Origin of the sequence: Pseudoselenomonas ruminis, assembly GCF_008271295.1 — a bacterium.
GTDB classification, from domain to species: Bacteria; Bacillota; Negativicutes; order Selenomonadales; family Selenomonadaceae; genus Selenomonas_A; species Selenomonas_A ruminis.
Map to the genome: position 1 here is coordinate 1 of NZ_VTOY01000016.1, position 44,420 is coordinate 44,420.

The following is a 44,420-nucleotide window of genomic DNA, read 5'->3' on the forward strand; positions in this document are numbered from 1 at the left end:
TAGAGAATAACCGTTTCATCCATTCACGCCCCCTGTATAAACCGTTTCGGTTATCGTCCTACGCCTGACCGGCGTTTCAATGCCAGCCCATGTTTCGTTGCGAACTTCTTCCTCCACCGCTATTTTGCTGAATGCGGCTTTATGTGCCCGATTGGCAACGCTTATACCATAGTTTTGCTGGCTGTCACGGCAAGGAGATTCTTCATCCAAAACCTGCCCCACTGCCACAGTGGAAAAACCTGCCATAAGCAGCGACATGGCCACCAGCTCATCCATCTTCATGCTGTATGGCAAAAACGTATGCCGCTTTTGTATGGCCTCCCGTTCATCCCGATATTCCTCGGAAATATTGTCTGTTTTCTTGTCCCTGGCTCTTGGCTTTTCTTTGGCCAAACGCCGCTGGGCGTTCAAGATTTCCTGCTGGGCTTTGCGGATAAGGTAATGCTCCACATAGAGGCCGCTTACCCCGGGCATCACCGTCCACGGCGAGCAAGCAAGGAGTGCCGCTATAACCAGTTCCTTTTTATGATGGGCAAGGAGCCTAGCCGCTATGCTTTCATCGTCAGCTGGCCGCATGACCTTGTTCTTCTCCCAGAGCTTCTTCATTTCCGCTTTGTATTCAGCCTCGGCAGCGTTTTCCTGTATGCCCTTGCCCTGCTGGTAGGCCTTTATGTTGAGAATCCTAGAATATGCATTTCGCACCCGCTGCAAAATCCCATCGACATAGGGTGCTGCAGTCTTTGCCCCCGTAGTCTTGGCCTTGGTTCTCTGTTGATTGGTCTTTTTGAGCAGGGCATTGCGAATCGCCAAAGTATCATAGCCGTGCATCATAAGCTGCAGAGCGCCCTGACCGCACTGGTATTCGTTTGCAGCATCTATCTCCACCCCTTCAGCAGAAAGCTCCAGCTGACGGTTATATTCGTCCTCCAAGGCATCTTCTTCCGCCAGCTGGGCAGCATTTTCAGCCATCTGTTCTACCACGGAATCAAGAATTTCATCTGCATAGTCCTGGGCTTCAGCCAGTCCCGTATTTTCAAGGAGAATTGCCCGCGGGCTTTGATTTATCACATCATGCAAGGCTTTGCGGTCAATATCCGGGTAACGCAAAAGACAGGTTTCTGCCACATCCCTGTCCAAGCCTTTTTTCCAAAGCTGTCCTGTGTAGCTCGGATTCAGTTCCAGCCGTTCCTGCAGCAGGTATTTCCATATCGCCTGTACCGAATATTCCAAGGCCATCAGCTCTTTGAAGGTCTTACCTTCCGGGAGCTTTTCTTCTACCTTTTCCAGCCATTCCTGCTGCTTTTGGATAAGTCTCCGTGCTTTCTCCTGTATTTCCTGAGCATAGGTGTGTTCCCGGCCTTTTTCGATGTGTGGATTTCCCTCAAGGATGGCTTTTTCTATCTCTTCATCCGTGCAGTTCTTGCGGATGAGCGCCATGGTGACGAGGCAATCAAAGTATTTGCGGAAATTTCCCGTAATGCCCCCATCATGGCCAGACCGCCGGAAGGCCTTGTCATAGGCTTCCAGCCGATTCTTGTACATATCCAAGGTGCTGACATCAGCCTTTGCCGTGGTAGTCTCCTGGACTTCTCCATCATAGAGAAGCGCTTCTATGTACTTATCCGCGAGTCTCCCCGGCTCTTTTGCTACCGGGGAGCCTTTCTGCAAAACTTGCGGCAGAAACTTTTCCGGAAAGCCATCCTCCTTCATCTGCCCGATTACTGCCCGTTCATCGGCAAAGCTCAAAAGAGCGCAGCCTTTTTCCGCCATATAGCGCTTCAGATAAGACCTATAAACGGCTACTGGCGATTTTCCCTGTCCAAAAGCCGGGGCTTCCTCAATAGCAAGATAGGTATTTTTTACCTGCTGGGCTTTTTCCATGAGCTTTTCCAGCTCATCTACATGCTCACGCCCATAGTCATGCAGACGGCCATCCATGACATCATAGACAGTCTCCGGCATGTACTTTTCCTGTACCAGCAGGTAGATAGCGACCTGCCCCTCGGCATGAAAGTTCCAGCCGTCTTCCTTGTGAGGGCTATCTGGAAGCTTAGCAAAATCTGCCGCTGCTTTTTCACAAGCCTCCATGTCTTCATTTGCCTTTTTCCCTCTGGCTTCTGCCACAGCCCGGAACAGGTTGTTGGCATAATGGTCTGCATACTGGCTTTCCGTTATCTGCTGGACAAAATAGCCCTCGTCCTGCATGAATTCATGTGCTGCCCGCTCAGAAAAGCCCTGGTCAATCAGCGAGGACAAAGCCTCCTCATCTGCCGGTGCAAAGAGGTCTGCTATCTCCTGTTCGTGCCGCTCACGCACTTTCTGGTAGATATGGTGCATTGCCCTTGACGTATCGCTGGATAACGCCTTTATTCGCCCGGCTTCTACTTCGGTTGGAAGAATCCGCGCCAAGGCCTTTGCTGCCCCGGCTTCATCCAGCCAACCAAGATAAAAGCTGTTATCTACGAGGCCGGACTTTATATCCTCCCATGAGTAGCCTGCTTCGGAAAATGCTGCCATAGCCTCCCGGTCTATGCCCTCGTAAAGGGCAGCAAGCTTTTCCTTGGGTAGGAGACTGTTCATCAGCCGTCTGTATGCCTTGTTTATCTCGGCCATGCTGTCACCTTCTTACTTCATCCACGGACTGCTTAATTCCCTTGGCAATGTCCGTGACGGTTCCCGTAAAGGATGCATCCGCATTACCGAAGGCTTTCCCCATGTGGGAAGTGTTGCTTTCCTCCATGGAACCTTCTTTCACATGACGGTTAAAATTTGCCTCCAGCTGGTTCACCCGTTCCTCCATCCGGGTCACGCGAGCCGCAAAATAGATGATTATAATCGTTAATAAGATTTCAAAACTCGATACCATAGATAATATCCTCCCTGCTTTTTTCTTCCGGATAGTCTACCCGGTTCTCCAATAGCCAACGATGATTAAATTCTTCTCTCCCGTACTCGGTCAGGATTTCATTCATCCTGTTGAGAGCCTTTTTGTCTACTGCCACATAGGAAAGGGTGAAGGGACAGTATTCCAAGGCCAAATCAAAGAGACGGGAGCCTTCCGGGCTGTCGTAATAATACTGGCGCTTCGGCGTAGCTGCAGCAATGATTTCAATCTGCCGCTGGTTAAGGCCAAAGGTTTCATAGGTCTTCTTCTGCCCTTCCTCCAAAGCGTGAGTGTTGGGCAGGAAGATTCGAGAATGACAGTTGGTGAGTATCGTGTCCAGGAGCGGAGACTTGGTAATATCCACCAAGGACTGGGTGGCAAAGACCACGCTGGCATTGTATTTACGCAGGACTTTCAGCCATTCCCGGATTTTTTCGGCAAACATGGGGTTGTCGAAGAATACCCAACACTCATCGAGCACGATGAGCGTCGGTGCCCCTGTAAGGCTCTGCTCAATGCGGTGGAAGATATACATGAGGGCCGGACCGACAATCATCTTGGAACCCATGAGCTTTTCCATTTCAAATGTCTGCCAGCTGCCAATCTCCAAATTATCCGTGTCGGAATCAAAGATGGCACCATATTCGCCCTGATTGCCCTTGCTGTCAGCCAAGGCTAGGGGCGAAAAGGCTTCCTTGAGCTTGAAGTCCTGCAGGTAGCCCACAAAGCCGGAAATCGTGCGGAATTCCTGTGCCATGCCGGAAAGCGCCCCCAAGGCATCACGGATAATGCCCTTTATCTCCGGGGTGATTTCCATATTCTCCTGCCGGAGGAAGTCGCACAGCCATTCCTGTGCCCACTGGCGTTCGTTATCATCGTCAATGTGGGCAAGGGGCTGAAAGGAAAGCTCTCCGCTTTCGCTGCCAAGGTCGTAGAACTTTCCACCCACGCCCGTAGTCAGCACCTTCGAGGACGAGCCCTTATCGAAAATAATGACCTGGGAATCCTTGTATTTGCGGAAGGAAGCCTCCAAACAGTTCAGGAGCACCGATTTACCGGCACCAGTCGGCCCGACTACAAGGCTATGCCCAACGTCTCCCACATGAAGGTTCAGCCGGAAAGGCGTGTTGCCCGTTGTCTGTGTGTAAAGGAGCGCCGGGCCACCTAAATGCTTATTTCTGGCGTGACCTGCCCAAATATCGGAAAGCGGCATCATGTGAACCATGTTGCCGGTGGAAATAAGCGGTCGGCGCACATTATGAGAAAGCATCCCCGGTATGCTGCCGAACCAGGCATCTAAGGCATTCACATCTTCAATGACCGTCTGCTTCATACCAAGATTCACAAAGACCTGCCGCACTGTCTTGGCCCGTTCTTCCACTACCTCCCGGTCTTCATCCATCACCACCACCGATGTGGTGTAGTAGACATAGGAAATGGTGTCAGCCTCCACGGCGTTAATGGCATCCTTTACGTCCTGAAGTTTTGCCTCTACCGTCTCGTTGTTGTTCTCCACGTTGTTCTGGCGGTGGGTCAAAAGGGACAGGATGGACTGGAGCTTGCCCTTCCACTTTCGCTTAATGCTTTCCAGCTCTTCCAGTACATCGGACTTGGACATACAAACGCACCGGGTTGTCCAGCGATAAGGAAAGTTCATCTGATTGAGGGCATCAAAGTAGCCAAAAGCCGTGTCAGTGCCGAAGTCGATAGGCGTAATCACCCGGATATGCTTCCGGCCAAGTCTTGGCTCAATGCCGCCATAAAGCGGTGTATCGTAAAACATCATCTGGTCTAAAAGCATGGGCTTTTCCGGCATGGTAAGCTTTCGGTTATCGGCTGAAATTGTCGAGTGCAGATATGTCAGCGTTTCATGCTTATCCAAAAACTCCGTAGGAATCCGCAGGCTCTTGAATATCTGATAGATTTTCATAACCGCTTCGTAGAAGAAGTTCAGGGAATCTTCTGCATCCACATCCCGGTGCTCCCGGCCTTCCACCATCATTTCCCGGATGCGCTCCTGGCTGTCCTTTGGCGGCATCCAGTAAAGCGTGTTGTAAAAGGTGGATTCAAAGTAATTGCCTCCGGCAAAGAGGTATTTACGCTCCATATCGATACCCTTGGTAATGGGGTCAGGAAAGTAGTTATCCTCCGGGTAAGAGGTCGATGGCGTACGCTGCGCCTCAAAGTGCATAACCCAGCCGGTCTTCACGCTGCCTATGGCTTCCTGTAGAATCCTTGTGATAATGGCCATCTCTTCTGTCACTGCCGAATCAAGGTCAGGGCCACGGTAGCGCCATGTGGTCATAAAACTGCCATCCTTGCCAATGGTGACAGCCAGTTTCGGATTCCCAGCAGATGGTGAAAACTCGATAATTCTGGCAAAGGGCATGACATCTTTCAGGCACTTTTTATTTCTCTTGAATAAATCCAGTCTGTACAAGGCCTTACGCCTCCTTTCGGTAGTGAGTCATAAGTTCATTTAGGCCGCTAAAGCTCATTTGCGGCGGTGTAAGATTTGCCCGGAATAGTCCCGGCAAACTTCCCCACCACACATCTTTGCGGTTATAATCCTCCACAATGTAAAGGGCTTCCAGCCGATTCAGCACTTCACGGATATATCGTTCCATTTCTTTTCCCTGCCCTTTGTCTGTCAGAAGGAAAAGGGTATTGGCATATAAGCCCGTAAGCTCTCCGAGAAGCGGTGCTTTTATGAGCTTTTTTACGGATTTTCTACCGCCACACCACTTGCTCATATAACTCATCAGCTTCTTTTCCGCTTTTTCCGGCCCCATGATTAAAAGCCGCTGCACAAACCGAAAGGGCAGCCGGTCTACGGCATGAAGCAGCGTTTCCTCCTGTTTTAGAGGCAAGGGGGCAGCCAGGGAAACAGCTACCGTTTCCTTCCCTCCCAGTTCTATGCTATTGCCGGAGAGGTTCAGGTCTAAATCCTGGGAAAGCAGGGCATCCAGATATAAGGGAACCTCCGGCATGATTATTTTCTGTTCATTGTAGGCAATGGCAAAGCTCATAAAGTCAATGACATCCTGATATTCCAAAACACTGGCCTCTGTGACCTTTCCAAGATTTTCTGCAAAGTCATCCAGGACCGTGGCAAAATAAATCCCGGCATCTTCGGCCTTTACGAGCATATCCTTGTTTAGGCGGTTCACAGCGTACCCCATTTTACTTATAAAGGGATTCCAGCATAAGACAATATAGAGGCCGTCTTCGCCCAGGGGAACGTGCTGCCGTTCCAGCCACAGGCTCCAGCCTTCTTTGAAGTGAGGAAGTTCAATTCCTGCCGCGCTTTCTTCTGGCAAAGCCTTATAGCGGATAACCCCGAAGTAGCTGCCATCCTTTTCCTGCACAACATGCGGAAGGGTAAGCCCTCCCCAGGGCAGCCAGTCGGCCACCGTGTTATTGCTTAAATCATATTCTTTCCACGACATAATGCACCTCATATAAAATCAGAGCGGAGCGGCATTACGCCATGCTCCGCTCTTTTCTGCTCACGTTGAATAATAGTTTTCCTTGTACATATACTGGCTCAGGCAGTCAAAGAACTGGGCATCGTCCTTGGCCAGATACACGCACAGGGCGTGTACCGCCACAGACAAAAGCAGTATATAGACAAAATGGAAATACATGACGAACATAAAGGACACGATACCATTGAGGATAATGACGTTTCTCGGCGCACCCATAAAGAGAATTTCTTCTGTCAGTGAGCGATAAAAAGGCAGGTTATACCAAGAAACAGCCCCTTCCTGACCATCCATAACGGCCTCACATAAAGAGACAGCTGGACACGCCGTCAATGCCAATCCATTCCATACCGGCACCTACGGAAGTGGCCACAGCACCGCCACCTACGCACTTAATAGCCCGCTGGGTAACCTGCTGCTCCATGCCCATGCCCCAGGAAAGACCGCCTACTGCCCCGGAAATAACCGTAAAGCAGGCAGGAATCGGCCCCGTCATAAGGTCCGTAAACATCTGCACCGGCTTCTGCAGCGGCGTTACCTGAATGTTGGATGCAGAATTACAAAAACCCACATCCGGCACAGCAGCCACCGCTGCCATAAGCCCCAGTCTTACCATAAAGACCTTGTTTTCCTTGGCAAAGGTCAGCGCATCAGCAGCCGCCTTGGCGCTCTTTGCTTTGATTTTTTTGATAGAATCCATGTACATGTTGAAATAACCTCCTTTTTTCTATCCAAGAATCATTTTACGGGAGAATTTGCCCCGCAAACTCTACAATGTTTTACTCAGCACCACCATCAGCCGATTTTCCGGGTGTCGTAATCTCCCGTCTTTTTGTTGTAGCCATTCACCAAAATGATGTCCTCCACCACACGCTTGGTGGCTTTTTTCCGAAGATAAACTACCACATCCACAGCTCTGCCCACTGTTTCCTTCTGTGGTGTCAGCGAGACACGAGAGGTCAGTTCCTCTAAGCGGGAAAGGGTATCATAGGCCGATTCGCTATGAACCGTACAGCACCCACCCCGATGGCCTGTTGACCAGGCCTCCAAGAGTGTCATGGCCTCCTTGGAGCGCACCTCGCCCACCACAATTCTGTGGGGAGACTTTCTAAGCGTAATCCTCAGCAGCATATCCATATCCATCTTCGGCGGTGCCGTCTGCAGCTTCACATGATTGGGAGCCGTACAGCGAAGTTCCGAGGTGTCCTCAATAATCACAATCCGCTCATTCATCTTGGAAATCTCGGCCAGTATAGCATTTAAGAGTGTGGTCTTGCCGGAGGCCGTGCCACCGGCAGCGATGATATTCTTATGCTCCCGAATCGCTTTCATAATGGTCTGCCGCTGTACTTCCGTCATGGTGCCCTGCTCCACATAATCATCCAAGGTAAAAAGTTTCTTACCAAATTTGCGGATATTAAAGGACGGGGCTTTTACAATCGGCGGCAGTTCCCCTTGAAAACGACAGGAGCTAAAGAGCCTAGAGGCTGGTATTTCTGCCTCAAGCTCCGGGAAATCTGCCGGGACCACCCGGCCAGCCAGGGAACCCACATTGTATATGAGTTGCTTGGCCGTATTGGCACTCATGGTGACGGGACTTTCCACCAAACCTTGGTCTTGGGTATCTATCCAGACATGGCCATCCGGGTTCAGCATGATTTCGGTAACCTTTTCGTCCTGCATATAGGCCATGAGCTGCGGCCCCATGTTGGATTCAAACATCTGCACATAACGGTCAGTAACAAGCTGTGTATTAGCCATCAGCCCACCTGCTTCTGGTCTTGCTGGAATTTCTGCCAGTCGGCATCGTCCGCAAACTCATCATCATCTTCATCGTCTCCTTCATCAGCCAGTGCTTCTATCGGATACGCACCTTCTGGCCGTGCCCTTTCTTCAAAAGGTTCTGCTGGCTGTCCAGCCCCTTCGGCTCGTCTATTGTCCGCATTTTGCGGTTCTTCAGGTCTATGAGCTTCGGTACGTTCAGCGTTTCCTGCTTCTTTTTCAAAGTCTTCCTCCTTTGTCTGCGGCACCGGCTTTCCGTGTGCCTGACAGCTTACACATACAGCCTCTTTGGCAAAAGCTTCGGCCTCCTGCTTTCGTTCTTCTGCTGTGGGCTGCATAGGCTCTGCTGCAGCTGCCTTTCCATTCTCTTCTGTCTGACTTACAGGCTGCTTTTCAGGTTCCGCATCGGGTACTTTATTTTTAGCTTTTTCCTCCTGCTGGCCGCTATCTGCCAAAGCCTCAGCCTCTTGCTGCTGGGCCATTTCTGCTTTTTTCCGGGCAAGTTCCACCTTGCGCCGTTTTTCTTCCTGGGCCCTGCGCTCCGGCTCATGGATGGCAAAGAGCTGGTCATAGTCTTTGACCTCCGTACAGGTATCGGAAAATGGCGGTGCCTTTACCGATACCCGCTTCACAAAGTAAGGCTCCTTGAAAAAACGGATTTTATCGGCGTAGATAGGCCGCTTGCCGGTGACAAAGACCAGTTCTTTTTCCTCGTCCATACGGGAAGCCTCGTCCGGGGTCATAAGCTTTCGCGCATTTTCCGACACCGAGGTATTCTTCTCAAAGAGCCTGCCGGAACTTGACACGCTGCTGGTGGCAATGGTCGCATCCCCCAGCTTATCCGAGAGCATCCGTGCTGAATCATTATCTGCCGGGGTAAAGTAAATCTGCACATGGCAGTTGGCTGCAATGCCGTTTTCCTTGGTATAGAGCTGGTTGAGCTGTCCGATATTCTGGGCAACGATGCAGATTTTCACGCCGTAGCCTGCGCAGATGGCCAGCTGGTTTTCAATCTGCTCCATCTTGCGCAGCTGCGGAAACTCGTCGAGCATCAGGAGGAGCCGCTGCTTGACCACGTTGGTGGTGCCCCCGCCTTCCCCGAAATCCATATCCCGGACGAGCTTGCTCATCATGGTGCTGATAAAAAGCCTTGTAAGAGGCCGCAGCTTTTCTACATCATTTGGCTGCAGCACAAGGTAGAGCGACACCGCCTGTTTGGGGTCTAAGAGGTCACGGACGGTAAAATCCGAAACCGCCGTGTTGGCCTTGATAAGCGGATTCTGGTACAGGTCAAGTCCGGTCTGGGTGGTCTGCATGATGGACGCCCGGGTTTCCTTGGCACCGTTATACATATTGCTGGCACTTTCTGCGACTTTGGGATGAACGAGCAGGTGATACCACGGGGACTTGGCATCTGCCATGGAAATCCCCGCATCAATATCGCTTTTGTCACTGTAGCCGGATAGGTCTGGAGCCTCCCAGCTTAGCTTATCTTCCGGCTTGCAGTCCTTCTCATAGTCAAGAATGGCCAGCCGCAAATCCTCCAAAGTCTTGACCTTGAACCACTCATCTGTATCAGGCTGCAGCCCCAAGGCCTTTTTGTAAGGCTTCAAATCGGGAATGTACTCCCCGTAAATCTCCTTCAGGGGATTGTGGTACTTTTTCTTTAGCTTGCGGAGTAATTTGCCATCCTTCCCCAGCTTGGGCTTGCCATTTTCGTCCAGTTCGTTTTCCCATTCCTCAACCTCCATAAATTCCTTGGGGCTGATATGGGGATATATCTTCATGTTGGCAAAAAGATGGTCAGTGTCCATGTCCGGGGAAGACAGGAAACTCATAACATCGGACGGATTAGGCAAGTCCTTCCCCTCCTGGTAGTACTTATAGAGAAGGTGCATAATCACGCCCTTCACCAAAGCCACCGCTGAATTTTCCCAAAAGGGATCACCGCCGCTTTTCTCGCCGGTCTTACACATCATATCCGCAATGGTGGTCACATCGTCCATTTCGTCCGTGGTCTGGAAGTTAATTTCCGCAAAGGGATTCCAACGTGCGCCAGAGCCGTCCTTACACAGGGGTTCAAACTTCATGACCTTCTGGTGATGGTGTTTCTTGCGCCAGCCGGAAGTCATATTCCAAAGCTCGGCCTTCGGGTCAAAGAAGAAAATCGAGTGCTTCCAGATTATCCCGGTAGGCGTGATAATGCCCACGCCCTTACCAGAACGGGTAGGCGCAAGAAGCAGGATATGTTCCGGGCCATCATGGAGCATAATCTGATGGTTATAGGGATTTCTGCCGCATACTACGCCATTTTCCTCGGCGTTAAGTTTGGCCTTCTTGATGTCCGCTTCCGTTGCCCAGGCTGCCGTACCATGGGAAGTACGCTGCTGGTATTTTTTGTTAATCATATAGCCGATTACGCCGCCAAGCAGACCACCAAAATGAAGGTCAAAGAAATGAGCCTTCATTACCCCCGGCGGCATCTGCGCCATAATCTCGGCACTTCTTCGCCAGACCACCATGCCAAAAGGCTGATAGATGGCAAAACTTCCAATGTGCAATCCTCCAAGATACTCTGCATAATGGCAATCGGCACCCACTTGCTGGGTGCCGTACCATGAGCCGAGGACGATTCCTGTGAGCACAATACCCATGATGCAAAGCATCACTTTTGTTTGTTGCTGCTTATCTTCCACGCTCAAACCTCCCTTTAATAGCCAAAGGAAACCGGCTTGGTAACGAAGATATTGAACTGCTGCCCCGGGGCAATCGTGACGGTATTTTGCTTATCCATGCCCTTCTTGAAGAGGGTGGAAGCCGTCTGCATCAGGTTCGCCAGTGCTCCCTGCATTGCCAGCTGGCCGCCGGAATAGGTATTCTGGGTTGACACGTTGCCGGAAGCATAAGAGCCAAGGGCTGCTAATGCTGAAGCAAACATACCACCGCCGATTTTGCTGCCGGTATGGTGGTTAACCTTGCCATGGAGGCCGTTGTAACCACCCATATCCATGGCCACAAAGCTGTCCCCAAGGTTAAAGGAGCCGCCATCGGCCATGACAAGAGTAGTAAATACCAGGCTTACCCTGCCGGTATCTGCAGCATCGCCTTTTTCATAGCTGCCAACCAAGGTACTGCCCGCCGGAATCAGAAGTCTTGTTCCCGTGGCACTGTCGTAGACATCAGCCTGAACCTCTGCCGTAATTTGTCCCGGCGTATCGGTGTTAATGCCAGAGTAAAGCATGGCCGGAATAACCGTACCCGCTTGCAGAATCGTATCACTGGGCGCAGTATAGCCTACCTGCACAAGGCCGGAACTTGCCTGACCACCGTTCATGGCCATGGTCTGCCCACCTGCCGGAGCACTTGCTGCAGCCTCCCCGGAGGACGCAGTATTGCCACTATTTCTGCCCAAAGCAAAGTCAATGGCACTTTTGAAACGGTCTTCCAAGGATTTCTTGGCCTGTGCAGCCTCCCGTTCTTCTGCAGTCTGGGCAGCCGATTTCGTGCTCACCTGACTAGGAAGCGTTACAGGAGCCGAATAAGGAGCCTGCGGAATAGCCGGTACTGGCATATTTGCCCTTACAGGCTGCACCTGCTGTGCGGCATTGGGGTTATTTCCGTTTTGACCGTTCTGCCCATTTGCCTCCACATTGCCCGAATTATTGGGATGGCTGCCCGGCTTGCCGTTTGGCTGCCGTTTGGGGTCTAAAAGCTGGTCATAGCTTGCCACCGCATTTTTATCGTTTCTCATTACGCCATCAGCATTGGCGGCCTTTTCCTGTGTCTGCTGCTGCGGCTTTGCCTGCTCTTTTTCCTTATGGCCTGTAAGGTTAAAGACCGTAGCCATGCCAATCACCAGAAAGCCGCCTACCAACACCGCCGTGATGATTTTACGGTTAATACCGAAGACCGTACCATGGCTGCCACCGTTCATGCTGACCTTTCCGGGGCTTTTGTCAGAATCATCCCCGTCAAATTCAGCCTCATCTTCCATATCATCCTCGGCCTGCTTGCCCCGCTTACGGTCAATGAAGGTCTTGATATTCTTGAAAAGGTTGTTCATATTCTCCCCCCTTACTTGCTGTGCTTAATGGTAATGATTTCGCTGTCAGACAAGCGAATCTGCGCCCGGTCAAAGACCTTTTCCACGATGAAATAGTTGTCCTTGACCTTGTAATTGGTGATTTTCATGTCCTTGGAACTTTTCTCCTTGATGAAGAGCGGATATTTCCGAGCCACCATCTTATCGAACTTGATGAAGGTCTTTTCTCCATCGGAGAATACCATGGAAGGACGGCTGGAGCTTTCCCCGCCAGATACACGGTAGCTAAAATCAAGACTTGCGATATTTGTAGTTGCTACCTGGCCCGTAGTAAGCCGGTCTTCCTTTGCCTTGGCAAGAAGGCCATTGGCTAAGTTCTCGGCTTCATAAGTCCAAGTGACCATGGGGTTATACCAATCGGAAGTGTTCAGGATAAGCTGGTAGGAGTGCTTTTCCGTGGTGACAATGAGGTTGGTGGTGCTGGTTTCTACCACCGGCTTGATGTAGAGGTGAGGAACACCGTCCACGTTGGAGGTTGTAACCGTCCAGCCGACCGTGTCACCGCCACCCACGAACTTGATATTCTCGCCCTTGTGGAAGGCCAAGTCTGTAAGATACCCCCTGCGGCAGTAGATTTTATAGAGCTGGTTGGGCGCATAGGCAAAAATCATCGTGGAATTGCCCTGGGCATTGATGGCATCCTGCGTATAGCTGGGAGTGCTGCCATTGCCTCCCGGATAAACCAAGTATTTCTCCGTAGCAGCCGTACCATAGTAGCCATCGGACGGGTCTTCCATGAATTTTTCCATTTCCTTGTTCTTGTACTGTACATCGTCCAAGGCTTCCATGATGCGGCTTTGGGCTACTGCAGAACTTTCCATTTGCTTGTGAAGTTCCTTCAGTTCCTCGGTAATCTCCTTGATGGCAGCTGTGTTCGTCTCGCCGGTTTTGTCGGCCTCCACGGCTTTAAGCTTTCCCTCCAAGGCCGTGAGCTTATCCTGCATTTCCTGCTGGCTCTTTTCCGTCTGCTGGGCCTCGGCCTTGACATCAGGCGCTTTAGCAGCCTCCACGCTTCCCATATAGGGCACGGCAAAGGTGCTGCACAAAAGCGCACCACAGATAATTTTCTTCAACTTGTTATTTTTCATGTTCTTTCCCCCTGAGAATAATTGATGTTATAATAAGGACATAAGCAAGTGGCTATCCCCTCGCCCTCTATTGGCGGGGGATTGGTAGTCACTTGTTTTTTTATGTGACCGTCTTAGTTGAAATCAGCTCTTCTTTGTATTGGCATTTGTACTGTTGACCTGGCTGGCATCGTTGGAGAAGTCAAAGCCAGTAATGAACAGCCCCAAGGGATTGACCTGCAGGGCATCCCCTTCCACCGGCAGCATGGTATAGGAGAACACGCCGCTCATGTTCCGGGTCTTCTTGTCCCCGGAGCGGATGCCATATTCTTCCTCTGTCCAGCGCACCTGATAGGATGTCTCGGAATCCGGCACCTTCTGGATGGAAACGATATGGGGCGTTACCGTGCAGTTGCCGAATTTTTCATCGAACTTCTCATTTTGCTTGACCATTTCATACTTGTTGGCCGCATTGGTGGTAAGGTAGGCCACCGCTTCCCGCTGGGCACCCGTCTGGGCTACGGGGTCAAGCACTACGGACCGGGCATTCAGGATAAACTTGGTGATGAAATACTTTTTCTCGGCCTCGCCGGGGGTATAATCTGCCCCCGTAAACGCTCCGGCCTTTTCCACTTCCCCGGTGCTCTTATCTACCGTTACCACATAGGGAATGACCTGCGTTTTTAGAGACTGCACCACTAGGCCGCCAGCCAGCACCAGACAGGCCACGCCCATCAGGATAGTAGCCCTGCGCCAGTTATAGGCCTGTGTCACCGCACTTCCTACCCGTCTGTCCCAGACAGCCGCAGCCTTCTCTGCCGGTGTAGCAGGGTTGCTGCTTCCCATCTGGTTATATTTTTCCGGCCTTCTAAACATGTTATTAATCGACATACATTCTTGCCTCCTGTATTTTTCGCCTATTCATGGCTTTTCTTGCTTTTGTAGTAGTAACCGCCGGGAAGGTGTGCTCCCAGTCGGTAAATGTAGTTCCCCGAGGTTTCATCCAGCACTACCTCGTACTCAAACTGAGAAAAATCCACGTTTTTATCCCAAAGAAGCCCGGCCTCTTCGTCATAAACAGCACCAAGGTCATATAATTCCTTGGGATAGACCTTTTTATCTGCCTCCCGGTGATAGCTGGCATAGATGGCCAAGGCATCATCTAATTCATCGCACTGCCGGATAAGCCGGTTGCGCTGGCTTAGTTCCAGCTCCTTATACCCTACGACTATGCCAGTGATGCAGATAGCCAGTCCCAGCAGCATACCAACTCCAAAGGCCAGGTTATCCCTTCTGCCCTCTTTCAAAGAAAGACCTCCCATCAGTTGCCATTGCCTTGCGCAAACATAATCTCTTCCCCGCCAAGAAACGCAATTCTGGCTTCTTTATTTTCCTTTGGTGCCACCTGTCCGGCACTTGCCGGAGCCGGAGCACTTGCAACTACCGCTTGCTGCTGCGGAGCTGACCTGGGAATACTTGGCAGCGGCAGCACGGGCCGTGGCTGGGATGTGGGATAAACTGCCGGAATGGCTGGCAGATTACGGAAATTCCCCCCTTTATTTCCTCCAGTATTTGCTTTTGTTCCAGTCTCCGACGCCGTTTCCACAAAGGGATTGACGGATAAATCAACGCTTACTATTTCTTTTCCGTCAGGATTTCCAGAATGGAAATCCTGAATATTACCTGCCTTAGATTCATTATTTCCATTCTGGAAATCCTGAATCTCTGTCTCCTGCTGGCTTTTTTCATCCTGCCATGCACTACCTGTAAGGAGCCCTATGGCAAATACGCCCAACACCAAGGACGCAGCTGCTCGGGAATGCCTTTTCCCATACCTTATGATTTTTGTTTGCATTGTAAGCGCCTCACTTTGTATAAATCTCGTAAACCACATGAGCTTGAATCTTGCCCTGCTCCATATTCATGGCCAGCCCTTTAATGCTTACCAGGGCATCACTGGAACCAAAGTTTTTGAGGAAATTCACCATATTGCCCCACTCACCGCTAATATCCAATTCACAGAGCCGTCCATTTTCTTCCGCATGGTCAGCTGAACCTAAAAGATTCAGCTGATTTCCCTGTGCGGCAAGGATAATCCGGCTTTTTACTACCTTGGCCTGTTCTTCTGTCACCGGCCTGAACTTTTCGCCATTGAGCCTGTCAGCCTTTTTCTGCCAGTCACTAACAGTCTGTGTCATTACGGCAATCCGGCCTTGTATTTCCTGCTGGTCATGAAATACATGTACCGTGTAGCCTGTCATGGCCATGAGGATAGCGCCCAAGATACCTATAACTGCCGTAAGGCCTCGCATTTTTTCCAAGAATGCTGCCACGCTCATCTTGCCTCCCCCTTCTGTACGCTAAGAACTGCATTTATGCTGCCATCTGGATTTCCCTGGGAGCTTGCAATGGCAACACCGCCAAAATTATTGCTGGCTGTGAGATTACTCATGTATCTTTGCAATGCTGCTTCATTTTTGGCCCGAACAGCCACACTGGCCCAGCTTTCATCTTCTGCCCCGGCCTTTACGGCCAAGGTTTCAAAACCGACTTCTGCAGGTCTTCCTGTCATTAACAAGCTAAGAGCCGTGAACGCATCTGTATTCTCCTGCTTGGCTCTATCCATGACCCGAAGTTCCGTCTCCAGCTCCGGCATACTTTCCTTTGCGGCTTCGTAATCTACCACCAGGCTTTCTGCCGGTCTTACGCTTTTCATACAAATACAGGCTACGATTTCAGCGATAATCATTGTGGTCATCACGGCCACAATGATTATTTTGGTGTTCCGCTTGATTCCAATTTCTGCTTCCATTTGCCCCTCCTCCTATACTGCTTTCAGCCATCTTTCCAGCTTGTTGGCCTTGATGGTGCCCATCACCCAGCCAGCAGCATTGCATATACCAAAGTTTTCCTCTTCTACCAAGCGGCAGAATCCTGTAAGTTGCCGGACAGCTGCCGAAGTCAGAACTTCCGTGGCTTCCAAGTCCACCTGTACCTTCCGGCATCCTCGTTTGAGGCAGGATTTTAACTCTTTCTCCACCCTGGGGCAGACCGTAAACATATATGCCCCAGGCACCTTAATGACGGCTGTATTTTCCTGCTTGTTTACAAAATTCAATGAATACCCTCCCCATCTATGATTACGCCGTTTTGCTCCAACATGAACCTCGGCACTATATCCTTGATTTTTCTTGATATATCTCTCGGATGATACGGTCTTGCCGCACAAAGGGTGACGCTTTTGCCGGTCACATCCACATAAAGGCATTCCACAGCCATGAGCATGGTGAAATAGCCTCGACTTTTTTGGGTACCTTTGATGTAATCTGCCCATTCCATTTCTCCAAAATATTTGTCGCTGGCCATCCGGCCCAGATTCTCACGATAGGCTAAGACATCAAAATCCTTCGTATCTGCCGTAACCTTTACGGTAATATCTGTTTCCGTGGCCACAAGTTCAATATCCATAGCCATTTCTTCCGGGCTTTTTCTGGCGTACATGGCAGCATTCTGGGCTGCTTCCACTATGGCCATGGCAAAATGACCTTCCGTGTCCCCCAGCTTTTTATCCAAGGTGGATTTAATTGGCGGCAGGGCTTCCTGGAAGAACGCATCATAGCCCTGTATGTGATAATGCTGAATCTCTCTGTCCTGCAAAACTTCATCCTCCTACGGCATCCATGTTCCCGTGATTAAGGGGATCACCCTTGCCGTGATATTTTTAAGCGGTACTGTGCCGGTATATCTGCCATCAAAGCTTCTCGGGTTGGTGCCTATGGGCAGAAACTCTCCCTCCGGCACCACAAAGCTGCCTCGAAGCACCGGCATCGGCCTTTCTTCTCGGTCTTCCGTGTATGCCTGCCCGATATAGCTCCCATTTGCCTTGAACTGCAAGGTGTCCGGCTCTATCTCATAGCGTTCTCCGGCCACAGCTCCAACCTGCTTTAAGAACCTCACTCCCGGCTTTAACCAGCCACGCTCATACGCCACGTTCGTAATAGCCTCTGTTGGCTCAAAGACCACATAATCGCCATCCTTTATGTCTCGCTGTGGTACCCTCATATAAAGCCCACGGGGCAGGCTGTCCGTGTGATTGTAGTAAAATACCCGGTACTCTGCCGGAAGCCTGGGCACATACGATAAGCACCGCCAGAATCCCAGCACCACCGCGAAAATTAAGATAACCACCATAAAGCGGTGGGACTTCTTTGTTGTATCTATCCACTTCAATTTCTTTCCCCTCCCGACTACGCTTTTAAGTCTAAGGGAAAATTTGCTCCGCAAACTCTTCGATATTTTACTCAAGCCCTAAAAATGTTATAAGCAACCTAAAAAAAAGTGCCCTATGAAGGCTACATTCTTTTAGGTTGCTTATAACATTTATATTTGGTATAATGGGGCTACAAGAAGAAAGTATGTGGCGCTTCGGCGCAACACCGAAAAAGACGCCTTGGGTTTGGTCACCCGAGGCGTCTTTTTTCATATACTCAAAAGCCCCGGCATACACCGGGGCTTAGGGGCCTCAAGCACAGATGGTCAGTCTAGCCGTCAGCCAATAGGAATTATTTGCCGCGTTTGCGAAGCCAGTCGTAGATACAAGCTGCAACTAAACTACTCGCAATACCCACGAAGAAAGAAGAAAGCATGTGATGACACCTCCCTCTGGGCCAGGACTAAACCGTGGTTAGAGGTTCGCGGCAGATACCATTATACCATCTTGTTACAAGGATAACAAAGCCCCTTGATTTATTTTTAATTTTGAATCACGCGATATACTTCTGTACCACATCAAAATAGCTCTTGAGGTGCTTATGCACGGTTGCCAGTGAAACGCCACATCTTCCAGCTATCTGGCTGACATTTTCGTTGTGGTGACGGATTTTCTCGTTTATCACCTGATACCGTACATAATCCTTGTCCTCTGCAGCTGCCGTCTTGAAGGCTCCCTGTACCTCCATAAGCGTTTCCAGCAGTCTTCTGTACCTGCGGCGCTTATCCACCAAGGAATCCAGCCACATCTGGTTATACTTCAGTTTTTCCGCCTTGCAGAAGGTGTTGATACGCATATCCAGCAAGTGAATCATGTTCCTCACCACATTTGGCCGGTAAATATCTTCCTCGGTAAGGTTATAGCTGCTCATGGTGGCAATGGACTGCAAAATGAACTTGTTCCACTTGTGCAGGGTGGCTTCACAAACAAACAGCTCCATGGAAATGCGGTGGAAACTCTTTTCATCCCGGTATTTGGCTATCACAAAATCCTTCATTTCCTGTGTCAGTCCCATCATGACAATATCCACCACTGCCATATTTATCTTGTACCGCTGAAGGCTCAGGAAGGTCTGGTATCGCTTGCTGTCCTCCGGCTCCAGCTTGCAGAAATCCGCCAACTCCCATAGCTTACTGCGTTCCTTGTCGCTTATCTTGAATCGTTTTATGAGGGTCTGCTCGGCTACATACATGCCAAGGTCTGGGTTTAGAGCATTCATGAAAGTATATCCTCCCGTTTGTGCCGGAAACTCGGCGTATCCAATTTTGCCACCTGGCACATTTCTTCCAGCCGTGACGTGATACGGCTGGCCTGTTTATCTTCCTGTACCTTGCCTGACCGGTCCCGTATAATCAAGTGGTCTTTTAGCTCCGGCAGCGAATAATTGGATGTTACTATGGTCTGCAGTACATTGGCATAGCGGTAATCAATAATTTCCTGCAGTATGGCCACCTTCCACTCCGTCCGCTGGGTTGTACCCATATCGTCTAAAATCAGGCAATTTGTTTTTTTTATCAGGGGCAGGATTTTATCTTTCTGCTTATTGCCGGACTTATCAAAGCTATCCTGCAATGTCCTGAAAAGCTCCGTTACAGACACAAACAAAACAGAAAGTCCTTTTTTCAACCGCTCATTTGCCAGTATCGAGGCCATTTTCGTCTTCCCGGTGCCACAATCGCCATGAAGATACAGGCTGATATTCTCCTTGGCTGCCATAGTGGCCAGCAGCAAACCTCTTTTGTTCCCCGGCATGAGCGTAAAATTTGTCCATGTATCCTGTCTGTAATTTACTGGGATATGCGCTGTGTCCATCAGCTTTTCCAGCCTCTGCTGCCGCAGCTTTTCCTGTTGAAGCCTGCAAGGACATACCCGAAGTGAAAATTGACCGCCTGTACAATCAGCCTGTACCATAAGCCGCTTCCACTCCGGCTTATGGCTGCAATCCATGCCAGTACATGACCTGCACTGTTCATTTGCTGCTTCAATTTCAGCCAGTTCGCCGCTATACCGGGCCAACTGTTCCTGGGGCAGTTCATACTTCTCCTTGAGACTATGAACAATGCACAGAGCTTTATTGCCTCTGGCCATGTTTTTTTTGACCAATTCACTTCTGCCTGACATCCGGCTAAGTGTCCTCACAAAATCAATATTTCTGACCGGTTCCAATGCTCCCATCTTGTTGCCCCCCTTAGATTAAACCAAGCCTTGCCAAGAATTCATCCGTCTTTTCCCCGGGCAGAATTTCCGGCAGCGGATTTCCATTCGGGTCCAAATCTACTTCCGGGTCAAACTTTTGGGTCTGCTCGTTCGTGACAGGAGCATCTGCTTTTATGGGGATCACCTTGCGTTCCCCAATCTTGTGCCATCTTTCGAGAATGGACTGGATGTACTTGAAGCTCACGCCTCCCTTAGATGAAAGAGCTGCTTCTGTGATGGCAGATTCCACCTTTTCAAAGCCGTATGTTTTGCAAAGATGCTTCAGGCCATCTTTGACAAGTGGGCCAATATTAGACGAGATATTATCCCGATACTTCTGAATGAGCTGCTGAAGAAGCTCGTCCGTTTCATCCCCCGGGTTATTCCTTGTCGTAGTGGTAGTAGTAATATTTTCTTTTTTTATTCTCTCTAAGTTAGTTTTATTATATAAGTCAGTCTTATTTAGTTCCGCTGGCGGAACGGGGGCCGTTTCATATACGGAACAGGGCGTTCCATTTTCGGAACGGGGTGTTTCACCAGCGGAACGGGCTGTTTCAAGTACGGAACAGGGTGTTCCGCTAACGGAACGGGTTTCTTTCAACGTTGAAACCACTTTTTCCCGCGCCTCGGTCAGCGTCATGGTAATACCTGCAGTGTGGGCATCGGCCACCATGTTTTTGGCCTCATCCTCAACAGCTTCAACTTCTGCCCTGCCCAGCCGGTCTTCATAGTCATGTACATCTGCCATGCTTTCCGGCGGCTCTATGCGGTTTACATAGATTTTCTGTGCGCCGTTCCGGCTTATGGGTACCGTCTCTATGAGGCTGTATTCCACAAGTTTCTTGAATGCCCTACATATAGCCGTCTTGCTCATCCCGAGCAGCGTGGCCAGGTCACCATAGCTGAACATGAGAAAAATATCGCCATTTTCCTCGACCCAGCCGTTTCTTCTGGACAAATTCATGCGGTCTTTGAGAACCGCATAAAGAACCTTTGCCTTTACATCCAGGCCATCGTAGAATCGGTAGCTGAACAGCCCTTTGGGCAGCTGGTAATACACTTCATTGTCTATGTCTTGTGCCCTGAATCTCAAACCATCATATCCCTTCATAAAAGCGATAGAAATTATCTCCATAAGTCCATGGGGTTCATGTACTGATACGAACCATCTTCCCCTCTGGCAATATACTCTAAATGCAGATGAGGCCCCGTTACGTTGCCGGTAGCTCCCACCGCGCCAATTACCTGCCCCTGGCTGACCATATCGCCGCCATTTACATAGATGGCCGACAGGTGGGCATATCTTGTATAGGCATCCACAGCAGCATGATAGAGCATGACCTGATTGCCATAGCCATCATCAAAGTTGCCACACTGCACAACCTGCCCATCCCAAAGAGCCGGAACGCCAGAGCCACTTTCATAGCCCAGGTCTACTCCAGCATGAAATTTCCATGTGCCGGTAATGGGGTGAACACGCCAGCCAAAAGGCGAAGTAACCGGCAGGTCTGCTGCCATGGCAAGGCTGGACATTCCTGCCGTAATGGCAACAAACAGGACAGCAATTTTTCGTTTTAGGCTCATGACATTGCCTCGATAGCCAGGTTTGCTGCAGCCCTACGCAAATCCCAAAGCGCTGCATCGGCGTTATCTACTCTTGCCTTTGCTGCTTCCATTTTGCCCGTGGCTTCCTCTACAAGCCGCAGCAGCCCCTCTCTGACCCACTGCCTAGCCTTTGCCTCAGCTTCGGCCATATCAAGGCTTCTGGGGGCTTCTCCGGGCTTTTCAGCCTGTATTTCTTGCAGGAGTGCTTCTTCCATATCCTCTTGGCCTGCCGTCATAGGGTCTTGAGCTGCCTCATCACACGCCATGTCTGAGGCTTCCTCCTGCGGCATTTCTTTTTCCTGTACATCTGCTATGGTGCCGGACCGATTTCCTGATTCCAAATCACGGATATAGGCTCTCTGCTCGTCTTCCGACTTATAGGCCAGCTCCGATAAGGCCGTTTTGCCCAAAAGATTTTCTTCATAGGCTTTTCTTGCCTCCGGCACCACATGCTCCATCATCTTTATGCGCTGCAGTGAGCTGGTTGATATACCGAGAAATTTGTTGCAAAGGTATTCACGGAACTGCCCCTGGCTCCCTGTCTCCTTTTCCCAAAGTTTTTTGGCAATCGGCTCCAGTTTTTGTACCTCGTCCAATTTTTCGAAGGGAGTTTTATCCCGGTAGTCATTGGCAGATATAATATTGATTGTCTCTATTTCCTCAGCGGTCAGCTCTTCCGTACCGTTCAAATCCACTCGCACGATACAGGGCATAACCGCCTTCTCAATTTCTCCCTGTTCCAATCGGTAAAGCATGGCTGCCCGCCGTCTTTCCCCGGAAATCAGGGTGTATTTTCCTGGTTCATCAACATTCGCCACAACCTCCAGCGGTGTAATGTGGCCGGAAATCTTCATCCTCGTTGCCAGTTCTTCAACGTCTCGAATCCCGTAGAAGTTCTTGCTGTTTGGCACAATATCATGAGCATCTATCATCTGTACTTCATAGGCTTCATCCTTTGCAGGAGCATTAACGCTTCTCTGCTTTTCCAATATCGACAGTATATTCCCTGAATATCTTTTCACCTGTTCATACCTCCGACACTACGCTATCCCTAAATATTCCCTTGAGAAATCATAAATATCCCTGGCAATCAGGCAGCTGGGCGATACTTCAAAGATGCTCTTCTTTCCCTGCCGCGCTACATTGAGGTAATTCTTTGCCCCTTGGGTGGCGTAGTGAATTTTGGTTCGATACACCGGTAGATGCTTGTTCTTCATCTCGTCAATGCACTGGTACGCAGTCTTATGGGCGCTGAAAGCGTTTACCAAAATCCCGGAAAGCTTCAGTTCCTTGTTAAACTTTTTCACCTGCTTGATATGCTCCATAATCTCTTTGGCCCCAGCCAGGCTGTCCTTTTCCGGGAACGTCACGATGATTACATCATCGGTGAAGGATAACGCATTGATAACGGACATATTGATGTCGGGAGGATTGTCGATGATGCAGAGGTCATAATCCCCGGCCACTTCCTGCAAGGCCTCCCGAAGGATTACTGCTTCATTGCCTTTACTGCCTTGCATCAGAAGCGCGTTTGCTTCTATAAGTCCCGTATCTGCGGCGATAAGGTCTATGCTCTCATAGCGGGTATGCTGGATCACCTTTCGCACCGGTACATCGCCCATCAGGACATTGGCAATGGTACCGTGCTGCCGGTCTGCTTCAAACCAGTCAGAAGCATTTCCCTGTTTGTCGTTGTCAATGAACAGGATGCGGATGCCGCTGTCCCTTAACATACAAAAAATGGCGTAGGCAAAATTGGTAGATACCGTTGTCTTGCCCACGCCACCCTTAAAGTTTATAAAACTTACGGTTCGCATTGTACGATGTTCGCCGAAGCATTCAGTTTTGTCCAGTGTCGTTTCTGGTAAAGCTCCCTTTACCACATAGGCTTCCAGCTTCTCATGCAGCCCTTCCAGATAATCCAAAAGCTTGATGAGCTCTTTTGTTTCCTCTGGTGCATACTCCACAGCCGGAAGTATCATAGCGATTTGTTTCAGGAGTTCCTTGGAATTGTTCTGGTACTTGCCGACCAGTTGCCCAAGGCGTGATATGTCATTAACCTCGATAATCTGTTCGAGGCTCTTGCAGCGCTGCGCCATCTTCATATATTGTTGCTGCATTTCTTCGTAGGAGAGTTCGCCCAGTAGGGCATTTTCTCCAAGGCCAAAATCTGCCATCCCGTTAACGGTCATAAGAATCCCCCTATATGTTTTATAAACAGCGACCATATTGTCGTATCGGTTTCATAAAACTACATAGTGAGGATTAAGTCTTCATACGCTTCATACAATCTTCATTAAACATCTCCGCAAGAATCGCCATTGGCTGTGCCATTACTTCACCTCCCATTAGTGTATGAAACAATACACATGTAAACGTATTATTTGATACTCATTGACTGGAGTATAACACCTATTTATTAAAATTATTTTAAAAAATTGCCGTTATTTTTCACAAAATACATATCTAATCAAATTTTAATGTTGCCCTGATATACTAAGCCCGCAACAAAAGAAAGGAAATAGACTATGTTAAAAGACAGGCTAAAGCTCGTTCGCACCAGTCTTCCGGGCAATATAACACAAAAACAGTTCGCTCAAATGATGGGAACCACCCGACCTGTTATAACTAACTATGAAAGAGGTGTAATTACCCCTAAAGAAGTCTTTTTGAAGCTCGTATGTAAAGAATTTCAAATTAGTGAAGACTGGTTATTGTATGGCATTGGAGATATGCATGTTCATAACGAGAATAACTGCTTAGATGAAATTATGGCTATTTCGACGCTTCCTAATGACTGTCAAACTCTGATTGATTACTACCTTTCCATGGAGGCTACTTCTCAAAAAATTCTACTTTCCATAGCCAAAGAATTAAAAAATAACGACCTACCACGACTATATCTCTCTTGTCGTGCCCCTGGCCTAAAAGAATCCGACAGAGAAGATATACTTAAAAAGATGCAAAGCTTAGAAGCTAAGCTCATAGCTGAAAAAGAGTCGAACCATATCAAATGATGGTTCGACTCTTCTCTTTAATATCGGGGGCTTTGCTATTGCAGGTTACGGCGTCGATTGGCTATATTCTCTTCTTGATAATTTCCCACGTGTCCGTGGCAAAAAAGCATCCATCTGCTTCGTATTCCATTTCGATAAACCGACTATAGGGAATGCTAAAAGCCAACTGCTCCTTGCCGATGACCTTGCGGGCAGATGGATCTGTTAATCCAATAAAACAGGTCTTCTCTCTTTTTTCCTCGGCGGATAGAGGATATAGTACCGCTTGCCCACAGCCAGAAGCAAAGCTGACCTGCACGTTATTTTGCGTTTCCATATCATAATTAGCCAATGTCACAAGACCAGACAACTGGTCAGCATTCACCAAAAAGATGATACATTCAGGCGTTTCAGCTTCATCAACCAGCTCCAACGGCTTAAACACCAGGCAGTCCGGTGCCTTTACCTTAGGGATGGTTTCCGTAAAGGCCTTTGCCAGCTCTGGTGTCTTTTTGTAATACTCACTGCGAGGTATCTTTTCGTTCCCATTTGACAGGAAAAATTCAATCCAGCCATGCTCATACCCCTGGAATCCCAAGCCAGCTCTGCCTCCCATACACATAGTTGTTGCACATGTAGCTGCGGCGGTCTTCCCCTGTGAAGCAGCCTTAATTAGAGCCACCACACAGCCCCATTTTCCTTCCTTGAAGCTTATGGCATTAGCTGGCATTGACTCCGCACGCAATACAGCCACAGGGTGATTGGTCAAACAAAGTTGCTTGGCAATTTTGCTCTCCATGATTTCCGGCCTCCATCACATGAATCTGCTGCCATTACATTTATTTACATGGCTGACGTTCAAATCGGTATTTTTGCTCTGCCTGTGGGTATTTTCCATTGTCAACCTCGCTCATAAACATATCCAATGGACGGCAAAAAGTGCCATAATCCCCGTAAAGAGCCTGATACACGCAGTACAGCTCCTCAGTTTCTGTATGCGTTACCGGACAGGCGATAATTTTATATTCCTTGTGCTTGAAATGGTGCCATATCTCACCGGCCTGCGGAATCTCCCGACCATATTGCTTTTGTATCCTATTGGCCATTTTTTCGCTCCTTTCGCTTTCGTTCTCATTTTCATTGTAAAAAAGAACGAGAAAGAAAGCAAGCGAAAAAAAAATAGCCTTAATTATGTCTTTTGCCTGGCTCAATTCTTGAGCTTCAACCCATCATGAAAAGCCTTCCCCACTACCGGCCCTACCAGACGGTAGGTCTTGGTGGCGATGTCAAAGATAATCGGTTGGAGCTTGTCATAATCCACTACTCCGTCAGTAAGCACCGCTTCATCGGCCTGCTGAGCGACAATTTTCCCCACCAAAATTCCAGTCTCGTCACTGTAGCTTACGCACTCGCACTCCAACGTCACAGGAAATTCCTCGATTATGGGGGCATTGACATGAGCACTCTTATGAACATGGCAGCCTGCCTTCTCTATCTTATTGACCTTACTGCCGGTTTCCACTCCAAAGTAGTCAGCTATTTCCACCGTCTCCTTGGTTGCAAAGGCCACCGTGAACGCCTTGGTATATTTGATGTTCTCCGTGGTTTTGTGTTTGGCCAGAAACAGGGTAATTTCATCAAAATCCGATTGTGCCCCCCATGCTGCGTTCATGGCGTTTGGGACTCCATTTTCGTCATAGGTACCGATAATGAATACTCCCTCCGGGGCGATGCAGGCTTTCTTGCCCAAAAATTCTACACTCATGTTTTTACCTCCTCCAAGTCAGTCATTCTTTCTGTTTTTTAATTATATGTCTTGAAAATAACAGAAACAAGTAAATTGATGCCCTTGTTCCACTCCATTCATGTATTTCCATCGTGGCTCCCCCTAAAACCCTAAATCCTCGTTAATCAGCACCACTTCCATCTCCATATGATTCATCTTCCGCCAATATATGACCTGTGCATTGCATATACGGTTGGGACTGCTGCAATCGTAGCAACGGTCTTCATGAAAGGCACATGGCGTCTTATATTGATGGCGAGCTGCATTTTTCGGCGCGGCAACATTCCTTGCCCGGTTAGCAGCTTCCTCAAGGGTAGGTGCAATCTTATTCCTGCCAGCCACAAAATATACCTTACGATGACCATATAGTGAACCAGCCACTCGATTCCCTGTCCCATCGATATTAACCATCTCGCCGGTTTCGGCAATGCCATTTACCGATGTCAGGAAAATATCGGTGGTCAGGCAAATTCTCGCTGTATCGTAAAATCCTTTTCCCTCTTGGGGATGTTTGGGGTCGTAAACCTCATTATGCCTGGAGAGACGTTCGTAGAGTCCCATGGTCAGCATTGTTTCCGAATCGCCAAAGCCTACAGTAAAACCGTCAATCTTACTGTCAAGGTAGCCAGCACCCTCCTCACCAGTTTCAAAGCAGACCACTTCGTATCCTCTTTTCCGCAGTGCCACTGCCGTTCTCTCAAGATTTACCATAATTGCCTCCATCTAGCCTCAAGAATATGAGTGCCATTACCTATAAGGATTCCAGCGATTCATAAGTATTTCTGTAATGATTTAAGAATGTGCTTTGCTTGATAAGGTCCTACGCAAATATTTCTGTGTATAGGTACAAACCGCAAAGCAACGTCCGCAGACTCGTTCACCCTCGTAAAAACCAAGGAATTCTCGCATCCTTGTAATCTGTGTTTCCTTACAAACATGTGCGTGAATTATGTCTTCTCTAGGCATTCCAGCAGTCCACGCAGTGCCAATAATGGCCTGGCCAGGGCATGCGTCCACACATCGCCGACAATTTCCACAGCGGCTTTCTGTAATGGGGATTGCTGGCTCAAGAGGTGCATCTGTCAACAAACTCGATAGGCGTACCGCACTACCATATTCCTCTGTAACCAAAAGGCAACTCTTTCCAATCCACCCTAATCCCGCTTTAGTTGCCACAGTCTTGTAGGGATACGGTGTACGAAGGTCATCGTTTACGGAAAGGTTTTTTTTAGTGTTGGCACGAGCTCGAAATCCATACTTCTGCAAAAATGCCGCACCTGCCTCGACCATTTCATCCAGTTGGGCATTCAGCGTGTGGTACATTTGATAATATTCAATGGTCGGGTTTGTTTTTATCTCCTCGACGATATGAGCGGGAACGGGGATGGCCACTGCAACACCACGGTTCAGCCCATTTTCGGTATAACCTTCCATATCCGCAACGCCAATAAGTTTAGCTCCTTTTTCTCTCAGCAGTGCAAAGAGGTTTTCCTGTAAATCATCCATAATGTTTCCTCCCATTGATTATACTCAATAACTAGGAAAACACAGATAACAATAAATATAATTAGTTTTCCCCTATCCCCCCAAAAAGTCCAACGTTGGACTTTTTTTTGGGGATAGTTACGGATAATATTTATTACCGCTCATTCAAAAAAGGTGAGGAATACTTTTCTACTAAAAGTATTCCTCACCTTTTTCATTAACCCTTTATCATTTTTAACAAAATATCTTTTGTTTGTTCACTAAGTCCCTCTGCTTGGTCTAACGACTTCATAAGGAATTTCTTGAAGACCTTAACTTCATCACTTTTTACAGCTATGGGAACAAAATCAAAGTTTTCGGGCTTCTCTATTTTTGTAGAGAACACATACTGATATTTCTCTTTTTTCTTTGTAGGTGTATTGACAACAGCTTCAATATCTTCGACTGTCTTAGCGTTCTTTAGCGCTTTTCCCATGGAAGAGGTAATCTTCAGATGGTATTCCTTATCATACACATACTTCTGCAAATCCTCAGTTAAATCAGCAAGAATGTCAGCAATTCGAACTGTTATTAACCGCTGGTCGAAAGCAGAAAGCAGCGGTTCTATAAGTTTGCCAAGTCGGCGATAGAAAAACACAGTGGATCGGGAAACTCCAAATATTTTAGATACAGCCGTAGCAACATCTACGCCAGCACCATAAAAAGCTTCTTCTTTTTCCAGTCTTGCCATTTCTGCATAGCAACGAATCCGGGCATTTGTATCTTCCTGCGCACGTTGTGCCACATTCGAGAGAATTACAATTCGTCTGGCCGTTGCCTCGCTAATGCTATCGTGTTTATAAACTTTGCAAGGAATAGATAAATATTTATCATCCCCGGTTACTTCATGAAGTTCATGGTATACCAAATGTCTGGTATGACCACCAAGAATCATATATGAACCATCTTCCTGTTCCCATACTGTACAGGGATGCCAGAGGCCATATTTGAAGACAGACATATAGATAAGACCGTACTGCTCCGGGCTTGGTCTTCCAAAGAAGTTCCATTCATCAGGAGCAGCCTTCAACTTATCCATGGGGATAAGTCGTTCTGCATCAGCAGGGATGAGGCTTTCTACTCTATCCTCAACTTCATCCTTTTTGGATTGTGCTGCTACCGGTTTTGCCATCAGTTCTTTCAGATGGGCCAGTCGCTCAGGAGAAATATCCCCTGTTGCATTTGGTGCAGGAACAGGAGCCATAGCTCCAATATCATTGAAGGTTTGAGTTCGGTCTACCGAAATCTTAAATTGTTTTCTCTTAGCCAACTCTGGTCAATACCTCCTCCAAAAGTTTGGTATAAGCTCTAGTAGCTTTACCAGAAGGATATGTCTGGCTGACAGGTTCATGCGCACTCTCTGCCTTTCTGGCATCCTCAGAATGAGGAACAATAGCTTCCAGCATGAAATCACCAAACGCTTCACGTATCTGCGGCACATAATCATGCGCAACCGCAGTACGCATATTAACAGCCTCAAAGAAAATTCCTGCTACCTTAAGGTCAGGATTAGCTCTACGACACTGGTTAGCATATCCTAAAGTTGTATTGACGCCATCTACCGAATCATCAGCAGCGTTGACAGGGATTAACAAGTATTGTACTGCCTGCATAATCTGAGCAATATCTGCATCTACAGCCGGACGGCAGTCAATTAAAATATAATCATAGTCAGTGCTCAGTTCCTGAATCAATATCTTATATGCGTTTACACCAAGGATGACTGCATCAAGAAGAGCCTTTGTCGCAGCTGCATAGCGGTCATCGTTTGGTATAATATCAACATTCTTATTTTGAGTCTTCATGACAAAATCTCTTGCCGGACGAGGATTATCACCAAGGATATTCATTACAGCAGACCCTAACTGTATATCACCACGATAAGTTTTAGGGTCATAACCAAATCTCTTTGATAAATTCCCCTGCGGGTCAGCATCTATAATAAGAACACGATAATCACGTTTTCCCAAAAGGTCAGCAAATGCTGCGGTAGAAGTAGTTTTGCCTACTCCTCCTTTGTTTGAACAAATAGCGATTGTTTTTGCCATGAACACAGACACTCCTTCTTTACCGCTTTCCAGAATACGGTTTCTGTACTTTTGAGTTAGAAGCAATATTGACTCATCTATCAACTGGCTCCCAGGAAGTCCTGTAACATCTGATATTACATTGAGCTTATCCTTTAGAGAACTGGATATAGACGTCACAAATCTAACTCGAGGATTGTTCCTAGCCAAGAACACCCTCTCCTTTACTGCACCATAATTTTGTCACTTGTTTTGTACCTTTATAAAAATCAAAGTACAAAACTTATGACATGATTATACCACTTTCAAATACGAATGTATATACGTTTTGAAAAAATATGTAAATATTTGTGTTATAATGATAAAACCTAGCAGTTTAACAAAGTTTTTATAGTATAATATAAAAACTTTGTTAAACTTTCTTGTTTTTTATGCTATAATATAAAGAATCAGAGAGATTAATGTTTTTTAGTTTACAGGATGGAAATATGATAAATCGCAATTCTTATCTCGAAAAGATAATCAAATATCAAAACACTCCTATTATCAAAGTGCTTGTGGGCATGCGCCGTGCAGGAAAATCTACTTTACTGCGGCAATTCCATAGACACCTTCTCGATGAAGGCGTTGAAGCAGACAATATAATATACATGAATTTTGAACTGCTGGAATTTGCTTCCCTTGGAGATTTCCAACATCTCCACTCCTACATACAAGAAAGAATGTCAGGAAAAGACCATGTCTACCTGCTCTTGGATGAAATCCAGATTATCGAGCACTGGGAAAAAACCATTAACTCCCTCTTTGCAGAAGGCAAATCTGACATCTATCTAACGGGGTCCAACGCCGGAATGCTTTCCTCCGAGTTATCTACCCTTCTCTCCGGCCGATATGTGGAGATCCCTTTGCTCCCCTTATCCTTCAGCGAATATATATCCTTTAGGCCTGAAATAAAAGGGAACCTCGATGTTGCCTTCCAGCAGTACTTAAAATATGGTGGCATGCCTATAACCCCCTCACTTCCTGCGGATGAAGAACTTATCAGCAGCGTTCTGGGTGGTATATATAATACCGTATTAGTGAAGGATGTCATTCAGCGTAACAATGTTAGGGACGCTGACCTATTGGAAAGGATTGTGCGCTTCCTGGCCGACAACATAGGAAATCCCATTTCAACCAGTAAAATCAGCGGATACTTGACCAGTCAAAACCGGAAAACTACTGCTGCAACAGTTGATAGCTACCTGAACATGCTGGAAAAGGCTTTTATCTTCTATCGTGCCAGCCGCTATGACATAAAAGGCAAAATGTACCTGAAGACGCAGGAAAAGTTCTATATCGTTGATTCAGGTATCCGCAACATGCTGCTTGGATTTAGTGCCCGCGACTATGGCCACGTACTGGAAAATATCGTATATTTCGAGTTAATACGCCGTGGATATAAAGTTGGAGTTGGAAAGATAGGGTCGCTCGAAGTAGACTTTGTGGCCACCAAGCCGGCCGAGACAAAATACTTTCAAGTTTCGGCCTCGGTGTTGGATGAGAATACTTTGAAGAGAGAGTTAACTCCATTGCAGAAAATCCCTGACCATTATGACAAGATATTGCTAACAATGGATAGAAGCTATATTACAGACTACAATGGCATTAAGCAGGTCAATATCGTCGATTTTTTAAGTGACACAGATTCTTTCTAAAATGTGGATAAGTTTGTGGATAACCCTGTGGATTATTAAGCATCCATCATTAGGTATATGCGGAAGGCGTTCACCAGTCAAATACAAATTGCGCTTCTCATTCACTTGTTACCTATTCTCCCTTCTTTTTCAAAACTCCCTGAGCCCTTATGGTACAAGGGTTCAGCACCACTTAGTGAATACATTTCGCAGTCTTGTTTCTCGAAAAAATTGCGTTTTCCATTCACTTACACTTTACTGTTATACACGCTCATCCCTTACAGTATAAGGGGTTACGGAGCTTTTTCCTTATACTTACCTCATATTCCCAGTTGCGTAATATGTTCACTTGCCATTGCGTTTCTCGTTCACTATCTTGATAATAGTTTTTATCACGAGCCCTTTAATTATAAGGACTCATGCCACTTTTCCCCTCTTTTGTACTTCACCTGCCCTATATATTTATATTCCATATTCTTATAAAGAATATATTTTACAACAGGACACTTTGATTATTAAGTGTTTTGTAAACATCACTTTCTACAAGTGAACACGAAACGCAATTATCTTCTCTTACCTTTCGATGAACCACTTTCATCATTCTTCTTATATTATTGCTGTTTTCTTCACTAGTGAATGGAAAACGCAAATATATACCTCATCTACGCTTTTCCAAGTGAATGAATTTCGCATATATCTCATAACTACAAGTGAATGACTTCCGCAATTAACTATATCATCAAGTGAACCCAAATAGCATTTTCCTGGTAGTATTTCATAATATATGTCCTCTAGTGAATGGATTTCGCATTATTGTTTTAAGTTTTTTGGCCTTTTTCCCCTTTTATCAACCACAAGTGAACGCTTTCCGCAATATATTCCTCTCTTATTAAGCTCACTTTTCAGTTCTCTACTGGCATGAACTGTATTTTGCGGAAAACATTCACTATCTTTTCCAAAGAACAAGTGAATGCTTTCCGCATTTATCTTTCACTATGAGTAAAAACTGTATGCACATTCATAAAACTATATGAAATCTATTCTAACAAGTGAATGGATTCCGCAATATTGTTATAGAAATATACCAAATTATATAGCTTTTTATGGTACAAGTGAATGGATTTCGCATAAATGATGTGCTATTTTTCTCTTTGGATTCAATAACTTATTACTCTCATAGCTATTTTGCGTTTTTCGTTCACTATCTTTTCTTAAAGTGCAAGTGAACGCTTTCCGCAAAATTGTTTTACTTGATACACTTTATTATTTAAGAGTATAATTTTACATGAGTATGTAGAAAGGATTGTGTGACGGATGGAACAGAAGAAAAGTGTTATCCATGTAGACCCACAAATAGACTATACAGCTACACTTCCGGCCATATTTGCTTCGGCGCATCATTCCATGACGATAAATGAACTAAAGGCATTTCTCTTCTTTATCGGCTTAACGCAGGCAAATACACCTGAGGATGAAAAAAAGAACTATCACGAGTACACTTTCTACACAAACGAAATGGCGTCTCGTCTCCAAGAGGATTTGAAGACAAAACGCCCTCGTCAAGTATATGACACCTTTAAGTCCTTGCAGAGTAAGACCATAGAGTTTTCTGATGAAGCTTATGAGGATGAAGAGGATGCTAATCGCAAATCGTTCACTCTTTTCTCTGTAGTAGACTTCCAGGGTCGAAAAAAGAACAAACCATTGACGCTTTCACTTCCTGCTGAGCTCAACCAGTTTTTGTACGAGAGTAAAAGCCTCATACCGTTCTCGTTTGATGAGCTTAATCAGATGTCTTCCATCAAGGCAATGCAGGTCTTTATGTACTTAAAGACATTGGAAGCAAAGGGAACAAACTCTATTCCTCTGCTCCAGTTTATGGTTGACCTGGGATTAAATACGAAGTCATACATGGATTTCAAGATACTCAACAATCGAATCTTGAAGCCCGCGGAGAGAGAAATCCGCCAGTCCACTCCTTATAAGGACTTTAGTATTTCAAATGATGGTACCAGAGGCCGTTCGCCTAAGTATCTATATTGGCAATTTGTTGTTACCAGCATTGAGGATAATAGGGAGAAGAGATTGACTCTTGCCTCTTTGGAGCCGGATGTGGCAGAAAAAGTGCGCTCGCTCAGCAAAGAAAAACAGGATGCTGTTATGAGAGCACTTCAAGCAGGATTCGATCCGAGCTATGTTAACAAGCTGGTGGCCATCAATCAGGACGATGTTGTTTTTGGGGCGAATATAAGCCTTGCGATAATGCAATCCGAACGCAATCATTTATCACCTGAAGACACTGGCAAGATGATTTTGTCAGCTGTTACGAAGAACTGGGTTAATAAAGACAGCAATAAGGAATATCTTAAGCAAAAGAAGCTGGCTCAAAGGGCTCGTGCTACGCAGACTGAGCTTGAATTAGGGATAACCCAAGATGTGGAGCTGGATGCCAACTACAAACGTAAAGCAGCGGCCTACTTCACTGGAATGACCTCAGAGGAGAAAAAAGACTTTTTCATCAAGAAAAGAAACTTTATTCTCAATGTCTTTGGGCACAAGAAAGAATTCCAGATTGATAAGTATCTCCATCGCAAGGAGGACGGTAATCCGGATTGGCGCTACAATGAAGTGCGTGCAGCCCGTGATGTCCTGATGAGTATGCTGAAAAACGGAGATTTGAAAATATAAAAAGATGACGACACGAAAAAGTCCAACGTTGGACTTTTTCGTACATATAGATGTAAGGCGGATGTTATTGCAAGTATCATCCGCCTTATTGTATAGAAAGAAGGAACTGAAATATGGCAAAAATGTTGATAGCTGCATTGGCCGTTTCCTTATTAGTAATATACACTGGTTGTGCAATGGGAAATAAAAAGTATGTTAACCAGTCACAAACAACTTATCGCCAAATCTCTTCCGAAGAGGCGCAAAAGGAAATGGAATCATCTTCAGGATATATCATTCTTGATGTTCGCACTCAGCATGAATATGAAGAAGGACATATTCCAATGGCAATATGTATCCCTAACGAAACTATCGACCGAGAGCCTCCGATGCTTCTTCCTAATAAGGAACAAACTATTTATGTTTATTGCAGAAGCGGAAGACGTAGTAAAGAAGCTGCACAAAAGCTTTACAATATGGGGTATAAAAATATTGTTGAATTTGGTGGCATAAATGACTGGCATGGAAAGGTCTCAAAAGATTGATACTGGTAAAGATAAGAATAAGTAGGAGGAACTTTAGCGAGAGGTAAGAGAAGGCTTATTTATTGACTACTAAAATTAATATTACTATAATATAAATAGCGACCATAGAACGGCTGCCCAAGTCCCAAAAGAACTGGGCAGCCGTTTTTCTATGATAAATGGAGGCTGAAAAATAATGTCATCACAGGAATTAAACCAGGCGCTCTGGAATGCTGCCAATGTTATGAGGAGCACAATGAGCGCCGACGAATATAAGAACTACCTGCTGGGTCTGGTATTCTACAAGTATCTGTCTGACCGGCAGCTGTATGCGGTAGTTGACCTGCTGGAGGATAAGCAGCCTGAATCCTTGGAGGAAGCCCAGAAGATTTACGAAGATGCTATCGGCGGCGAGGACTGGGAAGACCTGCAGGCAGAGCTGACGGAAAAGTACGGCTTCGCCATTGAGCCCAAGTACACCTTTACGGCTCTCTACAACGAGATAAATGACAAGACCTTCGCCACGGACCATCTGCGTCAGGCCATGCGTGATGTGGAGCAAGGCGGCGAGCCCATTCGAGGACAGAAACCTTATGAAGACCTGTTCGAGGACTTCGATATCGATTCCAAGAGCCTGGGCTCCACGCCTGCCAAGCGAAATGCCATGCTGGCCGATGTAATGAAGGAACTGGCCCATATAGACTTCACCCAGTATGGTGCGGATGCCCTGGGTGATGCCTACGAATACCTGATTGGCGAATTTGCAGCTGGCTCCGGGAAAAAGGCCGGCGAATTCTACACCCCCCAGGCAGTATCTGAGCTTATCACTCGCATTGTCACCAGTGGAAAGGAAGGAAAGCCTGGCTTCTCCATTTACGACCCATGCATGGGTTCAGGCTCACTGCTCCTCCATGCCCGGAACTATATGAATGAGGACTGCCGAAACAACGTACAGTATTTCGGCCAGGAAATATCTCATACCACCTACAACCTGGCACGCATGAACATGATTCTTCACAATGTGCCCTTCACATACCAGCACTTCCGCAATGGTGATACCCTTGGGGCTGACTGGCCCACGGAGGAGCCTACGAACTACGATGCCACAGTCATGAATCCTCCCTACAGCCAGCATTGGAGTGCAGCGGCTGGCTTCTTGACTGACCCGCGCTTCCAGAGCTATGAAAAGCTGGCTCCCAAGGCCAAAGCTGATTTTGCCTTCCTGCTCCATGGTTTCTATCATCTGAAGGAAGATGGCACCATGGGCATCGTTCTTCCTCATGGTGTCCTCTTCCGTGGGGCTGGTGAAGGAACTATCCGCAAGCACCTGCTGGAAAACGGCAGTATCTATGCTGTAATCGGCCTGCCGGCAGGTATCTTCTTCAATACTGGCATTCCCACCTGCGTCATCATCCTCAAGAAAAACAATACTGACCGCAGTGTGTTCTTCATTGACGCCAGCAATGAGTTCCGCAAAGACAGAGCCCGCAATTACCTGGATTCTGAGCATATCGACAAAATTGTATCTGCCTATGCAGAACGCAAGGATATAGACAAATTCGCCCATCTTGCCACATTCGATGAGATTAAAGACAATGACTACAACCTTAACATTCCCAGATATGTTGATACTAGCGAGCCAGAGCCGGAAGTGGATTTAAGTGACGTATGTGCCACTATCAGCAGTATTGACTACGAAATCAAGCAGGGGATGGATGAACTGCTGCCGCTGGCTCAGGATATTGATGTCACAGTTGATGACGAGAAATCTAAGAAAATGTTGGCAGATATTATCCAGATGCTCCAGGAGGTGTAACCAATGAAGGAACCGACATTTAGATTCAATGGTTACACTGACGATTGGGAAAAGAAGAAGCTAGGAGACATTGCCTGCAAAGTAACGCAAAAAAATACAAGTAGACAATATGTTGAGACATTGACCAATTCGGCTGAGCAGGGAATTATAAGCCAAAGTGATTACTTCGATCGCGAGATTTCCAGCAAGGAAAACATAGACGGATATTACATTGTTGAGGATAATGACTTCGTCTACAACCCACGAATTTCGACCACTGCACCAGTCGGCCCCGTGAATCGAAACAAGTTGGGGAGAACTGGTGTGATGTCACCTCTCTATACGGTTTTTAAGCCGCATGATGTCAATAACTCCTACCTGGAATGGTTCTTCAAAAGTAGCTACTGGCACCAGTTCATGTACTTCAATGGGGACACCGGAGCACGTTCTGATAGATTTGCCATCAAGGACGCTGTCTTCTTCGATATGCCCATACCTACGCCACACATTGATGAACAACGTAAAATAGGCAGGTTCCTTTCAGAAATGGACAACCTCGTCACTCTTCATCAGCGTAAGTGCGACGCCCTCAAAGAATTGAAGAAGGGTATGCTGCAAAAAATGTTCCCCAAGGAAGGAGCTAAGGTTCCTGAGTTTAGGTTCAATGGCTTCACTGGCGATTGGGAGCAGCGGAAGTTGGGGGAAGTGTTTGAACAAACTTCAAACTTTGTAACGCCAAATGATGATATTGAATTATGGAGCCTTACAGTTGAAGATGGACTAACGCCAAAAACTGAAAGATATAATCGAGAATTTCTTGTAAAGAAGGAAGGTAATTTTAAGGAAGTACGTCCTGGAGATATAGTATATAACCCAATGAACATGACACTGGGGGCTGTTGGATATAACGGAACGGACAAAAGCGTTGCTGTTTCCGGCTATTATACAACTATGATTGCAAAGTCAGATAACGATGCTTATTATATCAACACATGGTTGAAGAGCCCACAAGCAATTCTACTGTACAGAACATATGCAACAGGTTCATTGGTAGAAAAACAACGTGTTCAATTTCCAACATTGTCTGAAATACCTGCCTCATTTCCTGAATATGAAGAACAGAAGCGTATAGGCTCGTATTTCTCTAATTTGGACAACCTTATCACCCTTCACCAGAGCAAGTGTGACGAGCTCAAGAAGATAAAGAAGGGCCTCCTTCAGAAGATGTTTATTTGAGGAATAGATTATGGCACAAAGCGAAGCAGCGATGGAAAATGCGCTCATAAAGCAGCTCACCCAGGACATATCCCAGTGGACTTACCGCAAGGATATTGTCGATGAGGACAGCCTGTGGGCCAATTTCCGCAAGAAGCTAAACCAAAACAATCTGGCCGTCCTGGACGGCACGCCTATCACGGACGTGGAATTCAGCCAGATTCAGCAGTACATGCTGGACGTGGCCAAGTCCCCCTACAAGGCAGCCCTGTGGCTGGCGGGGGAGAACGGCGAAGCTATTATTCCCCTTACCCGGGAGGATGCCGCCAAAGGCACCATCCACCTGATGGCCATAAGCAACCGGGAAATTGCCGGTGGTCGCTCCTCCTACGAAATCATCAATCAGTTTGTATCCAGCAAGCTGGACGAGGATGACCGGGAACGCCGCTTTGACGTGACCCTGCTTATAAACGGCCTGCCCATGATTCATATCGAGCTGAAGAACCAGGACCATCCCTTTATGGATGCCTTCCGGCAAATCAAGAAGTACAGCCTGGAAGGCAAGTTCCGGGGGCTCTTTGGCATGGTGCAGATGTTCGTGGTCTCCAACGGCAGCAATACCCGCTATATTGCCGCCGATACTGGCTCCAGTCTCAATGAGAAGTTCCTGACCACCTGGGTAAACAAGAAGAATGAGCCCGTGGAAAATTATCTGGAATTTGCCAAGGAAGTCCTGCGCATCCCGGAAGCCCATGAGATGATAGGCCATTACAGCGTGGTGGACTCCGAGCGTCATAAGCTCATCCTGCTGCGGCCTTATCAGGTTCATGCCATAGAAGCCGTCAAGCGTGCCTCTGCCAACCAGGAGTCAGGCTTTGTCTGGCATACTACCGGCTCCGGCAAGACGCTGACTTCCTATACGGTAGCCAAGAACCTTATCCTGATTCCAAATGTCGATAAGACCATCTTCCTCATCGACCGCAAGGACCTGGACCAGCAGACTTCCATATCCTTCAAGGCCTACGCCGAGAACGATATTATCGACGTGGATGAGACCGACAACACCCATGATCTGCTGACGAAGCTCAAAAGCAAAGACCGGGTAGTCATCGTTACCACCATCCAGAAGCTGCAGAAAATCATGAAGACCTACAACCGCGAGGACAAAAAGGATTCGCCTACCACCAAGCGGCTGCATGGTCTCTGCATTGCCTTCGTAGTGGATGAGTGCCACCGCACTGTTACGCCGGATACCCAACGGGAACTGCAGAAGTTCTTTATGAACTCCCTCTGGTATGGCTTTACCGGGACACCCATCTTTGAGGAGAACCAACGCCAGCGCAAGGGTGACCTGGCCAGAACCACAGAAGGGCTATACGGCCCTTGCCTCCATAACTACACCATCAAGGAAGCTCTGAACAATAAGGCCGTTCTGGGCTTCCAGATAGACTACAAGGATTCCATCAGCAAGGATAAGCTGATAGAAATAGGCACAGCCCTGCAGGTGGCCAGTGAAGATGACATGGCCAACATGGAAGCAGACAAGCTGGAAGAAAAAGTTCTGTCTGCCTACTACAAGAGCAATGGCCGGGATATCTATGACAATGACGAGCACCGCAAGGGTGTCGTGGAGTACATCGTCAACAAGGCTGCAGGCAAATTCCGCCTGAATGCCCCCCAGGGCGAGGCCTATGAAGCCATCCTCACGGTGCCTTCCATCGAGATTGCCCAGAAATACTACCAGCTTTTCAAGGAATTTATCGCTGAAGGCAAGGTATCTGCGGCTATTAAGGCAAAGTGCATGGACTTCCCGAAGATTGCCATAACCTACACCGTTACGGAAAACGATGAGAACTCCATTGGCAACCAGCAGGCCATGAAGGAATCCCTGGCAGATTACAACCAGATGTTTGGCACCAACTTTGCCCTGGACAGCCTGCCGGCCTATAACACAAACCTCAATGACCGCCTGGCACGCAAGAAGGGACGCTACCAGCAGCGGAAGGAACAGCTTGATATCGTCATCGTAGTGGACAGACTGCTGACGGGCTTCGATGCTCCGCCTTGTGCGATTCTCTTTGTAGACCGGCCGCCAATGGCACCGCAGAACCTTATCCAGGCATTCAGCCGTACCAACCGTATCTTTGATAAAGCCAAGCGCTATGGCATGATTGTCATCTTCCAGCGGTCCGCCCAGTTCCAGACTGCCGTGGACGGCGCCTTGCTGCTCTACAGCAACGGCGGCACCAAGGAAGTCAGTGCCCCAACCTTTGAGGAGATAGAGGCTGAATTCAAGGAAGCTCTGGCTGAGCTTAGAAGCATTGCCCCCACACCGGAGGCCGCAGACAGCTTCCACGATGACGTAAGCTCCATGCAGAAATTTGCCAAGGCTTTCCAGAAAGTAGACCGCCTCAGCGGGGAGCTCCAGGTTTATCAGGAGTGGGAGGATAAAGACCTCTCCGACTATGGCCTGGTACGGGAAGAGCTGACGGATTACGGCGGCAAATACCAGAATGTCATCGAGGAGCTTAGAAAGCCAAAGCCGGACCAGCCGCCTGTTACGGTGGATGTGGGTTACGAACTGGAGAATATCAGCAGCGTAACCATCGACTACCGGTACATCGTCTCGCTCATCCAGCATTACATGCCCAGTGAAGACGAGCTGGTTGTTGAACCCATTGAAGACGAAGGCATTGACAAGCACATTGATAAGCTCCGGGAGACCAACCCTGCCCTGGCCAATGTTATCAGCGGCTTCTGGGAAGACATGAAAAAAGACCCCATGAAATACAGGGGCCTGGATGCCATGTCCATCATTGAGACGCGCATCGAGGAGATTATCAAGAACCAGATTGATAACTTCGCCAAGGAGTGGTGTACCCAGAAGAAGGATGTCATCGCCATCCTGAATACCTTTAAGAAGGGCGACAGCATCTCAATGGTCACCGACTACGAATCCTACAGCAAGACCCATGAAGGCGTCAGCAAGCTCAAGTACAACCGTAGGGCTAAAGACGCCGTGGTGGAGCTGGTGGAAAAGATTCGGCCGCTCAGAGAGAAATGATTTTATGGATAACGGGGAGGCATACGAATGATTAAGGACCTTAATAGCTATGTAAAGTATGTAGAATTCATGACGGCCTATGAAGACGAGCTTTATGCCCTTTACACAGAACAGCCTGACAAATGGCAGAAAATCAAATCACAGCTGAAAAACAAACAGTACGATGTAGAATCTGACGATTGCATCTTCCTGGCCGGTATGGAGGCAACAGAATTTTACGTTAAAGTCAGTGAGAATGATAAATATGTCGCAGAACATCCGTTGTTAAGCGAGTTGTCTAAAATTGAGATAGAAGATGATGATGATTAATAACATCTGTTGAATGACCCTGCAAAAAAAAGCCTCCAAAGGAGGCTTTTTTTGCTCATAGTATGATGGCCATCAATGAGCATATGATAAACCAGATAAAGGCGCAGCCGGTACCGAAGGAGAAGGCCGCTACTATAAGGCTGAAAAATTTTTGCATATCCGCGGCACGTTTGGCCTGACAAGCAGCAATTACAAGGTTAAGGTGTTGTTCATTGGTAGTCATATAGTATTCCTCCCGGTTTTATGATATGTTTGCTTACAAGGATAGTATATAAGAAATGTATATACATGTCAATACATGTATATACAAAATTTTTAACTGTATCAGTTTATTTTATGGTATACTGTATTTGTATATACATGTAAATACGGAGGGAATATCATGGCTGCAAAATCCAGTGATGTTATGATGTCGATACGTTTACCCAAGGAGTTAAGGGATTCTTTTGCCAAAGTGTGCGAGAAAAAAAATCAAACGGCTTCTCGGGTTATTAAATCCTTCATGGAGGAATATGTAAAAAGGGCAGGGGAGACCCAGGAGAAGGAAGATAGATTTGAGAAGTTTGATTTCCAATAATAGGTATGACACGAGTATTTAGTGAGGAATCATCAGGAGCGTAATATTGAGGAATATAAGATTATTTTTGGGAAATCCGCCTATTCCAGTTATAAAATTATGGAAAAATGCACTGGCACAGTCAACAGAAGGTATTTTCCTTCTGTATCTGATAACATCCATTATTGTGGAATCTGTCAGACATAATGGCCTAACATACTCATGGATTGAGGTATTTCTTATAGTTATTACCATGGGAACCATCAGGCGGTACTACATCAGGCATAAACGCATTTATCTCATGGTGTTTTATAATATGACACATCGTCTGGAACGATACATGTCTACACCGGCCTACTTTGATAATCAGAACATACAGGAACTGGCCAGACAAGCTATTCAAGCTCGCAATGAGGGCCATTTGCCGGGATTCACGGCCTATTTGTCCAGCATAACTTATAGCCGCCTGGAGCAGCTGTCACAAAAGATTGTAGATGCTGCTGGAAATAAGGCTCGTTACTGGGATACGTTCATATTGGTCTGCATCGTGTCCTATGCCATAGTAACGATTGGGATTATGGTCAAAGATTTTATATAAAAAAAGCCTCCAAGTTGCGGAGGCTTGATTTATATAATAATATGAGCTATTTTTAATTATGAATCACAGACAACCTTATGTTGGTGATTATTCAATTTCACCATATTTATCAATGTGGGCACGGTATTCCAGATAAATGCGCCGGGCGCTGGAGTACGACATGTTCATGAGGTCAGCAATTTTTCGGAAAGGCATATTTTCCTTATCGTGCATGATGTAAATGCTGCGACCTTTCTCGAATTTGTCGAACTTTCTGGGACGACCAGCGTTGCGGTAATTTCCACTATGAGCCGATTTCCATGCCGATAATTCCAATACCTCTTTGTTTGATTCGTCCAGATAACCACTAACCAGCTCGTAGCCTTCCTTTACGCTATTGTATTGTTCCTGCAACATCTCAACCTTGACGGATAAGGTGCCGATTTGGCGTATTTTATCATCTTTGTCTGATTCAAATTTAATTTCGGCTTCTGATTGTGGGAGCATACAACGTACTAGCTCAGCGTCCATACGAAGACGTGTAAATTCTTCTTCTGCATCCTTGGAGGCCATTTTATCAGTGATAACGATAAAATCCCATCTTCTACCGCTGTTGTTATATAGGCGTGGGCAGCATAAGGCTAAGGATATAGTGCCCTGGTCTTTTCGGCTGGCTCCTTGTAAGTCTCCTGCAATCAGTTCTATTTTCGTATCAGGAAAGGTTCTTTCCTGCAGGAATTTTACTAATTTTTTTCGCTTGTTTTGATTTATCTGTTCAAAAAGCTCCTGAATAACCATAATATATCCCTTCTATTTACGCTGATTTATATTTAATTATAAATCATTAAAGATATTTGTCAATAATAGAATATCAAGAAGAGATAAAAAAAATCAAGCTATTGACGGCTTTAATTGCAGCCATTGCATCTCTTTTAGTTGGTTTGGGCACCGTGGTAAAAAGGGATAGCAGATTTAATCAATAGCTTGAAGTCCTAAAAGGATAACGGGGGGTGTAAGCCTCCTGTTGATAATACTATTATATCATCTGCGAATAATATGGGAAAGTAAAAATGGAGAAAATATATATCAAAAGAAGGAATTAAATAATCTCTGTAGAATAGTATCGGCATGAAAGGATTTATTATATTTTATGGAGGTTATGTATAATGGCAAGAAAAGCAAATTATGATGAAAAGATTTCTACTATCGAGGCAAAAATCGAGAAGAAGAGAAATGAAATCAAGTCTCTGAAGGAACAGCTCGACGCGCTCAAGAGTAAAAAGGGCAAAGAAGATTATCAGGAACTTGTGGAATATATGAAGGCCAATAATCTGTCTGCAGGCGAAGTCCTGGGTAAAATCAAAAAGTAATAGTTTAAGAGGGCCTGCTGCGCTGCGTAGGCCCTCTTATTTATCTGGGTATTTGATATAGCAATTAGATATAGCAATAATTGATGACAATTCCAAGGAGGTTATGTGGTATGATATTTCGCCCCAAATACAATGAACCATTCCCTTCAATAGAGTCTATGTATGAGACAGAAAAAGAGGCAATAGAATCGTTTTGCAAAGAGACAGGAATAATATGCTCATGGGAGAATGAGACATTGGAGATTAGCAATCAACCTGAAAACTGGATTATCCGACAGTCATTGATAGACGGGACTGTTTTGTTGTATCACAAGAATACGAAGGAAGTTCCGCAGTATCAGAAAACATATTACGAAAAAATCGAAGGTTATCATTTGCAGGAAATGTTCTTTGTTTCATTTCTCTATACGTTGTGCTATATTTACCTGCATAGGATATGTATTCTGAGGGAACATGTACCATTTGAAGAATTGCCACCCGTTATGCAGGAGTTTATCCGCTTCTATGAGAAAGAAAAGGCTAGGATACCTAAGGAAACTCGTAAACATAAGCGACATGCAATCCTTAAAGCTCGTGAAAATGCTGCAAAGCAAGCAGAGGCATTAGTAGTAAAAGAACTGTTGGATTCCTTGGAAGATGACCCATCAGAATTACTGATTCCATAAGACAAAATTGTAATCATAATGAGTGGGCTGGCGCAAAGTAAAAATACTTTTGCACCAACCCACATTGTATTACATTTTATTTTTGCATGAGTAGGTTAAGCATTTGTGCGTCTGTAAGGTCAGCCTGTTCCGATGTATTATCGGGGAGTGAGTGTTCGACTTGCGTGCTGAGAATGGTGGGGATTTTGTCGGGGTGGGGGGAGTGCGTTTTGGTCTGGGAAATAATCTTGTCCTTTTCGTAGACCGTGACCAGAACGGAACCGTCGGACATAACGCGG

General features: G+C 46.8%; 45 protein-coding genes and 1 pseudogene. 12 read left to right on the forward strand and 34 right to left on the reverse strand.

Annotated features, from left to right (window positions below; genetic code table 11):
* Positions 1 to 15: 15 nt before the first annotated feature.
* From FZ040_RS12120 to FZ040_RS12235, 24 genes are all read right to left on the reverse strand, one after another.
* Positions 16 to 2,613 (reverse strand): hypothetical protein, encoded by a 2,598-nt coding sequence (locus FZ040_RS12120; RefSeq protein ID WP_149172229.1) that lies wholly within the window; start codon positions 2,611 to 2,613, stop codon positions 16 to 18.
* A gap of 4 nt (positions 2,614 to 2,617) precedes the next feature.
* Entirely contained in the window at positions 2,618 to 2,866 is a 249-nt protein-coding gene (locus FZ040_RS12125) for a hypothetical protein (RefSeq protein WP_149172230.1), read from the reverse strand.
* Positions 2,850 to 5,324 carry a TraG/VirB4 family ATPase gene (locus FZ040_RS12130; RefSeq protein WP_149172231.1) on the reverse strand — a complete coding sequence of 825 codons (2,475 nt, stop codon included), beginning with the start codon at positions 5,322 to 5,324 and terminating at the stop codon, positions 2,850 to 2,852. The genes FZ040_RS12125 and FZ040_RS12130 overlap by 17 nt, the downstream gene beginning before the upstream one ends.
* Positions 5,325 to 5,328: 4 nt before the next feature.
* Positions 5,329 to 6,333, reverse strand: coding sequence for a hypothetical protein (locus tag FZ040_RS12135; protein WP_149172232.1), 1,005 nt, complete (start codon positions 6,331 to 6,333; stop codon positions 5,329 to 5,331).
* A gap of 60 nt (positions 6,334 to 6,393) precedes the next feature.
* Positions 6,394 to 6,663 (reverse strand): VirB3 family type IV secretion system protein, encoded by a 270-nt coding sequence (locus FZ040_RS12140; RefSeq protein WP_149172233.1) that lies wholly within the window; start codon positions 6,661 to 6,663, stop codon positions 6,394 to 6,396.
* Between the two features lie 7 nt (positions 6,664 to 6,670).
* The gene (locus tag FZ040_RS12145) at positions 6,671 to 7,075 is read right to left on the reverse strand and encodes a hypothetical protein (protein WP_149172234.1); all 405 of its coding nucleotides are present in this window, start codon (positions 7,073 to 7,075) and stop codon (positions 6,671 to 6,673) included.
* An 89-nt stretch (positions 7,076 to 7,164) separates the two neighbouring features.
* Entirely contained in the window at positions 7,165 to 8,130 is a 966-nt protein-coding gene (gene trbB / locus FZ040_RS12150) for a P-type conjugative transfer ATPase TrbB (RefSeq protein ID WP_149172235.1), read from the reverse strand.
* Positions 8,130 to 10,847: a type IV secretory system conjugative DNA transfer family protein gene (locus FZ040_RS12155; protein WP_149172236.1), complete on the reverse strand. Its 2,718-nt coding sequence runs from the start codon at positions 10,845 to 10,847 to the stop codon at positions 8,130 to 8,132. Before FZ040_RS12155 ends, trbB begins: the two co-directional genes overlap by 1 nt.
* A 14-nt stretch (positions 10,848 to 10,861) precedes the next feature.
* A complete protein-coding gene (locus tag FZ040_RS12160) occupies positions 10,862 to 12,214 on the reverse strand; it encodes a TraB/TrbI/VirB10 family type IV secretion system protein (RefSeq protein ID WP_149172237.1) in 1,353 nt (450 codons plus the stop codon).
* 11 nt (positions 12,215 to 12,225) lie between these two features.
* A complete protein-coding gene (locus tag FZ040_RS12165) occupies positions 12,226 to 13,341 on the reverse strand; it encodes a TrbG/VirB9 family P-type conjugative transfer protein (protein WP_149172238.1) in 1,116 nt (371 codons plus the stop codon).
* Positions 13,342 to 13,464: 123 nt separating this feature from the next.
* Positions 13,465 to 14,211 carry a VirB8/TrbF family protein gene (locus tag FZ040_RS12170; RefSeq protein WP_149172239.1) on the reverse strand — a complete coding sequence of 249 codons (747 nt, stop codon included), beginning with the start codon at positions 14,209 to 14,211 and terminating at the stop codon, positions 13,465 to 13,467.
* 26 nt (positions 14,212 to 14,237) lie between these two features.
* A complete protein-coding gene (locus FZ040_RS12175) occupies positions 14,238 to 14,627 on the reverse strand; it encodes a hypothetical protein (protein ID WP_149172240.1) in 390 nt (129 codons plus the stop codon).
* Between the two features lie 14 nt (positions 14,628 to 14,641).
* Positions 14,642 to 15,175: a hypothetical protein gene (locus FZ040_RS12180; RefSeq protein ID WP_149172241.1), complete on the reverse strand. Its 534-nt coding sequence runs from the start codon at positions 15,173 to 15,175 to the stop codon at positions 14,642 to 14,644.
* 10 nt (positions 15,176 to 15,185) lie between these two features.
* On the reverse strand, positions 15,186 to 15,659 hold the full coding sequence (locus FZ040_RS12185) for a hypothetical protein (protein WP_149172242.1): 474 nt from the start codon (positions 15,657 to 15,659) through the stop codon (positions 15,186 to 15,188).
* Positions 15,656 to 16,132, reverse strand: a complete 477-nt coding sequence (locus tag FZ040_RS12190) for a hypothetical protein (RefSeq protein WP_149172243.1) — start codon at positions 16,130 to 16,132, stop codon at positions 15,656 to 15,658. Before FZ040_RS12190 ends, FZ040_RS12185 begins: the two co-directional genes overlap by 4 nt.
* A 12-nt stretch (positions 16,133 to 16,144) precedes the next feature.
* Positions 16,145 to 16,438, reverse strand: coding sequence for an STAS domain-containing protein (locus tag FZ040_RS12195; RefSeq protein WP_149172244.1), 294 nt, complete (start codon positions 16,436 to 16,438; stop codon positions 16,145 to 16,147).
* On the reverse strand, positions 16,435 to 16,977 hold the full coding sequence (locus tag FZ040_RS12200; RefSeq protein WP_149172245.1) for a hypothetical protein: 543 nt from the start codon (positions 16,975 to 16,977) through the stop codon (positions 16,435 to 16,437). The genes FZ040_RS12195 and FZ040_RS12200 overlap by 4 nt, the downstream gene beginning before the upstream one ends.
* Before the next feature lie 12 nt (positions 16,978 to 16,989).
* Positions 16,990 to 17,550 carry a S26 family signal peptidase gene (locus FZ040_RS12205; RefSeq protein ID WP_149172246.1) on the reverse strand — a complete coding sequence of 187 codons (561 nt, stop codon included), beginning with the start codon at positions 17,548 to 17,550 and terminating at the stop codon, positions 16,990 to 16,992.
* Positions 17,551 to 18,083: 533 nt separating this feature from the next.
* Complete coding sequence (locus FZ040_RS12210) at positions 18,084 to 18,809, reverse strand: hypothetical protein (RefSeq protein ID WP_149172247.1); 726 nt, start codon at positions 18,807 to 18,809, stop codon at positions 18,084 to 18,086.
* Positions 18,806 to 19,765: an ATP-binding protein gene (locus FZ040_RS12215; protein WP_149172248.1), complete on the reverse strand. Its 960-nt coding sequence runs from the start codon at positions 19,763 to 19,765 to the stop codon at positions 18,806 to 18,808. The genes FZ040_RS12210 and FZ040_RS12215 overlap by 4 nt, the downstream gene beginning before the upstream one ends.
* A gap of 13 nt (positions 19,766 to 19,778) precedes the next feature.
* The gene (locus FZ040_RS12220; RefSeq protein ID WP_187620334.1) at positions 19,779 to 20,879 is read right to left on the reverse strand and encodes a replication initiator protein A; all 1,101 of its coding nucleotides are present in this window, start codon (positions 20,877 to 20,879) and stop codon (positions 19,779 to 19,781) included.
* Positions 20,880 to 20,911: 32 nt separating this feature from the next.
* Positions 20,912 to 21,370 (reverse strand): M23 family metallopeptidase, encoded by a 459-nt coding sequence (locus FZ040_RS12225; protein WP_149172250.1) that lies wholly within the window; start codon positions 21,368 to 21,370, stop codon positions 20,912 to 20,914.
* Entirely contained in the window at positions 21,367 to 22,413 is a 1,047-nt protein-coding gene (locus tag FZ040_RS12230; RefSeq protein ID WP_149172251.1) for a ParB N-terminal domain-containing protein, read from the reverse strand. The genes FZ040_RS12225 and FZ040_RS12230 overlap by 4 nt, the downstream gene beginning before the upstream one ends.
* 18 nt (positions 22,414 to 22,431) lie before the next feature.
* Positions 22,432 to 23,583 carry a ParA family protein gene (locus FZ040_RS12235; protein WP_255448879.1) on the reverse strand — a complete coding sequence of 384 codons (1,152 nt, stop codon included), beginning with the start codon at positions 23,581 to 23,583 and terminating at the stop codon, positions 22,432 to 22,434.
* Between the two features lie 336 nt (positions 23,584 to 23,919).
* On the opposite strand from FZ040_RS12235, the gene FZ040_RS12240 reads away from it, so the two are divergent.
* Entirely contained in the window at positions 23,920 to 24,408 is a 489-nt protein-coding gene (locus FZ040_RS12240; RefSeq protein ID WP_149172252.1) for a helix-turn-helix domain-containing protein, read from the forward strand.
* Positions 24,409 to 24,469: 61 nt separating this feature from the next.
* Here FZ040_RS12240 and FZ040_RS12245 read toward each other — a convergent pair whose 3' ends face one another.
* The 8 genes and pseudogenes from FZ040_RS12245 to FZ040_RS14385 all read right to left on the reverse strand — a co-directional run.
* The gene (locus tag FZ040_RS12245; RefSeq protein WP_149172253.1) at positions 24,470 to 25,186 is read right to left on the reverse strand and encodes a DUF169 domain-containing protein; all 717 of its coding nucleotides are present in this window, start codon (positions 25,184 to 25,186) and stop codon (positions 24,470 to 24,472) included.
* A 40-nt stretch (positions 25,187 to 25,226) separates the two neighbouring features.
* Positions 25,227 to 25,598: a DUF1653 domain-containing protein gene (locus tag FZ040_RS12250; protein ID WP_369407144.1), complete on the reverse strand. Its 372-nt coding sequence runs from the start codon at positions 25,596 to 25,598 to the stop codon at positions 25,227 to 25,229.
* Entirely contained in the window at positions 25,595 to 26,152 is a 558-nt protein-coding gene (locus FZ040_RS12255) for a flavin reductase family protein (protein WP_149172254.1), read from the reverse strand. Before FZ040_RS12255 ends, FZ040_RS12250 begins: the two co-directional genes overlap by 4 nt.
* Before the next feature lie 123 nt (positions 26,153 to 26,275).
* Positions 26,276 to 26,884 carry a lactate utilization protein gene (locus tag FZ040_RS12260; protein ID WP_149172255.1) on the reverse strand — a complete coding sequence of 203 codons (609 nt, stop codon included), beginning with the start codon at positions 26,882 to 26,884 and terminating at the stop codon, positions 26,276 to 26,278.
* Positions 26,885 to 26,965: 81 nt separating this feature from the next.
* Complete coding sequence (locus tag FZ040_RS12265) at positions 26,966 to 27,679, reverse strand: 4Fe-4S double cluster binding domain-containing protein (RefSeq protein WP_149172256.1); 714 nt, start codon at positions 27,677 to 27,679, stop codon at positions 26,966 to 26,968.
* A gap of 196 nt (positions 27,680 to 27,875) precedes the next feature.
* A complete protein-coding gene (locus FZ040_RS12270; protein ID WP_149172257.1) occupies positions 27,876 to 28,967 on the reverse strand; it encodes a ParB/RepB/Spo0J family partition protein in 1,092 nt (363 codons plus the stop codon).
* The gene (locus FZ040_RS12275; RefSeq protein ID WP_255448880.1) at positions 28,960 to 29,745 is read right to left on the reverse strand and encodes a ParA family protein; all 786 of its coding nucleotides are present in this window, start codon (positions 29,743 to 29,745) and stop codon (positions 28,960 to 28,962) included. The genes FZ040_RS12270 and FZ040_RS12275 overlap by 8 nt, the downstream gene beginning before the upstream one ends.
* Before the next feature lie 54 nt (positions 29,746 to 29,799).
* Positions 29,800 to 29,940: pseudogene (locus FZ040_RS14385) on the reverse strand (ribbon-helix-helix domain-containing protein); the annotation flags it as partial.
* A 272-nt stretch (positions 29,941 to 30,212) separates the two neighbouring features.
* On the opposite strand from FZ040_RS14385, the gene FZ040_RS12280 reads away from it, so the two are divergent.
* The 7 genes from FZ040_RS12280 (at position 30,213) to FZ040_RS12310 (ending at position 40,974) form a co-directional block, all read left to right on the forward strand.
* Positions 30,213 to 31,421 carry an ATP-binding protein gene (locus FZ040_RS12280; RefSeq protein ID WP_149172259.1) on the forward strand — a complete coding sequence of 403 codons (1,209 nt, stop codon included), beginning with the start codon at positions 30,213 to 30,215 and terminating at the stop codon, positions 31,419 to 31,421.
* A 1,293-nt stretch (positions 31,422 to 32,714) separates the two neighbouring features.
* Positions 32,715 to 34,088 carry a replication initiation protein gene (locus FZ040_RS12285; protein ID WP_149172260.1) on the forward strand — a complete coding sequence of 458 codons (1,374 nt, stop codon included), beginning with the start codon at positions 32,715 to 32,717 and terminating at the stop codon, positions 34,086 to 34,088.
* Between the two features lie 113 nt (positions 34,089 to 34,201).
* Positions 34,202 to 34,612, forward strand: a complete 411-nt coding sequence (locus FZ040_RS12290; protein WP_149172261.1) for a rhodanese-like domain-containing protein — start codon at positions 34,202 to 34,204, stop codon at positions 34,610 to 34,612.
* Between the two features lie 175 nt (positions 34,613 to 34,787).
* Positions 34,788 to 36,407 carry a type I restriction-modification system subunit M gene (locus tag FZ040_RS12295; protein ID WP_149172262.1) on the forward strand — a complete coding sequence of 540 codons (1,620 nt, stop codon included), beginning with the start codon at positions 34,788 to 34,790 and terminating at the stop codon, positions 36,405 to 36,407.
* Positions 36,408 to 36,410: 3 nt separating this feature from the next.
* Positions 36,411 to 37,622 carry a restriction endonuclease subunit S gene (locus FZ040_RS12300; RefSeq protein WP_149172263.1) on the forward strand — a complete coding sequence of 404 codons (1,212 nt, stop codon included), beginning with the start codon at positions 36,411 to 36,413 and terminating at the stop codon, positions 37,620 to 37,622.
* Positions 37,623 to 37,632: 10 nt separating this feature from the next.
* Positions 37,633 to 40,665, forward strand: coding sequence for a type I restriction endonuclease subunit R (locus FZ040_RS12305; RefSeq protein WP_149172264.1), 3,033 nt, complete (start codon positions 37,633 to 37,635; stop codon positions 40,663 to 40,665).
* Positions 40,666 to 40,692: 27 nt separating this feature from the next.
* Positions 40,693 to 40,974 (forward strand): hypothetical protein, encoded by a 282-nt coding sequence (locus tag FZ040_RS12310; RefSeq protein WP_149172265.1) that lies wholly within the window; start codon positions 40,693 to 40,695, stop codon positions 40,972 to 40,974.
* Between the two features lie 55 nt (positions 40,975 to 41,029).
* On the opposite strand, the gene FZ040_RS14025 is transcribed toward FZ040_RS12310, so the two are convergent.
* Positions 41,030 to 41,197: a hypothetical protein gene (locus tag FZ040_RS14025; protein WP_187620336.1), complete on the reverse strand. Its 168-nt coding sequence runs from the start codon at positions 41,195 to 41,197 to the stop codon at positions 41,030 to 41,032.
* A gap of 159 nt (positions 41,198 to 41,356) precedes the next feature.
* On the opposite strand from FZ040_RS14025, the gene FZ040_RS12315 reads away from it, so the two are divergent.
* Positions 41,357 to 41,551, forward strand: coding sequence for a hypothetical protein (locus FZ040_RS12315; RefSeq protein WP_149172266.1), 195 nt, complete (start codon positions 41,357 to 41,359; stop codon positions 41,549 to 41,551).
* Between the two features lie 295 nt (positions 41,552 to 41,846).
* Positions 41,847 to 42,128, forward strand: a complete 282-nt coding sequence (locus FZ040_RS14265; RefSeq protein ID WP_255448882.1) for a hypothetical protein — start codon at positions 41,847 to 41,849, stop codon at positions 42,126 to 42,128.
* 87 nt (positions 42,129 to 42,215) lie between these two features.
* Here FZ040_RS14265 and FZ040_RS12325 read toward each other — a convergent pair whose 3' ends face one another.
* Entirely contained in the window at positions 42,216 to 42,905 is a 690-nt protein-coding gene (locus tag FZ040_RS12325) for a hypothetical protein (protein ID WP_149172268.1), read from the reverse strand.
* A gap of 368 nt (positions 42,906 to 43,273) precedes the next feature.
* Between FZ040_RS12325 and FZ040_RS12330 the strand changes: the two genes are divergently transcribed.
* On the forward strand, positions 43,274 to 43,477 hold the full coding sequence (locus FZ040_RS12330; RefSeq protein ID WP_149172269.1) for a V-type ATPase 116kDa subunit family protein: 204 nt from the start codon (positions 43,274 to 43,276) through the stop codon (positions 43,475 to 43,477).
* A gap of 110 nt (positions 43,478 to 43,587) precedes the next feature.
* Positions 43,588 to 44,142: a hypothetical protein gene (locus FZ040_RS12335; protein WP_149172270.1), complete on the forward strand. Its 555-nt coding sequence runs from the start codon at positions 43,588 to 43,590 to the stop codon at positions 44,140 to 44,142.
* Positions 44,143 to 44,420: the final 278 nt, after the last annotated feature.

Excerpts from the sequence above, each read along its gene's own strand:
- FZ040_RS12120 (WP_149172229.1), bottom strand. The coding sequence starts at position 2,613 with ATGGCCGAGATAAACAAGGCATACAGACGGCTGATGAACAGTCTCCTA.
- FZ040_RS12125 (WP_149172230.1), bottom strand. The coding sequence starts at position 2,866 with ATGGTATCGAGTTTTGAAATCTTATTAACGATTATAATCATCTATTTT.
- FZ040_RS12135 (WP_149172232.1), bottom strand. The coding sequence starts at position 6,333 with ATGTCGTGGAAAGAATATGATTTAAGCAATAACACGGTGGCCGACTGG.
- FZ040_RS12140 (WP_149172233.1), bottom strand. The coding sequence starts at position 6,663 with ATGGATGGTCAGGAAGGGGCTGTTTCTTGGTATAACCTGCCTTTTTAT.
- FZ040_RS12145 (WP_149172234.1), bottom strand. The coding sequence starts at position 7,075 with ATGTACATGGATTCTATCAAAAAAATCAAAGCAAAGAGCGCCAAGGCG.
- trbB (WP_149172235.1), bottom strand. The coding sequence starts at position 8,130 with ATGGCTAATACACAGCTTGTTACTGACCGTTATGTGCAGATGTTTGAA.
- FZ040_RS12160 (WP_149172237.1), bottom strand. The coding sequence starts at position 12,214 with ATGAACAACCTTTTCAAGAATATCAAGACCTTCATTGACCGTAAGCGG.
- FZ040_RS12165 (WP_149172238.1), bottom strand. The coding sequence starts at position 13,341 with ATGAAAAATAACAAGTTGAAGAAAATTATCTGTGGTGCGCTTTTGTGC.
- FZ040_RS12170 (WP_149172239.1), bottom strand. The coding sequence starts at position 14,211 with ATGTCGATTAATAACATGTTTAGAAGGCCGGAAAAATATAACCAGATG.
- FZ040_RS12180 (WP_149172241.1), bottom strand. The coding sequence starts at position 15,175 with ATGCAAACAAAAATCATAAGGTATGGGAAAAGGCATTCCCGAGCAGCT.
- FZ040_RS12185 (WP_149172242.1), bottom strand. The coding sequence starts at position 15,659 with ATGAGCGTGGCAGCATTCTTGGAAAAAATGCGAGGCCTTACGGCAGTT.
- FZ040_RS12190 (WP_149172243.1), bottom strand. The coding sequence starts at position 16,132 with ATGGAAGCAGAAATTGGAATCAAGCGGAACACCAAAATAATCATTGTG.
- FZ040_RS12210 (WP_149172247.1), bottom strand. The coding sequence starts at position 18,809 with ATGAATGCTCTAAACCCAGACCTTGGCATGTATGTAGCCGAGCAGACC.
- FZ040_RS12215 (WP_149172248.1), bottom strand. The coding sequence starts at position 19,765 with ATGGGAGCATTGGAACCGGTCAGAAATATTGATTTTGTGAGGACACTT.
- FZ040_RS12225 (WP_149172250.1), bottom strand. The coding sequence starts at position 21,370 with ATGAGCCTAAAACGAAAAATTGCTGTCCTGTTTGTTGCCATTACGGCA.
- FZ040_RS12235 (WP_255448879.1), bottom strand. The coding sequence starts at position 23,583 with ATGACCGTTAACGGGATGGCAGATTTTGGCCTTGGAGAAAATGCCCTA.
- FZ040_RS12240 (WP_149172252.1), top strand. The coding sequence starts at position 23,920 with ATGTTAAAAGACAGGCTAAAGCTCGTTCGCACCAGTCTTCCGGGCAAT.
- FZ040_RS12245 (WP_149172253.1), bottom strand. The coding sequence starts at position 25,186 with ATGGAGAGCAAAATTGCCAAGCAACTTTGTTTGACCAATCACCCTGTG.
- FZ040_RS12255 (WP_149172254.1), bottom strand. The coding sequence starts at position 26,152 with ATGAGTGTAGAATTTTTGGGCAAGAAAGCCTGCATCGCCCCGGAGGGA.
- FZ040_RS12260 (WP_149172255.1), bottom strand. The coding sequence starts at position 26,884 with ATGGTAAATCTTGAGAGAACGGCAGTGGCACTGCGGAAAAGAGGATAC.
- FZ040_RS12265 (WP_149172256.1), bottom strand. The coding sequence starts at position 27,679 with ATGGATGATTTACAGGAAAACCTCTTTGCACTGCTGAGAGAAAAAGGA.
- FZ040_RS12275 (WP_255448880.1), bottom strand. The coding sequence starts at position 29,745 with ATGGCAAAAACAATCGCTATTTGTTCAAACAAAGGAGGAGTAGGCAAA.
- FZ040_RS12280 (WP_149172259.1), top strand. The coding sequence starts at position 30,213 with ATGATAAATCGCAATTCTTATCTCGAAAAGATAATCAAATATCAAAAC.
- FZ040_RS12285 (WP_149172260.1), top strand. The coding sequence starts at position 32,715 with ATGGAACAGAAGAAAAGTGTTATCCATGTAGACCCACAAATAGACTAT.
- FZ040_RS12290 (WP_149172261.1), top strand. The coding sequence starts at position 34,202 with ATGGCAAAAATGTTGATAGCTGCATTGGCCGTTTCCTTATTAGTAATA.
- FZ040_RS12295 (WP_149172262.1), top strand. The coding sequence starts at position 34,788 with ATGTCATCACAGGAATTAAACCAGGCGCTCTGGAATGCTGCCAATGTT.
- FZ040_RS12300 (WP_149172263.1), top strand. The coding sequence starts at position 36,411 with ATGAAGGAACCGACATTTAGATTCAATGGTTACACTGACGATTGGGAA.
- FZ040_RS12305 (WP_149172264.1), top strand. The coding sequence starts at position 37,633 with ATGGCACAAAGCGAAGCAGCGATGGAAAATGCGCTCATAAAGCAGCTC.
- FZ040_RS12310 (WP_149172265.1), top strand. The coding sequence starts at position 40,693 with ATGATTAAGGACCTTAATAGCTATGTAAAGTATGTAGAATTCATGACG.
- FZ040_RS14025 (WP_187620336.1), bottom strand. The coding sequence starts at position 41,197 with ATGACTACCAATGAACAACACCTTAACCTTGTAATTGCTGCTTGTCAG.
- FZ040_RS12315 (WP_149172266.1), top strand. The coding sequence starts at position 41,357 with ATGGCTGCAAAATCCAGTGATGTTATGATGTCGATACGTTTACCCAAG.
- FZ040_RS14265 (WP_255448882.1), top strand. The coding sequence starts at position 41,847 with ATGACACATCGTCTGGAACGATACATGTCTACACCGGCCTACTTTGAT.
- FZ040_RS12325 (WP_149172268.1), bottom strand. The coding sequence starts at position 42,905 with ATGGTTATTCAGGAGCTTTTTGAACAGATAAATCAAAACAAGCGAAAA.
- FZ040_RS12330 (WP_149172269.1), top strand. The coding sequence starts at position 43,274 with ATGGCAAGAAAAGCAAATTATGATGAAAAGATTTCTACTATCGAGGCA.
- FZ040_RS12335 (WP_149172270.1), top strand. The coding sequence starts at position 43,588 with ATGATATTTCGCCCCAAATACAATGAACCATTCCCTTCAATAGAGTCT.